This window comes from Streptomyces sp. SolWspMP-5a-2 (assembly GCF_900091845.1).
GTDB classification, from domain to species: domain Bacteria; phylum Actinomycetota; class Actinomycetes; order Streptomycetales; family Streptomycetaceae; genus Streptomyces; species Streptomyces doudnae.
Genome location: NZ_FMCI01000251.1, coordinates 1 through 57671, shown reverse-complemented (window position 1 = coordinate 57671; position 57671 = coordinate 1). Strand labels below are relative to the sequence as shown.

The window sequence follows — 57671 nt, the reverse complement described above, 5'->3', positions numbered from 1 at the left end:
TACGGGGCTGCCTCGGCCTGGATCGCGACGACCGACATGTGGTGGGCGACGACGTCGTGCAGCTCGCGGGCGATGGTGGTGCGCTCCTCCAGCAGGGTGCGCCGGGACCGCTCCTGCGCGGTCACCGTCTGCTGCGCGGTCACCTCCTGCTGCGCCTGCCTGCGGGTGTGCCGGACGGTGACGACGAGGAGGGCGAGCGCCGAGACGAACAGCAGCGGCGGGGTGTTGGAGCCGAAGCCGCGGGCGCCGCCGAGCGCGGTGCCGTAGGCCGCCGTCACCAGCCACATCCAGGCCGCGGTGCGGGGGCGGGTGCGCGCCGCGACGACCGTGAGGACGACGAGGTGGGCGAAGAAGTTGGCGGGCAGCCACGGCCAGTCGTACCACTCACCGGCCAGGACCGCGCAGACCGGGGTGGCCGCCATCGACAGCCAGAACGCGCCGACCGGCCGCACCAGGGTCAGCAGGATCGGTCCCGCCGCGAGCGCGCCCATGGCCAGCGAGTCGAGGCCGCCGGTGCCGGTCGTACCGGCGAGCAGCAGCGCGAAGAGGGCTGCGGCGACCACCACGGCGTGCGGCAGCCAGCCCGCCCGCTCGCGCAGTCCGCCGGGCAGGCGGCGCACCAGCGGGCCCTCGGTGCCCATCGGTGGCAGCGGACGGTAGGCGAAGGCCTCGTGGAACAGGTCCTGCCGCAGCCCGCGCAGGGCGTCTGCGGCGGCCCGGCCCTCCGGACTGCGCGGCTTGTAGTGCTGCGTCTGGCTCGTGTCGTTCACAGGAGAGACGGTAGGTGCGAACGGGTGACCCCGTCGTCACCAGTGAGGGGGGTCCCGGGAGGTCCGTCTCAGGTACTACGGAGGGGAGACGGGGCGGCGGCACGGGAGACTGGGGCGGCGGCACGGGAGACTGGGGCGGCGGCACGGGAGACTGGGGCGGCGGTGGGGGCGGCGCCCCGGCCGGGTGCGTCCGGCCGCAGCCCGGCCGGTCTGTCCGCGTGCCGGTCTGCCCCGGTGCCGGTCTGCCCGCGTGACCGTCTGCCCGTCTGCCCGCGTGGCCGCGTGGCCGTCTGCCCGCGTCTCCGCCGCATCCCCCCGGGGCCGTCCCTCGCGCCGGGCTCAGAAGGCGAGTTGGGCGATCTCCTCCGCGACCACCGCGCAGGCGTCCGCCGCCGGGTCGATCAGCGGGAAGTGGCCGACGTCCTCCAGCAGGGTCAGCCCCACCACCTCGCCCGCCTTCGCCGCCGCGTCCGCGTACGCCTCGGCGACCGGGTACGGGACGATGCCGTCCGCGCGGCCCTGCACCAGCGTCGTCGCGATCCCGGTCGGCAGCAGCAGCGCCGGGTCGGCGTACGGGCGGCGCTCCTCGAACACCGCCTCCCCGCCCAGGAGTTGACGGGCGGCCCCGGCGCAGACGGCGAGCTTCTCGGCCACCTCGAAGTCGGCGATCGGCGCCAGCGCGACCACGCCCCGCAGCGGCGGCGGACCCGCGGTGCGCCAGGGCGCGTCGGCGGGCAGCAGATGGCGGGCCGCCGCCCACAGCGCGAGATGGCCCCCGGCCGAGTGCCCGGTGAGCACCAGGCGCCGGGAGTCGGCCCGCGGCAGCGCCCCGCGCACCAGCGCGGGCAGCGCGTCCAGGGCCGCGGCGACGTCGTCGAAGGTCTCCGGCCAGCGCCCGGCGACGGTCACGCCGTCGGCGTCGTCCGCCCCGGGACCCGTCGCCCCGCACCGGTACTCGACGCTCGCCACCGCGAACCCCCGGCGGGCCAGGAAGGACGCGAACGGGGAGAGGTGACGGCGGTCGAAGCGGGTCCGCCAGGCGCCCCCGTGCAGGGCCACGACCAGCGGCGCGAGCACACCGGGACGGTCGTCGCCGTGCGGGGCGTAGAGGTCGATCACCTGGTCGGGGTGGTCGCCGTACGCGACGGTGACATCGGCGGCGACCGCGGGGTGCGACAGGGCCGACGCCTCCTCGGCGGCGGCGCGGGATGCGGCGGCGTCGTCCGGCATGCTCCAACCTCTCAGCGGCGATGGGGGCACCTCCCGGGCTTTCGCGCACGACGGGAGGTGTGGCGGACCAGGTGGGGAATCGGCCGTTGGCGGGGACCGTATCAGGCCCGTGCGGCGCCTCGACACGCGGAAGTGACGCACGGTGAGGGATAAACGGTTCTCTACCGGGCCCGGCTCCGTCAGTTCGGCGCCAAGAAGTGGTGAAAGCAGCGCAAAACCCTCACCGTTCACCCCCGCGGCAGCGGCCCGCACCCGGCCCGCCGCGTCCGCCGCCGGCCTCGCCGGGCCGCCCGCCCGGTGCGCCGTACGGCCCGGCCCGCGGCCCCAACTCCCGCCGCCCGCTAGGCCGTAGCCCCGCCCGCCACCTCGTCGAGCACCTCGCCCAGCACCCGCGCCGCCCGCTCCGCGTCCGCGAACCCCACGTACAACGGCGTGAAACCGAACCGGAGTACGTCGGGATGCCGGAAGTCACCGACCACGCCTCGTCCGATCAGGTGCTTCATCACGTCCCCGGCGTCCGGGCAGCGCAGCGCGACCTGGCTGCCGCGCTCCCCGTGCCGCCGCGGTGTCACGCACTCCGTGCGCCCCGGTCCCGCGTACGCCTCGACGCACTCCAGGAAGAAGTCCGTCAGCGCAAGGGACTTGGCGCGCACGGCGTCGATCCCGACGCCCTCCCAGACGTCGAGGGACGCTTCGAGGGCGAGCATCGACAGGATGTCCGGGGTGCCGACCCGGCCGCGCACCGCGCCCGGCGCCGCCTCGTACGCGGAGCGCATCCCGAACGGTTCGGCGTGCGAGTTCCAGCCGGGCAGCGGCGAGTCGAAACGGCCCTGGAGGTCCCGGCGCACGTACAGGTACGCGGGCGAACCCGGGCCGCCGTTCAGGTACTTGTAGGTGCAGCCGACCGCGAGGTCCACCCCGTGCGCGTCCAGTCCGACGGGCAGCGCGCCCGCGCTGTGGCACAGGTCCCAGACCACGACCGCGCCCGCCGCGTGCACCGCCGCGGTCAGCCCCGGCAGGTCGTGCAGGCGTCCGGTGCGGTAGTCGACGTGGTTGAGGAGCACGGCCGCCGTGCGGTCGCCGAGCGCACCGGGGACCCCGGCGGGCTCGACCGGCCGCAGCGCGCACCCGGTCATCCGGGCCGCCGACCCGGCGATGTACCCGTCGGTGGGGAAGGTGGTGGCGTCGACGACGATCTCGTCCCGGCCCTCGCCGCCGGTCTCCCGCGCCATCCGCACGGCCGCCACGAGTGCCTTGAAGACGTTGACACTTGTCGAGTCGCCGACGACGATCTGGCCCGCCGCCGCGCCGACCAGCGGGGCGATCCGGTCGCCGATCCGCTCGGGCGCGGTCCACCAGCCGCTCTCCTCCCAGGAGCGGATGCGCAGCCGGCCCCACTGGCGCCGGACCACGTCGTCGACCCGGTCCGGGACGGTGGCCGGCAGCGCGCCGAGCGAGTTGCCGTCGAGGTAGACGACGTCGTCGTCATCGAGGACGAACCGGGCGCGCAGCGCGGCGAGTTCGTCACCCGCGTCCAACTCCCGCGCGCGGGAGGCGAGTCGGTCGGGGACGGCGGCCTCAGACATGGGAGCGCGCCGTCCACAGCTCGGGGAACACGTTCTTCCCGGCCCGTTTCTCCAGCCAGGCCACCCCGGCGGAGCCGCCGGTGCCGGTCTTCGCGCCCATCGCCCGGCGGGTGGCGACCAGATGGTCGTTGCGCCAGCGCCACACCAGTTCCGCGACGTCCGTCAACGCCTCGCCGAGACGGGCGAGTTCGGCGTGCTCGTCGCCCGCGTAGACGGCCGTCCAGGCCGCCTCGACGGCCTCCGACGGCTCGTACCGCGTCGAGACGTCACGGCGCAGCACCGACTCGGGGATCGCGTGACCGCGGCGGGCCAGCAGCCGCACCACCTCGTCGTAGAGGCTGGGCTCCTGGAGCGCCTTCTCCAGCTCGGCGTGGACGCGCGGCGCGCCCCGGTGCGGGACGAGCATCGACGCGGACTTCTCGCCGAGCAGGAACTCCATCCGCCGGTACATCGCCGACTGGAAGCCGGACCCCTCGCCGAGGGCGGAGCGGTAGGAGTTGAACTGGGCCGGGGTGAGCTGGCCGAGCGGCCGCCAGGAGGCGTTCAGCGCGTCCAGCTCGCGCACCGAGCGCTTCAGGGCGTCGACCGCGACCGGCACCCGGTCCTCGCGCAGGGCGTGCGCGGCGGTCTCCCACTCGTGCGTGATCACCGTGAACCACAGCTCCATGACCTGGGTGGTGACCAGGAAGACCATCTCTCCGGGATCGTCGGAGAGGGTGTGCTGGAGGTGGGTGAGCACGTCCGCACGGACGTAGTCCTCGTACGGGGTGGTACCGGCGAAGTCGAGATGCGGGGCCGGGGGCTCCGCGGCGTCCCCGACGGAGCGAGCCTGGTGGGACATCGCTGTCTCCTGTTGTTGCTGAGGGTAGCGGTCCGCCCCTGCCGAGCCCGGCACGGGGGCCCCGGTCCCCACTCGCATCCTTCAATATCCCCCCGCTTCCGGCAAGGCCCGCCTGCCGCCAGACGGGCCGCACCGGAGCCCCCGCGGTACCCGGACCGCCCGGTCAGCCCAGGGTCTGGGCGGCGGCGGGCGAGGAGTCCTTCAGGAACTGCGCGCAGCGCTGGTACTCGTCCTGCTCGTCGATCGCCTGCGCGGCGCGGGCCAGCGCGTGCAGGGCGCGCAGGAAGCCGCGGTTCGGCTCGTGCTCCCAGGGCACCGGGCCGTGCCCCTTCCACCCGGCCCGGCGCAGCGCGTCGAGACCCCGGTGGTAGCCGGTGCGGGCGTAGGCGTACGACTCGACGACGCCGCCCCGCTCGAACGCCTCGTCGGCGAGACGGGCCCAGGCGAGCGAGGACTTCGGGTACTTCGCGGCGACGTCGGCGGGCGCCGTGCCCGCGGCCAGCAGCTCGCGGGGCTCCGGGTCGTCGGGCAGGTGGGTCGGGGGCGGCCCCCCGAGGAGGTTCTCGTGAATCGTCATGGACCAAGTCTGCCTCCTGGCCACCGCGTCCCGCGCCCCGCCTCGGCCCGCCCCGGTCCGGGCGGCGCTCCCCCGCCCCCTCACTCCCCGGACTCGATGCGGCCCGCCGCGCGCCGCCCTTCGAGCGGCGGCGCCGTCACCGAGCCGTGGGTCAGGCACTCCGGGTGCGCGCAGTCCGGGGCGAGGGTGCGCACCGTCGCGAAGGCCACCCCCGCGCCGACCACCAGCACCCCCGCGCACCACAGCATCGCCCGGTGGAAGGCGCTGTCGAAGGCGTCCGGCGTCCGGTACGCCTCCGGGCCCATCCCGGCGAGCAGCGGCAGCGCCGCCACCGCGATCAGACCGGCCGCACGGGCCGCCGCGTTGTTCACGCCGCTGGCCAGGCCCGCCCGCGCGGTGTCGACGGAGGCCAGCACCGTCGCCGTCAGCGGCGCGACCAGGGTGACCATGCCGCAGCCCAGCACCAGCAGCGCGGGCAGCACGTCGGCGGCGTAGGAGGCGCCGGGCCCGACCCGCAGCATCAGCAGCATCCCCGCCGCGCACAGCAGCGGGCCCACGGTGAGCGGGATGCGCGGCCCGATCCGCCCGGCCAGCGCGCCCGAGCGGGCGGAGAACAGCAGCATCAGCACCGTCGTGGGCAGCAGCGCCGTCCCGGCGGCGAGCGCGGACCAGCCGACGGCGACCTGGAGCTGGAGCGCGGCCAGGAAGAAGAACCCGCCGAAGGCCGCGTAGACACAGAGCGTGACCAGGTTGACGGCGGTGAACTGGCGCGAGGAGAAGATGTCCAGCGGCATCATCGGGTCGGCGCCGCGCCGCTCCACCCGCACGAAGGCGCACCCCGCCGCCACCCCGGCCGCGGCCGCCGTCAGGACCACGGCGAGGGAGCCCGCCCGGCCCTCGATCAGCGCGTAGGTGACCAGGGCGAGCGCGAGGGCGCCGAGGGCGGCGCCGGTGACGTCGAACCGGCCGTGCGCGCGGGCCCCGCCGGACGACTCGGGGACGTGGCGCAGCGCGATGGGCACGCACAGCAGCGCCAGCGGGACGTTCAGCAGGAAGACCCAGCGCCAGCCGGGGCCGTCCACCAGCCAGCCGCCGAGGAACGGCCCGACGGCCGCGCCCACCCCGCCGAACCCGGACCACAGGCCGACCGCCCTGGCCCGGTCGTCGGGGTGGAAGGAGGCCTGGATGAGGGCGAGGGAGCCGGGGGTCAGCAGGGCGCCGCCGATGCCCTGGAGGGCGCGGGAGGCGATCAGCACCCCCACGTTCGGGGCGACCCCGCAGAGCAGGGACGCGGACGCGAACCAGACGACGCCGACGACGAAGACCCGGCGGCGCCCGTAGCGGTCGCCGAGCGAGCCGCCGAGCAGGATCAGCCCGGCCAGCGTCAGCATGTAGGCGTTGACCGTCCACTGGAGCGCGGCCAGGCCCGCGTCCAGGTCACGGCCGATGCGGGGGAGGGCGACGTTGACGACGGTGGAGTCCAGCATGGCCATGCTGGAGCCGAGCACGGTGGTCAGGACGATCCACCTGCCCCGGGGCGAGGCGAGCCGGACATCGGGCATGCCCCAGATATACAGCGAGCCCGGCACCTGGGACAGGCGCCGGGCTCACCGCGGGCGGGTCACTTGATGCGCGTACCGGTGGAGCGCAGGTTCCCGCAGGCCTCGGTCACGCGCCGGGCCATGCCGGCCTCGGCCAGCTTGCCCCAGGTGCGCGGGTCGTAGGTCTTCTTGGAGCCGACCTCGCCGTCGACCTTCAGGACACCGTCGTAGTTGCGGAACATGTGGTCCGCGACCGGGCGGGTGAACGCGTACTGGGTGTCGGTGTCGAGGTTCATCTTCACGACGCCGTTCTCCAGCGCGGTGGCGATCTCCTCGGCGGTGGAGCCGGAGCCGCCGTGGAAGACGAAGTCGAACGGCGACGCCTTGCCGAACTTCGCGGCGACGCCGTCGCTCAGCTCCTTCAGCAGGTCGGGGCGGAGCACGACGTTGCCCGGCTTGTACACGCCGTGCACGTTGCCGAAGGAGGCGGCCAGCAGGTAGCGGCCCTTCTCGCCCAGGCCGAGCGCCTCGGCGGTGCGGATCGCGTCGTCGACGGTGGTGTACAGCGAGTCGTTGATCTCGTGCGAGACGCCGTCCTCCTCGCCGCCGGTCGGGGTGATCTCGACCTCAAGGATGATCTTGGCGGCGCGGGCGCGCTCCAGCAGCTCCTGGCCGATGGCGAGGTTGTCGGCGAGGGTCTCCGCCGAGCCGTCCCACATGTGCGACTGGAACAGCGGGTTGCCACCGGCCCTGACGCGCTCCTCGGAGACCGCGAGCAGCGGGCGCACGTACCCGTCGAGCTTGTCCTTGGGACAGTGGTCCGTGTGCAGCGCGACGGTGACCGGGTACTTCTCGGCGACGATGTGCGCGAACTCGGCGAGCGCGACGGCGCCGGTCACCATCTCCTTCTGGTACTGGCCGCCCAGGAACTCGGCGCCGCCGGTGGAGATCTGGATGATGCCGTCGCTCTCCGCCTCCGCGAAGCCGCGCAGCGCCGCGTGCAGGGTCTGCGTCGAGGTGACGTTGATGGCCGGGTAGGCGAACTTGCCTGCCTTCGCCCGGTCGAGCATCTCGTTGTAGACCTCGGGGGTTGCGATGGGCATCTGTCCGCTCCTTGTATGTGCGGGTGGGCGTTCTGTGTTGCTGCGTCCTGCGGCCCTGACCTAGACCTTGGGGCGACGACGTCGTCACCGGCGCCCCCATCTTTCCAGACCCGCCCCGCCGTCCGTCTCCCGCCGTCCGCACCGTGGGACGGCCGGCGCGGCGGCGGGGGGTCTCAGTCGAGGCCCAGGTCGTCCTTGGAGTAGGCGTACAGGTAGGGCACCGCGGCGCCCTCCCGGATCTTCTCCGCCGCGCCGGTCGCGCGGTCCACGATGGTGACGACGGCGACGACCTCGGCGCCCGCCTCGCGGACCGCCTCGACGGCGGCCAGCGGGGAACCGCCGGTGGTGGAGGTGTCCTCGACGACCAGCACCCGGCGGCCCGCGATGTCGGGGCCCTCGACCCGGCGCTGCATGCCGTGTGCCTTGGCCGCCTTGCGGACGACGAACGCGTCGACCCGGCGGCCCCGCGCGGCGGCGGCGTGCAGGATCGCGCCCGCGACCGGGTCGGCGCCCATGGTCAGGCCGCCGGCCGCGTCGAACTCCAGGTCGGCGACCAGGTCGAGCAGCACCTCGCCCACCAGCGGGGCGGCCTCGCCGTCCAGGGTGACGCGGCGCAGGTCGACGTAGTAGTCGGCCTCCAGGCCCGAGGAGAGGGTCACCTTGCCGTGGACCACGGCCTTGTCCTTGATCTGCTGAAGCAGCGCTGCGCGCACGTCACTCATGCGGCCAGCTTAGAGGCGGCGCCAGGTCCAGGTGGTGGCGGCTTCGAGGGGTTCGAGGAGGGTGACCTGCCGGGGCGCCGTGTTGAGGCCGTCGGGCGGTCCGGTCTGCGGCTCCACGCAGACGGCGGCCTCCTGCTCGTCGTAGACGACCACCCACTCCTCGCGGCTGGCCACCTTCAGCTCCAGGCTGCCCGGCCAGGTGAGGGTGACGTCGACCCCGCCGGGCATCCCGAAGCAGTCGTCCCAGGGACCCGGGCGCGGGGCGACGCGCTCGCCGGTCGGCAGGTGGTCGGCTCCGCGCTCCTCCTGCCAGGCGGGGGTGAAGTCCACCCGGACGTCCTCGCCGCCGAGGTTGCGGTGGAACCAGGGGTGCCAGCCGATCTGCGCCGGGAACGACGAGTCGAGGGTCTCCACCGCCATCGTCAGCGTGAGGGTGTCCGGGGTGAGCGCGATCTGCTGGGTGACGCGGCCGGACCAGGGCCACGGCTCGACCAGGTCGTAGGTGATGACCGCCTCGGTGTCGCCGACCCGCGCGGTGCTCCAGGCGCCGTCCCGCGCGGTGCCGTGGATGGCGTGCGGCGGTGAGTTGAGCGGCAGTTGCCGCACCGTCGCGCCGTCCCGGAACCGGCCGTCCCTGGTCCTGCCGCACCACGGCACCATCGGGAAGCAGCCGAACCGCTCCCCCTGCCGCAGCAACTCGGTGCCCCCGATGCGCAGTCCACCGATCCGCCCGCCGTTGCCCGGCTGGACGGTCACCTCCGCGTCGCCCGCGGTCAGCGTGATCTCGTCGTCGCTCACGGGACGACCCTACTGGGGTGCGCGGACGGCGGACGCGGTCAACGGCGTCTGCGCAGCGCGCGGGTGACGACGATCGCCGACGCCAGCGCGACGGCGGCGGCGGGCGCGGCCCAGCGCAGCGGTGAGCCGGGGGCGATGGTCTGCGGCGCGGGCACGGGCGCGTACCGGCCGCGCGGCGGCGCGTGGTCGACCTCCTCGGCACTGCGCCCGATCATCGTCCGCCGAGCGTGCGCGGCCTCGGCGGGAGGCTCCCCGGGAGCGATGGGCTCCACGGGCACGAGGGGCACGACGGCGTCGGGGGCGTCGGCGTCGGGGGTGGCGCCTTCGACGTCGGCGCCTTCGGGATCGGTGCGCTCGGGGTCGGCCCCTTCGAGGTCGGTGCCCTCGTGGTCGCCGGGGACGGGGGCGTCGCCGGGGGTGGCGGAAGTGGCGGAGGCGTCATGAGGGGCGTCGGGGGCGTCAGCGTCAGCGTCAGCGTCAGCGTCAGCGGAATCGTCCGCGCCGTCGGTGCCGTCCGCGCCCCCGGTGTCGGCGTCCGCGGCTTCGGCCTCGGGGGTGACGCCTTCGGTGTGGGCGTCGGCGGAGTCGTCCGCGCCCTCGGAGGCGCTCGCGGTGTCGGCGTCGTCCGCGCCCCCGGGGACGTCGGGTGCGCCCGCCCCACGCGGTGTCTCCTGCGGCGGGGTGCCCAGGTTCCGGGCGAAGCGGTCCAGCAGGCGGGTCGCCGCCGAGGCCACGGCGTCCGGCGGGAGTTCGGCCAGGCGGCCGTCCGCGGTGGCGGTGCCGGTGAAGGTGACCGCGGCGCCGCCCTCCGCGTCCTCGACCCGCACCGTCAGCGCCAGGCGCACGGTGCCGGAGCCGCGGGCCTCGGTGGCGTCGCCGGTCAGGACGTACGCGCCGTCGGCGCGGGCGCTGACCCGGACGGTGCCCCGGCAGGTGACGGAGTGGCCGCCGACGCGCACCTTCAGCCGACCGGAGCCGGGCTCCGCGCCCGCCTCCTGGTGGAGCCCGGGAACCGCGCGGGCCACCCGCGCGGGGTCGGCGAGCGCGTCCCGCAGCCGGGCGGCCAGAACCGGAACGAACACCTCATGCTCCATGTCGGGCGAGCCTACCCAGGACACCGGCTCCCGCACCTCCGTTGCCGGAAAGTGGCGGCCGGTTTCCACGGGGTCAGTCGGTGTAGCGGGGGTGCACCAGGGTGGACGGCGGCAGCCCCGGGACCCTGGTCCGCAGCGCCTCACCGGCGTCCGCCGCCAGGGCCGCCGGGGTGAGCGTGCGCGGGCGCGGCGCCCCGGGGGCGAGGCTCAGGCGCGGCGGCGCGGTGGCGGCGAGGACGAACCCCCCAGTCGCGGGCGGCGCGGGACGCCTCCGTCGTGCGGTCGGGGCCGCCCGCGAAGCCGGAGGCGCGGCCCGAGATCCGGTACGGGACGGTGTGCAGCCCGGCCGCGCGGAGCGTGGCGTCGACCGTCCAGAAGACGCGCGGCCTGCTGGCGAGCGGGCCCGCGTGCACCACGAGGCGCCCGCCGGGGGCCAGCGCGCGGCGGGCGAGGCCGTAGAACTCCTGGGAGTACAGCTTGGTGCTGGCGGTGATGCCGGGGTCGGGCAGATCGCAGACCACGACGTCGTACGAGGACGGCGGTGCCCCGCGCAGCCAGCCGAAGGCGTCCTCGGCGGTGACGTGGACGCGCGGGTCGGCGTAGGCGTGGCCGTTGAGCCGGGCGAGCCCGGGGTCGCTGCGGGCCAGCCGGAGCAGGCCCGCGTCCAGCTCGACGACGTCGACCCGGCGCACGCCCGGATGGCGCAGCACCTCGCGGACGGCGAGTCCGTCCCCGCCGCCGAGGACGAGCACGCGCGCGTGCGGGCCGTTCATCGCGGGGTGCACCAGCGCCTCGTGGTACGGCAGTTCGTCCCGGCCGCTGACCCGCAGGCGGCCGTCGAGGAAGAGGTCGAGGGGCCTGCCGCGGGTGCCCCCGGTGAGGATGATCTCCTGGACCCCGGTCTGCAGCGCGACCCGCACGTCCGTGCCGTAGACGGCGTGCCGGGCGGCCCGTTCGAAGTCGTCGACGAGGACGGCGGCGGAGGCGAGGACGCCGAGGACCAGGAGGTTGGCGACCAGCAGCAGCCAGCGGGCGCGGCGGCTGAGGTCGCGGCGGAAGAGGCCGAGGACGAGGGCGCCGCCGGCCACCGCGTTGACGGTGCCGGTGATGAGGGCGCCGGTGAGCTGGCCGAGGAGCGGCAGCAGCAAGAAGGGGAAGGCGAGACCGCCGACCAGGGCGCCCACGTAGTCGGCGGCGAAGAGGTCGGCGACGGCGCCGCCCGCGTCCTGGCGGCGGATGCGCTGGATCAGCTCCATCAGCAGCGGCACCTCGGCGCCGATGAGCAGGCCGATGGCGAGCGAGAAGGCGACCAGGAGCCAGCGCGACCCGCTCGCCCACAGGCCGCCCCAGCCGCCGGTCCAGGCGAAGACCGCGTAGAGGGCCATCGCGCTGCACCCGCCGACCAGGGCGAGCGCCGCCTCGATCGCGCCGAACCCGGCGGCGGCCCGCCAGCGCAGCCGTTTCGCGGCGAGGGAGCCGATGCCCATGGCGAAGACCATCACGGAGAGCACGACGCTGGCCTGGGTGACGGAGTCGCCGATGAGGTAGGAGGCGAGCGCGACCAGCTCCAGTTCGTAGACGAGCCCGCAGGCCGCGCAGACGAACACGCACGCCAGGACCAGGAACCGGCCCGTGCCCGGCCGCACCGGCAGCCGCGCCGGTCCGGGCCAGGGAGGCGGGGAGCCGGGCGGGGCCGGCGCGTGCGGATCGATCACGACTGCGACGTTACGTCACGTGAACGTCACGCTTCGTCACCCACACGTGTGGAAATGTCGGCCAGTCGGCGGCTGGACGTTTGATCTCCGCGGGACGGCCGGGGTCAGACGGCCGAGGGGCTGAGCGACTCCGCCGCCGGGACCCGGACGCCCACCCGGGTGCGGGTGGCGACGAGCTGTCCGTCCTGCGGATAGGCGTGCCAGGTCCGCCAGTGCACCTGGCCCTCGTGCCGCTGGGCCAGCAGGGCGGTGAAGGCGTGCGGACTGCCGGGGAAGACGCCCGCGAGTCCGTTCGGATGGTCGGAGACGAGGGCGAGCAGCTCCTGCGCGCGCCCCGCGAACGAGCCCGGGGACAGCACCTCGACGCGGGCCGCGAACTCGTACTCCCAGTCGCCGACGCGCTTGGCGACCCCCAGCGGCAACGGGGTGCTGCTGCCGGGGATGCACGCCACCGTCTCCGAACAACTTCCCTGCTCCTCCTCCAGGATGACTTGATGGGAGGCGCCGAGAAGTCGCAACTGGAGCTTGGCCCGGGACAGTTCGATGTCCAGCGTGGCGAGCGCGGGGAGCGGGTCGCCGCCCAGCGCCCAGGCGAGGTCGGCGGCACGTGTGTCGGTGTAGACGGTGTTCAGGGTCGTGAGCATGGGTGGGCTCCGCTAGCACGCAAAGAATGAGGGGGAGTGGATCCGGCGACACCAGGGTCGGCACCTGACGGTCCGGACGACTTCGGTCGGCCCGTCGTGGGGGAGTGCGCTGGACATCCGTTCCGGCCGCTTTGGTGGTTTAGAGGGAATCATGAACTGTGGCGTCGCCACAGTCTTTTTACCCAACTTCGTGGGGTTTCCATCCCTCAGAGGGCTCCACTGCTCAACTGTTCAACCAGGCGTGCGCCACCGGGTCGTGGCGCACGCCGGGGCGTACGGGCCAGCGGAGCGTGCTCAGTTGCCCCCGCCGCCGCAGCCGCCCCCGCCGCCGCAGGACGAACCGCCGCCGCACGAGGAGCCGCCCCCGCACGACGAGTGGCCGCCGCCACCGCAGGAGTGACCACCGGAGTGGTGGCCGCCGGAGTGGTGACCGCCGGACGACGAACCGCTGTCGCCCGCCCACCAACTGGCCCCGCCGCCGCCCCCGCTCGCGGCGCCCCCGCGCCGGTAGGAAGCGGCGCGTCCCTTGCCGCGCCGCCTGGACACCGCGGCCACCACGATGACCACCACTATCGCCGTGAAGATCAGAATGACACCCATGGCGCCACCCTCCTTCCGAGTCCCCCGAAGCAACCCCCCGTGGGCGCCTCGCTTCGTGCGTGCCCCGGGGATTCCCGGTCACTCCCCGGGCCAAAGCAGAGTTGAGGAACTCCAGAGCTTCGGCGCAGGATGACCGGTATGACCTCCAGCACCCGCCCCCTGCTCAACCGCCGCCTCGCCGAGTTCGGGACGACGATCTTCGCGGAGATGTCCGCGCTGGCCACCCGCACCGGCGCGATCAACCTCGGCCAGGGCTTCCCCGACACGGACGGCCCCGAGGAGATCCGGGAGGCCGCGGTGCGGGCGCTGCGCGACGGGCGCGGCAACCAGTACCCGCCGGGCCCCGGCGTCCCCGAGCTGCGCACCGCGATCGCCGCGCACCAGCAGCGCCGGTACGGCCTCGACCACGACCCCGACACCGGTGTCCTGGTCACCGCGGGCGCCACCGAGGCCATCGCGGCGACGCTGCTGGCGCTGGTGGAGCCGGGCGACGAGGTGATCGCCCTGGAGCCGTACTACGACTCCTACGCGGCCTGCGTCGCGATGGCGGGCGGCACCCGGGTGCCGGTCACCCTGCGCCCGCACGAGGGGGCGTTCCGGCTCGACCTGGACGAGCTGCGGGCCGCCGTCACCGACCGCACCCGGCTGCTGCTGATCAACACCCCGCACAACCCGACCGGCACGGTCCTCGGCCGCGCGGAGCTGACGGCGATCGCCGAACTGGCCGTCGAGCGGGACCTGCTGGTGGTGACGGACGAGGTGTACGAGCACCTGGTCTTCGACGACGCCGAGCACCTGCCGCTGGCGGGCTTCCCCGGGATGCGGGAGCGCACGGTGACGATCGGCTCGGCGGGCAAGACGTTCTCGTTCACCGGGTGGAAGGTGGGCTGGGTGACGGCCGCGCCCGCGCTGGTGTCCGCGGTGCGCTCCGCGAAGCAGTTCCTCACGTACGTGGCGTCCGGCCCCTTCCAGTACGCGGTCGCCGAGGCGCTCGCGCTGCCCGACAGCTTCTTCGCCGGCTTCCGCGCGGACATGCTCGCCAAGCGCGACCTGCTCGCGGCGGGGCTGGCGGACGCCGGGTTCGCGGTCTTCCGGCCGGCCGGGACCTACTTCGTCACCACCGACATCCGGCCGCTCGGCGAGAGCGACGGCTTCGCCTTCTGCCGGGCGCTCCCGGAGCGCGCGGGCGTGGTGGCCGTCCCCAACGCCGTCTTCTACGACCACCGGGAGGAGGGGGCGCCGTTCGTGCGGTTCGCCTTCTGCAAGCGGACGTCGGTGCTCCAGGAGGCGGTCGAGCGGCTGAAGGCGGTCCGCTGACCGGCGGCTGACCCGCCGCGGGCGGCCCGGCCGCCGTCGCTTCCGGGCGGGGCGACCGTCCGCGCGGTGTCCCCGGACGGGTCGAATCCGCCGTCCACGGGCGCGCAACGCTCGTATTCGCCCCCTTCGACCGGCAATGTGCCGGTGTGACCCACGCGAGCATCCTCCTCCCCCCGTCCCGCAGCCAGCGGCCGGGCGCCGCCGGGCGGGCGCGGCTGTCCGTCGCCGGTGACGCGGCGCGGGCGCTCGGCCTCTTCACCGTCGCCCGGCTGCTGGGCGTCCTCGTCCTGGCGGCCGCCGCCTGGGCGACCGACCAGCGCCCGCTCACGCTGCTCGGCCGGTCCTGGGACTCCCTGTGGTACCTGGGCATCGCCGCGCACGGGTACGGCGTCAGCGAGGTCTTCGGGCCCGACGTCGTCCACAGCGACCTGGCGTTCTTCCCGCTGTACCCGGCGCTGGTGCGGCTGGTGACGGAGGCGGGCCCGCTGAGCGGGGGCGCGGCGGGCCTGCTGGTGTCGTGGCTGGCCGCCTACCTCGCCGCGTGCGGCCTCTTCGCGCTGGGCGCGCGCCTCTACGGGCGGGCGGTGGCGACGGCGCTGGTGCTGCTGTGGGGGCTGCTGCCGCACTCGATCGTGCTCTCCATGGCGTACACCGAGCCGGTGCTCACCGCGTTCGCGGTCTGGTCGCTGTACGCCGTGCTGGCCGGGCGCTGGCTGTGGGCAGGGGCGCTGGCCGCGCTGGCGGGGCTCTCCCGGCCGAACGGGTTCGCGGTGGCGGCGGCGGTCCTCGCCGCGGCGGCGTGGGAGTGCTGGACGGTGCGGCGGGCGGGCGGGAAAGTTACCCACAGGCTGTGGACGGGCGCGGCGCTCGCGCCGGTCGGCTGGGCCGCGTACGTGCTCTGGGTGGGCCACAGGGAGGGCGATCTGCCGGGCGGCTACTTCGAGGTGCAGCGCCTGTGGGGCTCCCGCTTCGACCTGGGCCGCGGCTCGCTGCGCTTCGTCCGCCACCTGCTGCTCGGCGACGAACAGCTCGTCTTCCCGATGACGATGGTGATCGTGGCGGCGGCCCTGGTGCTGTTCGCGCTGCTCGTCGCCGACCGGGCCCCGCTGCCGCTGGTCGTCTACAGCGGGGTGCTGCTGCTGGTCGCGGTGGGCGGCTCGGGGTTCTTCGAGTGCAAGCCGCGGTTCCTGCTCCCGGCGTTCCCGCTGCTGCTGCCGCTGGCGCGGGCGCTGACCCGCACGGCGAGAGCCCGGCCCTGGCACGCCACCGTGGTGGTCTGCGCCCTGGCCGGGCTCTCGTTCTGCTACGGGGCCTACCTGGTGGTCGTCGCCCGCACACCCCTGTAGGGAGGGCTACGCCTCGTCGTCGCCGGGCGTCCCGTCGGCGTCGTTGACGTCGTCCTCCAGGCCGAGCTGCTCGACGAGCCACTTGTCGAACTCGATGGCGGCGCGCACCCAGCTGACCGTGGAGGACACGAAGTGCTCCAGGCTGACGCCGGTGCCGATGAGCATCTGCGCCTCACCGATCAGCCGGACGGTGCCGTCGTCGTGGGTGTGCGTGTAGAGCTTGGGCCACAGCGTGCGCCGGTTCCAGTCGTCGATCGACTCCAGGAGCGTGGGCTTCTCGTCGATCTGGTGGGGCCGGTCGTAGAACGTCCGCACCGAGAAGACCTGCTGGTCGCCCTCGCCGCGGAACATGAAGTACGTGCGGAACTGCTCCCACGGCGCCGCGAGGTCACCCTCGTCGTCGACGACGTACTTGAGCTCCATCTGGTCGAGGAGCTGCTTCACGAGGTCCTGATCCGGGACTACGGGGCCCGCCGGCCCTTGGGGCTGCGGCTCGGGCTGGCCCCCGAAATTCGGAATCGAGGACGGGTCGATGGTCACCGTGTTCTTCCCTTCATACGGATTCCGTCATCCTCCCCCATGCGGGGAGGGGCGTGGCAAGCCCCGCCGACCCTGTCAGCCGTGGGCAGACACGATCCGGGCGGCGGCTGGGCCGTACGGCCGCCCTCCCCCGCGTCCCGGGGTCCGGCGCGCGGCCGCCCACCGGTGCCGGGCCCCGGGCGGCCGTGCGCCCGAGTACCCGGTTCCGCACGGCCCCACGCGTCCTGGTGCCCCGACCGGAACTAGAGCGTCTTCCCGGTGGCGGGCCCCACCAGCAGGCCGTCACCGAACGTGTCCACCCGGACCGTGTCGCCGTCCTTGATCTCGCCGGAGAGGATCTCCTTGGCGAGCCGGTCGCCGATGGACGTCTGGACCAGGCGGCGCAGCGGCCGGGCGCCGTAGGCCGGGTCGTTGCCCTCCGACGCCAGCCAGGCGAGCGCCTCGTCGCTGATCTCCAGGGTCAGCCTGCGCTCGGCGAGCCGCGCGGCGAGCCGGTCGATCTGCAGGCGGGCGATCCGCGCCAGCTCGGCCTCCGACAGGGCGGAGAAGACGACCAGGTCGTCGAGCCGGTTGAGGAACTCGGGCTTGAAGGACGCCCGGACGACGTCCAGGACCCGCGCCTTCTTCTCGTCCGCGCCGGTCAGCGGGTCCACCAGGAACTGGCTGCCCAGGTTGGAGGTGAGGATCAGGATGGTGTTGCGGAAGTCGACCGTGCGGCCCTGACCGTCCGTCAGGCGGCCGTCGTCCAGCACCTGGAGCAGGATGTCGAAGACCTCCGGGTGCGCCTTCTCCACCTCGTCGAGGAGCACCACCGAGTAGGGGCGCCTGCGCACCGCCTCGGTGAGCTGGCCGCCCTCCTCGTAGCCGACGTACCCGGGCGGGGCGCCGACCAGCCGGGCCACGCTGTGCTTCTCCCCGTACTCGGACATGTCGATGCGGACCATGGCCCGCTCGTCGTCGAAGAGGAAGTCGGCGAGCGCCTTGGCGAGTTCGGTCTTGCCGACGCCGGTCGGGCCGAGGAAGAGGAACGACCCGGTGGGCCGGTCCGGGTCGGCGATCCCGGCCCGGGTGCGCCGCACCGCGTGGGCGACCGCCTGCACGGCCTCGTGCTGGCCGATCAGGCGGCGGCCCAGCTCCTCCTCCATGCGCAGCAGCTTCTGCGACTCGCCCTCCAGCAGGCGTCCGGCGGGGATGCCGGTCCAGGAGCCGACGACGTCCGCGATGTCGTCGGGGCCGACCTCCTCCTTGACCATGGTGTCCCTGGCGGCCTCCTCCTCGGCCGCGCTGGCGGCCTCCAGGTCCCGTTCCAGGGTGGGGATCTCGCCGTAGAGCAGCTTGGAGGCGGTGTCGAAGTCGCCGTCGCGCTGGGCCCGTTCGGCCTGGCCGCGCAGTTCGTCGAGCCGTTCCTTCAGCTCGCCGACCCGGTTGAGGGACTCCTTCTCCTTCTCCCAGCGCGCGGTCAGCCCGCGCAACTCCTCCTCGCGGTCGGCGAGATCGCGGCGCAGCCGCTCCAGGCGCTCGCGGGAGGCCGGGTCGGTCTCCTTGCCGATCGCCAGCTCCTCCATCTTCAACCGGTCGACGGAGCGCTGGAGTTCGTCGATCTCGACGGGCGAGGAGTCGATCTCCATGCGGAGCCGGGAGGCCGCCTCGTCGACCAGGTCGATGGCCTTGTCGGGCAGGAAGCGGGAGGTGATGTAGCGGTCCGAGAGGGTGGCCGCGGCGACCAGCGCGCTGTCCGCGATGACCACCTTGTGGTGGGCCTCGTAGCGGCCCTTGAGCCCGCGCAGGATCGCGATGGTGTCCTCGACGGTGGGCTCGGCGACCAGCACCTGCTGGAAGCGCCGCTCCAGGGCCGGGTCCTTCTCGATGCGCTCGCGGTACTCGTCCAGCGTGGTCGCGCCGACCATCCGCAGCTCACCGCGGGCCAGCATGGGCTTGAGCATGTTCCCGGCGTCCATCGCGGAGTCGCCGCCCGCGCCCGCGCCGACCACGGTGTGCAGTTCGTCGATGAAGGTGACGATCTGGCCGTCCGAGTCCTTGATCTCGGCCAGCACCGTCTTCAGCCGCTCCTCGAACTCGCCGCGGTACTTGGCGCCCGCGACCATCGCGCCGAGGTCGAGCGAGACGAGCCGCTTGTTCTTGAGGGACTCGGGCACGTCCCCCTTCACGATGCGCTGGGCGAGGCCCTCGACGACGGCGGTCTTGCCGACGCCGGGCTCGCCGATGAGCACCGGGTTGTTCTTGGTGCGGCGCGACAGCACCTGCACGACCCGGCGGATCTCCTGGTCGCGGCCGATGACCGGGTCGAGCCGGCCCTCGCGCGCCGCGGCCGTGAAGTCCGTGCCGAACTTCTCCAGGGCCTTGTACTGGCCCTCCGGATCGGGTGTGGTCACCCGGCGTCCTCCCCTCGCCTGCTGGAAGGCCTCCAGCAGCTTCTTCGCCCCGGCCCCCTGGCCGGAGAGTACGTCCCCGGCGGCGCCGCCCTTCGCCGCGGTGCCGATCAGCAGGTGCTCGGTGGAGAGGAACTCGTCGCCCAGCTCCCTGGCCCGCTCGGCGGCGTCGGCCAGGACGGCGAGCAGTTCGCGGTTGGGCTGCGGGGGCGCCACCGTGGAGCCGGTGACGCTGGGCAGCCCGGCGAGGATCTGCTCGGCACCGGCCCGCACGGCGGCCTGGTCGGCGTCGACGGCGGCCAGCAGGTCGGTGACGTTCTCGTTGTCCTGCCCCTGGAGCAGGGCCAGGAGCAGATGAGCGGGGGTGAGGTCGGGGTGACCCTCGGTCACGGCCCGGCTGCTCGCCGCGTTGATCGCGTCCCGGCTCCGGTTGGTCAGCTCCGCGTCCACGTTCGTTCTCTCCTCCTGCTGCCGCTCCTGCTGGTCCCTTGCTGACTCAGTCAGCGTACACAAAGTTGAGTCTATTCCGCTCAAGGCAGGGTCGGACCCCGTTCCGGTGATTTTCCGCGCCGTGCCCCGACCGGCGGGCCCCCGCGTCGGCTAGGTTCCGGCCATGGCGACCCCCGCGCAGCACCCCGGCGCTCCCGACCCCGCGTACCTCGACTTCTGGCGTGAACGGCATCTGTGCACGCTGACCACCCCGCGCCCGGACGGCAGCCCGCACGTGGTGCCGGTGGGGGTCACCTACGACCCGGAGGCGGGGCTCGCGCGGGTCATCGCCGGATCGGCGAGCCGGAAGGTGCGCAACATCCTGGCGGCCGGGCCCGGCGGCGCGCGGGTCGCGGTGTGCCAGGTCGACGGGCGGCGCTGGGCGACGCTGGAGGGGGTGGCCGAGGTGCGGACCGGGCCGGACGCGGTCGCGGAGGCGGAGCGCCGGTACACGGAGCGCTACCACCGGGTCCCGTCGCCGAACCCGGCCCGCGTGGTCATCGAGATCCGGCTGACGCGGATCATGGGCCACGGCTGATTGTTTTCAGCCACTCATGGGCGCGGGACGTCTCGGTCGGGACCGTGCGGAAGGGCCCAAAACTGCAGCGGCGTCACCGTGTTCAGGTCACGGTGACGCCGCTGCGGGGGGAAGCGCCTGAGCGATCTGTTACGACGGGGGAATCGCGTCAGGCACTGCGGGGGGTGGCTGAGATGGTTCGCGGGGTGGGGGCCTCCGGCTCCACCAGCCTGTGGTCTCGTTGATCAAGGTTCACAAAGATCATTCCGTACCGGATGGCACACCTCACCGGCTGCGGCGCCCCCCGAGGCCGCCGCAGACACCGGTACGCCCGTACGTCCTCATCCTCGTCACGCGTCACGACCACCGGCTCGCCGAACACCGTCACCATCAGCGAGTCACCCGGATGGGGGATCGCGGTGACCAGGTCGATGAAGTGCCAGCCGGAGCGGTAGGCCGTGGCCATCTCGCGACGGAAGGACCGGTCGTCGGGAGGCGTGGTCATGACTCGACGGCCCAGGTGCTGTCGTCCACGCTCCAGGTGCTGTCGTCCTGCGTCCGGTCGGACGCCGTCACCACCCAGGTGCTGTCGTCCTGGGGGCTGTCGGACGCCCGCACCACCCAGGTGCTGTCCCCGGGCACGGCGGCGGCCGACGCGAACCAGGTGCTGTCTCCCGGCACCGCCGCGGCCACGGTGGCGCGCCAGGTACTGTCCGCGCGGGTGTCGCTCTTCGTTCCCGCCAGGCCGGTCAGCGTGCCGAGGGCCACAGCCACGGAGAAGGCGGCGACAAGCGCCGAGCGAAGCATTCTCTTATGCATAGTCGGCTTCGTCCTCATTTGAAGGTCACCTCTCCCCCGTCGACTACGACGATGGCCCATTCCGGCACGTCATGGCCACACAATCGATGCATCATGTTCCTGCACGTTCAGGACCCTGGGGGGTGGAGATTTGGCCACAAGCGAGACTAAGCGGACACATCCTCATGCGCTGACCGCCATGTGTGACGAGGGCGCGCGTCTCTACGGCAACGCCCTCCGCACCGGGCGCATTGCCCGGGATGACGTGGAATCGGCGCCCTGCCTGATGGAGTTCGCGCTCCTGCACCCCGACCCTGACGACGACAAATGGCTCCGCCCGGTGCCGCCGTCGATCGCGCTGGCGCAACGCGTCAACCCGATCGAGCACGAGATCACGCAGCACCGCCGGCTGTCGATGGAGCTGGCCGAGGCTTTCGAGCCATTCATGGCACTGAGCGCCCAGGTCTCCTCCACCACCCACTCGATCACCGTCCTGGAGGGCATCGACCGGATCAACGCGGCGCTCGATCTGGCCACCGCCCAGTGCCAGTCCGAGATGCTCACCGTCCAGCCGAGCCGCCGTCGTCTCGAACACACGCTCGTACAGGGTCTGGAGCGGGACCGGCCGCTGATCGAACGCGGCTGCCGCATCCGCACCCTCTACCAGCACACCGCCCGGCACAGCCCGGAGACGCTCGCCTACGTCGCCCAGTTCGCCAGCGGCAAGGTCGAGTACCGCACCATCGACGAACTCGTCGGGCGGCTCATCATCTGCGACGAGACGGTCGCCTTCATCCCGATCAGCGACGACGGCCAGGTCGCCCTCGAACTGCGCCACCCCGGCCTGGTCCGCTACCTCGTCAAGTTCTTCGAGTTCATGTGGGACCGCGCCGTCCCGCTCAGCGCGGGCGCCCCCTACGAGACCGCCCCCGACGGCATCACCGAGATCCAGCACTCCATCGCCAAGCTCCTCATCGAGGGCCACGTCGACGAGGCCATCGCCCGGCGCCTCGGCATGAACGTGCGCACCTGCCGCGCCCACATCGCCAAGCTCGCCAGCGCCCTGGGCAGCGGCAGCCGCGCCCAGCTCGGCTACCTCATAGCCCAGTCGGGGATTCTGAGGCAGGAACCCTGACCCCGGGAGACGAAGTGAGACAGCCGTGACGCCACCGGCGCACCCGCACAGCACCGGCGAGCCGTGCGCGGCGGGCCTCGCCCTGTACGCCCGCGCCCTGCGGGAGGGCCGGGTCCCCGAACCCGAGGCCGCCCCGGTGCCGTGCGTGCTGCACACCGGGCTGCTCCGCCCCGACCTGGACGCCCCGCACTGGCTGCGCCCGGTGCCGCCCGCCCTGGCGCTGCCCAGGCTGCTGCGCACCGCCGCCGAGGACGTCGCCCGCAGACGCCGGGCCGAGACCCGGCTCGCGGAGGCGTTCGAGCCCCTCCTGGAGCTGGGCGCGGGCACCTCGGACGCGGCCGACGCCCCCGGCATCACCCTGCTCAGCGGAGCCGACCGGATCAACGACGCGATCGGGCACGCCGTCCTGCGCGCCGACGAGGAGGTCCTCACCGTCCAGCCGGGCGGCAAGCGGCCCGCGTCGATGCTGGCGCTCGTGCTGCCGAAGGAGCAGGAGCTGCTCGACCGGGGCGGCCGGATGCGGACGCTCTACCAGCACACCACCCGCCACGACCCGGCCGTCCTCGCCCACTACGAACTCCTGGAGGGGGACGTCGAGGTCCGCACCCTGGACGAGGTGCCCGACCGGCTCATCGTCGTCGACCGCACGGTCGCGTTCATCCCCGCCAACCCGGAGCGCACCCTCGCCCTCGAACTGCGCCACCGCCCGCTGGTCGACTACCTGACGACCACCTTCGAACGGCTCTGGCCGCTGGCCGTCCCGATGCACCCGCGGGCCGCCGCGCCGCCCGCCCGCGGCCCGGTGACGGCCCGGCAGCGGGCGATAGCGGTGCTGCTGGTGGAGGGCCACACCGACGCCGTCATCGCGGACCGGCTCGGGATGAACGTCAGGACCGCCCGGGTGCACATCGCCAAACTCGCGGCGACCCTGGGCAGCGAGAGCCGGGCCCAGCTCGGCTACCTCATCGGACGGTCGGGGATCCTTGATCAGGAAGACTGACCCGCTCCGCCGGGTCGCGCGGCCCCTCCAGGCCCACCTGGGCTATCCGGACGCCGAGTTGGGTGCGGCTGGCCGCGCCGAGGGTCTCCGAGAGCCGGGCGATGTGGGCCCGGCAGGTGCGCACGCTGATCCCCAGCCGCTCGGCGATCACCGCGTCCTGGTGGCCCTCGGCGAGCAGCGCGGCGATGGACTGCTCGCGGTGTGAGATGCCCTCGATGCCGGTGTCGGGCAGCGGCGCGGTCAGCGGGATCGCCAGCCGCCACAGCCGGTCGAAGGTGGTGGCGAGGTAGCCGACCAGGGCCGGGTGGCGCAGTTCGAGGGCGAGGGTGCGGTCGGCGTTGGCGGGGATGAACGCCACCGTGCGGTCGAACAGGATGAGCCGGTCGATGACCTCGTCGAGGCTCCTGGCCTCCACCGCGTCGCCCATCAGCTCCAGGTAGTTGAGCAGGCCGTGCCCGTGCCGGGCGACGTGCGTGTAGAGGTCCTTCATGCGCACGCCCCGGGCGCGCAGGGCCAGGGCCCGGTGCAGTCCCTCGGTCAGTTCGTGCTCGGGGCGGATGCCGCCCGGCTGCACGGTGAGCACCTCGCGGGTGCACGCCTCGGTCGCCTCGTCCATCGCGGCCTGGATGCGCGCGAGTCCGTCGAGGACGCGGATGGCGGCGCCCTCACCGGCCCCCGGGCGTTCGGTCGGGCCGAGCGCGGCGTACCACTCGAAGGCGGCGACCGCCGAGCCCACCCGGCGCTGGCTGGCGGAGACCTCGTCGTGCACCCCGCGCAGCAGCCGGGTCATGACCTCCTGCGGGGAGGTCGGCACCAGCCAGTCCATGTCGTCGGGATCGGGGTGCAGCAGCGCCAGTTCGAGCAGGCACGGCACCGGCTCGGCGTCGCGGCGCGGCAGCCTGCCCCGCCGTACGGCCCGGGAGTACACGCGGTCCCCGGCGTCGCAGAGCCGGTCGGCACCGTGCGGATGCTCCTCCGTCCCGTGCCCGGCCATCGCCCATTTCACCCCCGGTTCCCGCGTCTTCCGCAGCGCAACTATGCGCGGACACACCCGGCTCCGCAACACGGGTCGGGCCGGGTCGGGCAGCGCAATCCACTGGTGTGTACGGGTATGTACGGGCCTCCGTCGGCCGACTTGCAACAACCTGACGGGGGTGGCTGCCCGTTTCGGGGCGCGTCGGTCGATGCCGCGCGCCCCGGCGTGCGAGCGGGCGCGAACTACGGAGGAGGGCCGTCCGGTTGGCTGGATCCAGGCCCTCGGAACGGGACGTACCGCGCACGGCGGGCGCGCGCACGGTGGCGCGAACCCGGCTGCGGGGGCGGTCAGTTGAGGCCGATGGCGGCGCAGGACGCCTTGTACTTCCCGGCGCAGATGTCGGCGATCTTGTAGATGCCGTCCGAGACGACCGTCGACTTGATGTTCTTCTTCGTCAGCGCGGTCACGGTGACGAGCTGCGCCGGGATCTCCTTGGCGGTGGGGCTGTCGACCGTGTCCTGGGTGAGCGCGTCGAACTGGATGTCGTGGCCGCGGACCTTGGCGACGGCCATCTGCGCGGCGGCCTCGGCCTCCTGCGGGTACGACTTGTAGACGCTCATGTACTGCTCACCGGCGACGATCCGCTGCACCGCGGCCAGTTCGGCGTCCTGGCCGGTGATCGGCGGCAGGTCGGTCACCCCGGCGCTCTGGAGGGCCTTGAGGATGCCTCCGGCCATGCCGTCGTTGGCGGAGTAGACCCCGGCGATGTTGTCCTTGCCGAGGGCGCTGATCGCGGCCGTCATGTTGGCCTCGGCGTTCTCCGGCTTCCAGTCCTTGGTGTCGTAGGACCGGGCGATCGTCACCTTGCCGTTCAGCTCGGACATCGCGCCCGCCTTGAACTGCTTGGCGTTGGGGTCGGTCGGCGAGCCGTTCATCATGACGATCTTGGCGGAGGTGTCCGAGCCCTGGCCGAGCGCGTCCATCAGGGTGCGGCCCTGCACCTCGCCGACGAGTTCGTTGTCGAACGAGATGTACGCGTCGATGGGGCCCTCGGCGAGCCGGTCGTAGGCGATGACCGGGATGCCGGCCTCCTTGGCCTTGGTGACCTGGGCGGCGATGGCGTGCGAGTCCACGGCGTCCAGCAGGATGATGTCGACCTTGTCGTCGATCATCCGCTGCATCTGGGTCGCCTGCTTGTCGGCGTCCTGGTCGGCGTTGGCGTAGTCGACCTTGCCCCGGTCGTCGGTGAGGGAGGCCACCTTCTCCTTGATGATCGGGTAGTCGAAGTCCTCGTACCGGGTGTTGGCCTTCTCCGGCAGGAGCAGGCCGATGGTGACGTCGTCGCCCTTGGTCGGGCTCGCCGAGCTGCTGTCCCCCGAGACGTTCAGCGCTCCGCAGGCGGTCAGCGAGAAGGTCAGCGTGGACGCGGCCACGGCTATGGCGGTACGGCGCATGGGGGTGATCACTTCTGGTGCCTTCCGGACGCGGGCGCAGCTGTGCGGCCCAGATGACTGAAAAGCCAACGCGGATTCGCCCCCGGGCGTCAAGCGGAATCACTTAACGAGTGGGCAACGGCACGTTCCGTAGGGATGTGGAGCAGTCAAGTAACCATCTCCGCAGGGCCTTTACTGACTCTCCATACAACAGTGGGCCGCCGTTGCGGTGGTCGAGCGGAAGGCCGAAAGAAATCAGCCACACCCCGCCCGACCTCGACGTCCGCACCGCACCGGGCTCCCCGACGTCCGCACCGCACCGGGCTCCCCGGCGGCCGCGCGGGGTGTCCGGGCCGCGCGGCGGAACGGCGAAGGGCCCGGAGGTTCGGGTGAACCTCCGGGCCCTTCTCGCACATCGGGTCAGTCCGTGGACTGCTGGCGCTTGGGCCGCCACACCACCAGCGCGCTCGACTGGTGCACCTCCTGGTACGGGACCAGGTCCCGCCGGTAGGAGGCGTGCACCGCGGCCTCGCGCTGGCGCATGGTCGCCGCGGCGCCGTCCACCGCGGACTGGAGTTCGGCGACGCGCTGCTGAAGCGCGATCACCTGGTTCTCCAGTTCGATGATCCGCTTGATGCCGGCCAGGTTGACGCCCTCGTCCTGCGACAACTGCTGCACCTGGCGGAGCAGTTCGATGTCACGGGCCGAGTAGCGACGGCCCCGCCCGGGGGTGCGGTCGGGGGAGACCAGCCCCAGGCGGTCGTACTGGCGCAAGGTCTGCGGGTGCAGTCCGGAGAGCTGGGCCGCCACCGAGATGACGTAGACCGGGGTCTCCTCCGTCAGTTCATACGGATTGCGTCGACGGCCGTCCATCTCGATCAAGCTCCCTTCGCGGCCTGGAACAGATCAGCCCGCGGATCCTCGCCCGCGGTCGCCTCGCGATACGCCTCCAGCGCGTCACGAGCCTTCCCCGTCACGTCGGTCGGAACACTCACCTCGACGGTGACCAGCAGATCGCCCCGGGTGCCGTCCTTGCGGAAGGCGCCCTTCCCGCGGGCCCGCATGGTGCGGCCGTTGGGCGTGCCGGGCGGCAGCTTCAGGGTGACCGGCGGACCGCCCAGGGTGGGCACCCTGATCTCGCCGCCGAGCGCGGCCTCGGCGAACGTCACCGGGACCGTCACCGTCAGGTTGTCGTCCTTGCGGCCGAAGACCGGGTGCGCGCCGACGTGCACGGTGACGTACAGGTCGCCGCCCGGTCCGCCGCGCTCGCCCGGGGCGCCCTTGCCGCGCAGCCGGATGCGCTGCCCGTCCGACACCCCGGCGGGGATGCGGACCTGCATGGTGCGCGAGGACTTGGCCCGGCCGCTGCCGTGGCAGACGTCGCAGGGTTCCTCGGCGATCAGGCCGCGGCCCTTGCAGTCGGGGCACGGGTCGGTGAGCGAGAAGCCGCCGCCCGAACCGCGCGCCACCTGGCCGGTGCCGACGCAGGTCGGGCAGACCCGCGGGTTGCCGTTCTTGTCGCCGGTGCCCGAACACGCCTTGCAGGCGGCCTGGGAGGACATCCGCAGCGGGACCGTCGCGCCCTCGATCGCCTCGGTGAAGCTGAGGGTCACCTCGGACTCGATGTCCTGGCCGCGCCGCGGCTGGGTGCGCGGACCGCCGCCGCCACCCCGGTTGAACAGCCCTCCGAAGACGTCGCCGAGCCCGCCGCCGAAGCCGCCCGCCCCCGAACCCTGGCCGCCGCCCTGGGGTCCGCCTCCGAAGAGGTCGCCGAAGTCGAAGTTGTAGCTGCCGCCGTTGGCCCCGCCCGGCCCGGCGCGGTATCCGCCGTTGCCGAAGAGGGCGCGTGCCTCGTCGTACTCCTTGCGCTTCTTCGCGTCTCCGAGGACGTCGTTCGCCTCGGAGATCTCCTTGAAGCGCTCCTCGGCCCGTGCGTTTCCCTTGTTGGCGTCCGGGTGGAACTCGCGGGCGAGCTTCCGGTACGCCTTCTTGATCTCCGCCTCGGTGGCGTCCTTGGGGACGCCGAGGACCTTGTAGTAGTCCTTCTCGATGAAGTCCTTGGTGCTCATCCCCGACGTCCCTCCTTCCGCTCGGTGTCCGCGTCAGCCCTTCTCAGGGCTGTCGTCCTTGTCGTCGCCGGCCTCGGAGCCTTCCTCGGCCTTGGCGGGAGCCGCCCCCGGCTGGGGTTCGGCGACCGCCACCCGCGCGGGGCGGATGGTGCGCTCGCCGATGCGATACCCGGGCTGGAGGATCGCCACGCAGGTCGTCTCGGTCACGTCCGGCGCGTAGCTGTGCATCAGCGCCTCGTGGATCGTCGGGTCGAAGGGCTCGCCCTCCTTGCCGAACTGCTGGAGCCCGAGCTTGGCCGCGACGGTCTCCAGCGACTCCGCGACGGACTTGAAGCCGCCGAGCAGTTCGCCGTGCTCCCGGGCCCGGCCGATGTCGTCCAGGACGGGCAGCAGCTCGGTGAGGAGGTTCGCGACGGCGATCTCCTTCACTGTGACCCGGTCCCGCTCGACCCGGCGACGGTAGTTCTGGTACTCGGCCTGCAGCCGCTGGAGGTCCGCCGTGCGCTCACCGAGCGCCGTGCGCACCTGGTCGAGCTGGGCGGTCAGACCGGCCAGCTGTGCGTCGTTAGCGTCCCCGGCCGGGGCCGCCCCCTCCGCGGGGGCGGCCGCCGGCTCGGCGTCGTCGGAGGTGGCGCCGGAGGGGACGTCGGGCTTCTCCTCGAAGCCCGGGGTCTCCTCGGTCACGCGGCACCGTCCTTACGGGGACGCTCGTCGTCCACGATCTCCGCGTCGACGACGTCGTCGTCGGCCTTGGGCTGCTCGGCGCCGCCCTCGGCCCCGCCCGCCGCCTGCGCGGCCTGCGCGTCGGCGTACATGGCCTGGCCGAGCTTCTGCGAGACGGCCGCGACCTTCTCGGTGGCGGTGCGGATCTCGGCGGTGTCCTCGCCCTTGAGCGTCTCCTTCAGCTCGGCGATCGCGCCCTCGACCTCGGTCTTGATCTCGCCCGGGACCTTGTCCTCGTTGTCCTTGAGGAACTTCTCGGTCTGGTAGACGAGCTGCTCGCCCTGGTTGCGGGTCTCGGCGGCCTCGCGGCGGCGGTGGTCCTCCTCCGCGTACTGCTCGGCCTCCTGGCGCATCCGGTCGACCTCGTCCTTCGCCAGCGAGGAGCCGCCGGTGACGGTCATCTTCTGTTCCTTGCCCGTGCCCAGGTCCTTGGCGGTCACGTGCATGATGCCGTTGGCGTCGATGTCGAAGGACACCTCGATCTGCGGGACGCCGCGGGGCGCCGGGGGCAGACCGGTCAGCTCGAACATCCCGAGCTTCTTGTTGTAGGCCGCGATCTCGCGCTCGCCCTGGTAGACCTGGATCTGCACCGACGGCTGGTTGTCCTCGGCCGTCGTGAAGATCTCCGAACGCTTCGTCGGGATCGTCGTGTTGCGCTCGATCAGCTTGGTCATGATGCCGCCCTTGGTCTCGATGCCGAGGGACAGCGGGGTCACGTCGAGGAGCAGGACGTCCTTGACCTCACCCTTGAGGACACCGGCCTGGAGCGAGGCGCCGATGGCGACGACCTCGTCCGGGTTCACACCCTTGTTGGCCTCCTTGCCGCCGGTCAGCTCCTTGACGAGCTCGGCGACGGCGGGCATGCGGGTGGAGCCGCCGACGAGGACGACGTGGTCGATCTCGCTGAGCGAGATGCCGGCGTCCTTGATGACGTTGTGGAACGGCGTCTTGCAGCGCTCCAGGAGGTCCGCGGTCAGCTGCTGGAACTGGGCGCGGGTGAGCTTCTCGTCGAGGTGCAGGGGGCCCTCGGCGGAGGCGGTGATGTAGGGCAGGTTGATCGACGTCTCGGAGGACGAGGACAGCTCGATCTTCGCCTTCTCGGCGGCCTCGCGCAGGCGCTGGAGCGCCATCTTGTCCTTGCCGAGGTCCACGCCGTGGCCCGACTTGAACTGCTGCACCAGGTAGTCGACGACGCGCTGGTCCCAGTCGTCACCACCGAGGTGGTTGTCGCCGTTGGTGGCCTTCACCTCGACGACGCCGTCGCCGATCTCCAGGAGGGACACGTCGAAGGTGCCGCCACCGAGGTCGAAGACGAGGATGACCTGCTCGTCCTTGTCGAGGCCGTAGGCCAGCGCCGCGGCGGTCGGCTCGTTGACGATGCGCAGGACGTTCAGACCGGCGATCTCACCGGCCTCCTTGGTCGCCTGGCGCTCGGAGTCGTTGAAGTACGCCGGGACGGTGATGACCGCGTCGGCCACCTTCTCGCCCAGGTAGGCCTCCGCGTCGCGCTTGAGCTTCTGCAGGATGAAGGCGCTCATCTGCTGCGGGTTGAAGCTCTTGCCGTCCAGCTCGATCTTCCAGTCCGTGCCCATGTGGCGCTTCACGGAGCGGATGGTCCGGTCGACGTTGGTGACGGCCTGCCGCTTGGCGACCTCACCGACGAGGACCTCGCCGTTCTTGGCGAAGGCGACGACGGACGGCGTGGTCCTGGCGCCCTCTGCGTTGGTGATGACGGTGGGCTCGCCGCCTTCGAGAACGCTGACGACGGAGTTTGTCGTGCCCAGGTCGATGCCGACCGCACGTGCCATGGTGAATTCCTCCAGCTGACTTGAGTGGAACGGACTCAAGTGTGCACGACGGCGGCCATGCGGTCAACAGACCTGAGTCCACCCCGCTCAACTCTTATCCGTTCCTTACACGCAACTGGCCTCTGACCTGCGTCGACACCGAGCGTCGCGGCCCGTACACGGGGATGCGCAGCAGCGCGAAGACGACCACGCCGAGGGTGACGGCGCCCGCGACCGCCCAGAGTCCGCCGGACCCGGCGATCCACCCGAGGTGCGCGAGCACCCCGACGAGGACGCCCGCGAAGCCGCCGAGCCCGAGCAGCACGGTCACCCCCTGCGGGGTCAGCCCGAGCCGCCGCAGCCGGTGCGCGAGGTGGTCGGGGCCGCTGCGCAGCAGCGGGCGTCCCGCCAGCCGCCGGGAGAGCACCACGAGCAGGACGTCGGCGGTGGACAGGGCGGTGAGCGCGAAGAGCACGCCCGCGCTGCCCGCGATCCCCTGCCCGGCGCGGGCGTGCACGGCGGCGGCGGCCAGCACGAACCCGGCGAACAGCGAGCCGCTGGCGCCGAGCGCCGCCCGCGCGGGGTGCCAGTTGTGCATCAGGAACCCGGTCAGGGCGGCGGCCAGCACGCTCAGCAGCACCGCGAGCCCGTCCATCAGGTCGGCCGCCGCGCAGGCGCCGACGGCGAAGGCGGTCACCACCCCGGTGGTCCCGGCCAGCGCGTCGGCGTGGTCGAGGGCCTTGAAGGAGACGGCCACGAAGACGATCCAGCCGGTGGCGAGCAGCCCGCCCGCCAGGCCGGTCTCCCGGTACGGCACCACACAGGCCGCCGCCACCGCCGTCCCGCCGACCAGCAGCCGCGCCTTGATCCGGCGGACGTCGGCGACCAGGCCGAGCGCGGCGACGGCGGCGCCCGCCGCCAGCAGACGGCCGATCCCGGGCCCGAGGGGCGCGAGGCCCGTCCAGGCACCGGCGCCCGCCACCAGACAGCAGGCGAGCGCGACGGCGGGGCCGCCGGCCAGCGGCACCGGGCGCTGCCTGCGGCGGTCGAGCATGCCGAGGCGGCGGGCGGGCAGCCGGAGCAGGGCGGTGAGGACGGCGGCGAGGAACAGGGCGGCGGTGGCGGCGGCGATCCCGTAGAGCACGGAACTAAATTAGGCGTGAATGCCGCAATTCGGTACGAATAACACGTTCAGATCTTTTCGGATCTTAAGGCAACCCTCAGCGACCGAGATCACCCCGCGCCCCGCTACAGTGCGAAGCGGGGATGGGGGTAGTCTCGGACCGAACCCATAAGTTACCGCTTAGTAATGACGTTGAGAGACGTCACCGAACGACGGATCTCCCCTCGCAGGCCCGAGGAGCCCCCATGCAACTCGCCGCGATCATCGTGTCGCTGGTTCTGACCGTGGTCGGTGTCGCGCTCATCGCACGCGCGATCGGCCAGTTCGTCCGGTACTTCAAGCTCGGCCAGCCGCTGCCCGCGGGCAGCAGGACCGACAACCCCTACCAGCGCAGCGTGACCCTGGTGCGGGAGTTCCTCGGCCACACCCGGATGAACCGCTGGGGCATCGTCGGATTCGCCCACTGGTTCGTCGCGGTCGGCTTCCTCACGCTGCCGCCGACCCTCGCCCAGGCGTTCGGCCAGCTCTTCAAGGCCGACTGGGTGCTGCCGGTCATCGGCGACTTCCCGCCGTTCGAGATGTACACCGAGTTCATCGGCGTGATGACGGTCCTCGGCATCCTCGTGCTCATCACGATCCGGCTGCTGAGCCTGCCCTCGCGCCCCGGCCGCAAGTCCCGCTTCGCGGGCTCCAAGTCCGGCCAGGCGTACTTCGTCGAGTACGTCATCCTCACCATCGGCCTCGCCATCTACGTGCTGCGCGGCCTGGAGGGCGCGATCCACCACGTCGACGGCTACGAGGCGTCGTACTTCGCCTCGTACCCGCTGGTCCTCGCCTTCAAGGGACTGGGCACCGGCGCGCTCCAGAACCTGATCTACCTCACCGCGATGATCAAGATCGGCACGTCCTTCGTGTGGATGATCGTGGTGTCGCTGAACATCAACATGGGCGTCGCCTGGCACCGCTTCCTCGCCTTCCCGAACATCTGGTTCAAGCGGGACGCGGCGGGCGGCACGGCGCTGGGCGCGCTGCTGCCGATGACCTCCGGCGGGAAGCCGATCGACTTCACCGACCCGGGCGACGACGACGTCTTCGGCGTCTCCCAGGTCGAGCAGTTCTCCTGGAAGGGCCTGCTCGACTTCTCCACCTGCACCGAGTGCGGCCGCTGCCAGTCGCAGTGCCCGGCCTGGAACACCGGCAAGCCGCTCTCCCCGAAGCTCCTGATCATGTCGCTGCGCGACCACGCCCACGCCAAGGCGCCCTACCTGCTCGCGGGCGGCGGCAAGTCCATGGAGGGCGAGGAGAAGGCCACCGAGGAGCAGCTCGCGGACGTCCCCGCGGCGGCCCTCGCCGAGGCGGAGCGCCCGCTCATCGGCACCGCCGAGGAGAACGGCGTCATCGACCCGGACGTCCTGTGGTCCTGCACCACCTGCGGCGCCTGCGTCGAGCAGTGCCCGGTGGACATCGAGCACGTCGACCACATCGTCGACATGCGCCGCTACCAGGTCATGATCGAGTCCGCGTTCCCGTCCGAGGCGGGCACGATGCTCAAGAACCTGGAGAAGAAGGGCAACCCCTGGGGGCTCGCCAAGAAGCAGCGCCTGGAGTGGACCAAGGAGGTCGACTTCGAGATCCCGGTCGTGGGCCGCGACATCGAGGACCTCACCGACGTCGAGTACCTCTACTGGGTCGGCTGCGCGGGCGCCCTGGAGGACCGCGCGAAGAAGACCACCAAGGCCTTCGCCGAACTCCTGCACATCGCGGGCGTCAAGTTCGCGATCATGGGCGGCGACGAGAAGTGCACCGGCGACTCCGCCCGCCGCCTCGGCAACGAGCCCCTCTTCCAGGAGCTGGGCGCGGAGAACGTGGCCGCGCTCAACATGGCCTTCGGCGAGGAGACCGACGACGAGGGCACGGTGCTGCCGGAGTCGGCGAAACCGCGCTCCGCGAAGAAGATCGTCGCGACCTGCCCGCACTGCCTCAACACCCTCGGCAACGAGTACCCGCAGCTCGGCGGCGACTACGAGGTCGTCCACCACACCCAGCTCCTCCAGCACCTCGTCGACGAGGGCAAGCTGGTCCCGGTCACCCCGGTCGAGGGACTCATCACCTACCACGACCCCTGCTACCTGGGGCGGCACAACAAGATCTACACCCCGCCGCGCGAGATCATCGCGAGCGTCCCGGGTCTGCGCAACGAGGAGATGCACCGCCACAAGGAGCGCGGCTTCTGCTGCGGCGCGGGCGGCGCGCGGATGTGGATGGAGGAGCGGATCGGCAAGCGCATCAACAACGAGCGCGTCGACGAGGCCCTCTCCCTCGACCCGGACATCGTCTCCACCGCCTGCCCGTTCTGCCTCGTCATGCTGACCGACTCGGTCAACGGCAAGAAGAACGACGGCAAGGCCAAGGAGTCCGTCCAGGTCGTGGACGTCTCCCAGCTCCTCCTCGAGTCCGTGAAGACGCCCTCCGACACCCCGCCCCCGGCGGGCGAGTCCGCCCCCGAGGACGCGCCGGAGCCGGAACCGGCGAAGTAGCCCTCCGCGACATCCCGGGCACGTCCCGAGCACGTCCCGTGCCCCCGCCGGTCACCCCGGCGGGGGCACGGCCGTCTCCCGGCCGGGGCGGCTCAGCGCAGGGGCTCCCCGAGGCCGATGAGGTTGCCCTCGCTGTCGCGGAACCAGGCGCCCCGCTCACCGTGCGCGCCCTTGCTCGGGTAGTTGCCCTCGATCTCGGCGATGCCGTCCGCGGTGCGGATGGCGGGGGTCTCGACCTCCTCGAACTCCACCCCCCTGGACCGGAGTTCGCCGACCACCCGGTCGAGGTCCTCGACCTCCCAGGCCATCTGCGTGAAGGTGCCGGGGGAGGCGCCGGTCGAGGCGAAGACCACGAAGTCCGTCACCCCGCACCGGTACAGCAGCCCGCCGGGCCGCTCGTCGACCGGGTCGAGCCCCAGGACCTCGGCGTAGAAGCGCCGGGCCCGGTCGAGGTCCTGGGCGGGCAGCCGCGTCGTCACCCGTCCCCTTGCCAGAAGACTCACACCGTCCATGTCCATCCCTCCACTGTGCCCCGCCGCGCGAGGACCCGCAGACCAGCCCGCGCGCGTGCCGCCGCCCCCCGCCTCTTCCGGCACCCCCGCCCCTCCCCAACACCCCCTGCCCCAGGGCCTGTCGGGCCGCGGGCCAGTCCCCTGCGGGGTCGGGTGCCGCGCCCCCTAGGGGATGTCACAGCTCGGCAGCAAAGGCGGGCGCGGGAGGCCGGGTCCGGGGCGGGACGGAGCGGGACCAGGTACGTTCGACGGGTGGCTGGATTCAGGATGGGACGGGGCGAGCGGAACAACGGCACCCCGCAGACGCGACCGCACAACCCCGCGTACGGGCAGCAGGCACCGCAGGGACAGTCGTACGGCTATCCCCCGGCACCCCAGCCGTACCCGGGGCAGCAGCAGTACGGACACGGCGGCGGCTACGCCGGGCAGGGGGAGCCGGAGTACTTCGGCGACGGCGGCTACCCGCAGCAGGCGGGCCCCGACCCGTACGCCGCGAACAACCCGGGCCACACCCAGTCCTTCTCGGTGGACGAGGAGGGCTACCACCAGGGCGGCCCCGGCGGCTACCAGCAGGACTACACCCAGGGCGGGACCTACCAGGCGGGCGCCGCCGCCCCCGCGGGCCCCACCGGTCCGCGGCTGCGCTGGAAGGAACTGCTGCGCGGGATCGTCCTCTCCCCCGCGCCGACCTTCGTGCGCATGCGGGACTACACGATGTGGGGCCCGGCCCTGATCGTGACGTTCCTCTACGGCCTGCTCGCCGTCTTCGGCTTCGACGGCGCCCGCGCCGACGCCATCAACGCGACGCTCGCCAACGCGGTGCCGATCGTGCTGACGACGGCGGTGGCGATGGTGCTGTCGTTCTTCGTGCTCGGCGTGGTCACCCACACCCTCGCCCGCCAGCTCGGCGGCGACGGCGCGTGGCAGCCCACGGTCGGCCTCTCCATGCTGATCGCGTCCCTCACGGACGCGCCGCGCCTGGTCTTCGCCATGTTCTTCGGCGGCGACGCGACGTTCGTCCAGGCCCTCGGCTGGGCGACCTGGGTGGCGGCGGGGGCGCTGCTGACCATGATGGTCAACCGCTCCCACGACCTGCCCTGGCCGAAGGCGCTCGGCGCGTCGGCGATCCAGCTGATCGCACTGCTGTCGATCGTGAAGCTGGGGACGTTCTAGGGGTTCCTGGGGGGTGCGGGGGCGTCCTCCGGGACATCCGGGGGCGTCCTCCGGGGCGTGCGGGGGGGTCTCCGTGACGCGCGGGGACGTCCTCCGGGACTGTCCGGGGGCGTCTTCCGGGACATCCGGGGCGGGCGGGGCGAAACAGCCCGGTCCGGGCTCCGACCCCGGCTCCGACCCGGGCCCCGGCCGCTTCTTCGCCCCCGGTCCGCTCAGGCGTCGAGGACCTGGCCTCCCCGCCGCACGACGGGCGGCTGGACGGACCACGGGAAGTTGATCCAGTCCTCGGTGCGCTTCCAGACGTACTCGCACTTCACCAGCGAGTGGGACTTCTCGTAGATGACGGCGGAGCGGACCTCGGCGACGGCGTCGAGGCAGAAGTCGCGGACCAGCTTGAGGGTCTTGCCGGTGTCGGCGACGTCGTCGGTGATCAGGACCTTCTTGTCGGAGAAGTCGATCACGTTCGGCACGGGGGCGAGCATGACGGGCATCTCCAGCGTCGTCCCGACGCCCGTGTAGAACTCGACGTTCACGAGGTGGATGTTCTTGCAGTCGAGGGCGTAGGCCAGGCCGCCGGCGACGAAGACCCCGCCGCGGGCGATGCTCAGCACGACGTCGGGCTCGTAGCCGTCGTCGGCGATGACCTGCGCGAGGTCGCGCACGGCGTCCCCGAAGCGCTCGTAGGACAGATTCTCCCGAACAGGTGTCTCACTCACGGGCCTCAGAATACGCACGGTGCGCGGGAGACCCGCAGGCCCCACCCGCGCACCGGGCACACCGACGGTGACGACTACCCGTCCGTCCGCCGCCTGCGGCAGCTCACCTCTGCTGCCGCTCCAGACCGACCGGGACCGGAACCACGCTGCGCAGCCGAGCGCAGCGTGGGCAGCGGACGAGCCGCCCGGGACCGAGCCGCTCGGCCTGCTGAAGCGGGAACGAAGCGGTGTTGAAGACGTGCCCATCGGCACAGCGGACGACGGTGCGATCCATCAAGTCCAAGAGTCCCTTCCCCAAAGAGCCGCGTCGGGCTGCCGGTCACCCGACGGAAAATGCCACATTACGGGATCAAAGGAACGACTCTCCAGGCGGCACTCCGGCCACGCCCGGCCCCCTCTTCCCACCCTCACGCTACGCCTCAACTCCGGCCACCCGCACCAGGATCCACTCCGCGGAAACACCCCGGTCCCCGCCGCTTCAGCGCCGGGGACCGGGGATGGGGTAGAGTGACGACGCGTCCCGACACCACCAGGTGGGCGTCGCGCGCGGGTGTAGTTTAGTGGTAGAACATCAGCTTCCCAAGCTGAGAGTGCGAGTTCGATTCTCGTCACCCGCTCCAGAGAACCCCAGGTCAAACGGCCTGGGGTTTGTTTGTTGTCTAGTCCAATTCGGGAGCTTCGTACTCTGTGTGCCCCAACTCGGCGCTCCGGAGTCATCGCAGGGACCCCAGAAGGCTCGGTTGGCAACAGTGACCCCAGGGTGCCTCGAATGCGAGACGTGTTTTCGGTGATCCGGGAAAAGGCGGATGCGCTCCGCTGATCGGGCTCGGGCAGGTCGGGAGTCGGGTTGCGGCCTGCAACTTTGCCCGTTGTGTGGCCTCTGGGGTACGGAGACGCATGGGGCGCAAGAACGTTTCTGTCGCTATGCGCCGTCACACCTCCTTGGCCCGCTTCGCCTGAGCTGCTTCCTGCTGGCGAGCTCGCACCTCGGCGTCGATACCCTCCGCCGGCTTCCGCTGGTGCTTCGCCGTCGAGTGCTGGTAGATCAGCTGGGCGCGCTCCGAGGACTGGCCGACGCGGACCATGAGGTCTTCCAGTTTGGCGCCGGTGTCGGCGGCCAGGGTGTTGCCGGTTTGGCGGAGGTCGTAGAAGCGAAGGTTTTCCGGCATCCCGACCTTGGACCTGCCTTGCGCCACTTGCGGCCGAAGGTCGAGCGGCGGAGCAGGCCCTTCTTCATCTCCGGGGCGCGTATGCGCTGGTCGCCGAGCCGGTCCTGACGGGCCTCGCACGGCGCTCGCCCGGGCTGCAGACCAAGCGTCGCTGTGCGCACCACCTCCGGGAGGCCATACCGGAACACGCCGAGCGCATCCTCGACGACACACGCAGCCCGGCACACGCACTGACCTGGCGCGTCCGCCGACTCGTCGAGCGCCACGCGCCCGGTCCACGAGCCGAAGCAGCCAAGGCGCGGACCGGCACGCAACGCCCCGCTCTTCCCACCCCTCCCGTCCCGCCTTCGCCGCAGCCGACACGGCGGCGCTGATCAAGCGGGAGCGGACAGCTTCGGAGCGAGCAGATCCAGCGCCTCCTCCCAGCGGAAGCGGTCCGCCCCGCCCCCGGCCTTCGGCCGGTGCGGCTCGTACGAACCGATCAGCACGCCCATCTCACGCAGTCCGTCCAGGCTGCGGCCGTACGCGGGGTGGGCGGCCTGAGCCGAGTTCACGTACGGCAGGACGGCTGCGGGGATACCCATGCCGTACGCCTCGCAGAGAATGCCCAGGGCCAGGGTGTCGGAGATGCCGTTGGCCCATTTGTTGATCGTGTTGAAGGTCGCCGGCGCGACGGCGATGGCGTCCGCCAGCGGGAGGGGGCGGGCCTCGCCGGGTGTGCGCCAGGCCGAGCGGATCGGGTAGCCGGTCTGGGCCTTGATCGCCTCGGCGTCGAGGAGGCCGAGTCCCTGAGGTGTGGCGACGACGCCGACGTCCCAGTGCCGGTCCTGAGCTGCGGTGATCAGTTTGCCGACGTCTCCGGCGATGCCGCACGCGCAGACGACGACGTACAGGAAGGGCTTCTTCTCCGGGGCGTTTGGGTCACTCACGCGGGGACTCCCAGTCGGCGGCTGAAGTGATGCAGTTCGGGAAGAGTACGGCGGTGGTCGCGGGCTGCCATGTCCGCGACGAGGTCGCGGACGGCGGGTCGGCGTACGTCCTGAGCCGCGCAGGTCTCGGCGATGCGCAGGGCCTGGTAGCCGTCGGCGAGGCGGCTCTGTTGGCTGTAGGCGCGGGCGGTCTCCACCCACAGGGCGGCTCGGCGTTCGGGGACAGGGATGTGCCGGCGCATGAGGGGGCGGGCTGCCTGGAGCGCAAGGCCGGAATCGCCGAAGGCCGAGCGATGAGGCCTACGTTGATGGCCGCTCCGGGTCTGAGGATGCACTGACACAACTCCGTTCTGCCATGCGACAAGACCTCGGCGCTGACCGGTTGTCGAGACGGCCTGCTCCATCACCCCACCCGCCTGGGTGAGTTACAACCTTCTCTGCTGGTGCAAGCTGCGAGAGCGAGTTCGATTCTCGTCACCCGCTCCAGAGAACCCCAGGTCAAACGGCCTGGGGTTTGTTGTTGTGCGGGATCCCGTCGGGGGAGGGAGGAGGCCGGGGAGCTGTCGCGCCCGGCCCCCGTCACCCCCTCGGCAGCACCCCCAGCAGCGTCGCCGTCAGAGACAGGTTCAGGGCGTCCTTCAGGTTCAGGTGGAGGCGGGCCAGGTCGGGGGTGGCGCGGTAGGCCGCCTGGAGGCTGGGGGCGGGGTGCTGTACGCCGACAGGGCTCCCGCCAGGACCATCGTCTGGAGGCTGAACCGCGTCGCGTCCTCGCCCAGTTCGGGGAGGTACGTCCCGACCAGCGTGGTCATGGTGGCCAGGCGTTCCAGGGACGCGCGCTTGTAGCGGGACACCACCTCGACCGAGACGTTCCGCTCCAGGACGCTGCCCTGCGCGCCGAAGAGGTCGCACAGCACCGCGCGGTCGGAGAGCGAGCCGCTGAGGATCCCGGCCACCGCCGTCGCGCGGTCGGCCATGGGCAGGTCCGCGTCGACACCGTCGGCCAGTTCGCGGGCCAGGTCGGTCAGCCACTCCCGCAGGAAGCGGTCGAGCAGTTCCAGGAGCACCGCCTCGCGGGACTCGAAGTAGCGCAACACGTTCGGCTTCGCGAGCCCCACCCGGCGGCTCAGCTCGTTCAGGGTGACCTCGGCCACGGGCATCTCGTCGAGCATCGTCGACGCCATGTCGAGGATCGCCCGCCGGCGGATCTCCCGCTGCTCCTCGGTCCGCGCCCGCTGGAAAGTCACGCTCGCCACCCTAACTTAGGTACCAGCGGTACGTTGACAACGTACCGCGAGTACTTTAATGTCCCGGTTAGAAGATACCTCCGGTACTTAATTCGAGGGAGGCGCTCGACATGGGCGTGCAGTGGACGAACGACAACATTCCGGACCAGCGCGGGCGGGTGGCCGTGGTGACCGGGGCCAACACCGGACTGGGCTACGAGACCGCGCGGGCGCTCGCCGGACGCGGCGCTTCCGTGGTGCTCGCCGTGCGCGACGCCGACAAGGGACGGCGGGCCGCGGCCCGCATCGGGGGCGACGTGAGCGTCCAGGAGCTGGACCTCACCTCGCTCGACTCCGTCAGGACCGCCGCGGCCGCGCTGCGCTCCCGGCTCGGCAGGATCGACCTGCTGATCAACAACGCCGGGGTCATGTACACCCCGAAGCAGACCACCCGGGACGGCTTCGAGCTGCAGTTCGGCACCAACCACCTCGGCCACTTCGCCCTCACCGGGCTGCTCCTCGACCTGATGCTGCCGGTGCCCGGCTCGCGCGTGGTGACGGTCAGCAGCACCGGCCACCGCATCCGCGCCGCGATCCACTTCGACGACCTCCAGTGGGAGCGCTCGTACGGACGGGTCGCCGCCTACGGCCAGTCCAAGCTGGCCAACCTGATGTTCACGTACGAGTTGCAGCGCCGTCTCGCCGCGCACGGCACCACCGCCGCACTGGCCGCGCACCCCGGCATGTCCAGCACCGAACTCGCCCGCAACACCCCCGCGGCCCTGCGGTACCCGCTCACCCTGCTCACGCCGCTGATCACCCAGCCCCCGGCGATGGGCGCGCTGCCGACCCTGCGCGCCGCCACCGACCCCGCCGCGCTCGGCGGCCAGTACTACGGCCCCGGCGGACGCAACGAGATCAAGGGCCACCCCCGGCCGGTCGTCTCCAGCCCCGAGTCGTACGACGCGAGCGTCCAGCGGCGGCTGTGGGCCGTCTCCGAGGACCTCACCGGGGTGACGTTCCCCGTCGTGCCGTCCGCGTCGTCCGCCGCGTCCGTTCTCCCCGTCTGAACCGCCGCCGGGAGGCAACAGACTTGCCCGCGCGCGGAGTTCGCCAACCTCCGGCGGCAGGCGTCCTGTTGTGGCCGACGCGGCCGGGTCCGGCGGCGGCTCCGTCTCCGGGACGGCAGGCCCTAGTCTGAAGCCCGTGAGGCAGGCAGGCGTTGGGAAGGGTGGCCGGCGATGACGCCCCTGAGCACCGGGGACCCGGAGTCCATAGGCGGGTACGCCCTCCTCGGACGCCTCGGGTCGGGCGGCATGGGCGTCGTCTACCTGGGGGTCTCCGCCTCGGGACGGCAGGTCGCGGTCAAGGTCGTGCACGCCCCGTACGCGCAGGAGGACGAGTTCAGGACCCGCTTCCGGCAGGAGATCGCGGCGGCGCGCCGGGTGAGCGGCGCCTTCACCGCGCCGGTCCTGGACGCCGACGCGGACGCCGAACGGCCCTGGATGGCGACGCTCTACGTGCCGGGGCGCAGTCTCGCCGACGTCGTCGAGCAGGAAGGCCCGCTGAGCCAGCGGGAGTTGCGCGCGCTGGGGCTCGGCCTCTCCGAGGCGCTGCGCGACATCCACCGGGTGGGCCTGGTGCACCGGGACCTCAAACCGGGCAACGTGCTGATGACCGAGGACGGGCCGCGCGTCATCGACTTCGGCATCTCCCGCGCCGCCGACGGCCAGCGCCTCACCACCACCGGGCGGATGATCGGCACCCCGCCGTTCATGTCCCCCGAGCAACTGGCCTCGCCCCGCGACGTCACCCCCGCCTCGGACGTGTTCTCGCTGGGCTCGCTGCTGGTCTTCGCCGCCGTCGGCAGCGGCCCCTTCGACGCCGAGAGCCCCTACATCACCGGCTACCAGGTGGTGTTCGGCGTCCCGGACCTCGGCGGGGTGCCCGACGCGCTCCTCGCCGTCGTCGCGCGGTGTCTGGAGAAGGAGCCGGACGCGCGGCCCGAACCGGCCGAGGTGCACCGCCTGTTCCAGGAACTGCCGGAGTCCGACGCCGTCGGGTCGCCCGCGGCCAGGTCCCCGCGCGTCCCCGGCGCCCGCGGCGCGACCACCGCCTCCGCCGGCGCCCCGGGCGGCGACGCCACCGGCACCGGCACCGGCACCAGCTCCGCCGACACCACCGGCACGGGCACCGGGCGCGGCGGCGGACGGCGGGGGCACCGGCTGCTGCTCGGCGGCCTCGCCGCGCTGCTCGCCGTCACCGGTCTGGGGGCCGGGGCCGTCCTCCTCGTCTCCGGCGCGGACGCCGCCGACCCGCCCGGCGCCGCCGCCTCCGCATCCGCATCCGCATCCGCATCCGGCGAGCGGACCGCGTCGCTGCCCGCCGGGTGGCGGCCGTGGCAGACCCGGCTGCGCCACGACCACGAGGGCGTGCCGCTCGACTACGACGAGGCCGGATGCCTCGCCCAGGGGACCGCCCTGTTCTGCGGCGGCACCGGCTTCACGGTCGCCCGGGTCGACGCGGCCTCCGGACGCGTAGCGTGGCGGGCGGGCACCCGTCCGCAGGGCGCCCGTCCGATCGGCGCGCGCGACGGCGTCGTCTACGTCTACGAGGACCCCGACGACGCGAGCAGACGCGTCGTCGCCCTGGACGCCGGGACCGGGAAGCGGCGGTGGCAGCGCGACATCGACAAGTCCGCGAGCGCCGTCCTGCACGACGGGGGGCTGCTGACCGTCTCCCCGCGCGACGGGTCGTTCGTGGACTACGGGCCCTCCGGCCGGGAGCTGTGGCGGGCGCCCGCGCTGACCGGCGCGTTCTGCGAACCGACGGTGCTGGGAGGCGCCGCGTACGCCCTCTGCGCGACGGGCGACGAGCCCGACCGGGTGCCGGTGCAGCTGACGCGGATCGCGCGCGACCGCTCGACCCCGGTCGCCACCCTGCCCGAGAAGTCGCTGGCGCTCGGCGCGGTCGACGGGCGGCCCCTCTTCCTCGCCCCGCAGACCGCCGAGGACGTCTACCAGGAGGGGTACGAGCGGCCGTACGACGCGCTGCTCCGGGTGGACCCGGAGTCCGGCCGGGTCGAGCGGGTGCCGCTGGCGTACCCGCTGACCGGCACGGCCACGCTGGTCGGCGACGTCGTCTTCCTGGTGCGCTCCGACGGGACGGTCACCGCCGTCTCCGCGGACAGCGGCCGTCAGCTCTGGCAGAAGGTGACCGACGTCGAGAGTCTCTCCGCGCCCGTGGTGTCGGCGGCGTACCGGCGCGTCTACTTCGCCAACCGCTTCGGCCGCCTGCTCGCCCTCGACCTGCGCACCGGTGCGGAGGTCTGGCGCACCTCCGCCCTCGACAGCCCCGGCGACAAGGCGCAGAGCTACCCGCCGCACGTGCTGCTCGTGCGGGACGCCGTCGTGGCGACGGCGGGCGACACGGCCTTCTCGCAGAGCCCGGATGGACCCTGACACGGCCTTCTCGCAGAGCCCGGACGGACCCTGACACGGCCTTCTCGCAGAGCCCGGACGGACCCGGCTGACGGGGTGGGGGCACGGGTGACGGGGCGAGGGTGCGGGCGCTGACCGGAGCGGGGTCGGTGCGGGGTATCCGCAGCCGTCGGGGGCGTCCGCCCGTACAGTGAGGGCAGCCCGTCCTCGCTCCGAGGCCGGGTGGTGTGCCGGGAAGCCTGGTCGGCGACGTGTCCGTCGTGCCCGGAAGGCTTCCCGTGGATTCAGCGGTATCGGTGTCCGACGCCCCCTCGGCGTTCGCCGCACCCGCGACGCCCGTGCCACCCGCTGCGCCCGTGCCACCCGCTGCGCCGGTGCCGGACGCTACGCCGGTGCCGGGCGCGACGCCCCCGGCGCGCATGACCTGCGTGGCCTCTGTGGGCCGCGTGACCTGCGTGGGCTGCGTGGCCCCTGTCGCGGCCGTGGCAGCGGCGGCCGTCGGGCGTCGCCCCTTCCCCCGTGTTCCCTCGTGTTCCCCCGCGCTCCCCGCGCGCCCTGGGGCCCCGGGGGCCCGGTACCCCCCGGTGCCCGCCCCGCCTCCCCGCCCATCCCCTCCCCCGGTCCGTCCGTGGCCGGTCGCCGAGACGAGAGAGTTCGCCGATGCCGCCCCAGAACGGTTCTCCCCCGCAGGGTTCCCCGCTGTCGCCCGAGGCCGCCGTGCAGGAGGTCCTCGTCCGCTTCGACAGCTACGCGCGCGTCCGCGGGGCCCGCGACAGCCTCCTCTCCGCGTCCAGGACCGGACCGGGTGAGGAGGAGCGGTCCTTCGAGGATCTGCGGCGCGCGGTCACCCGGCTCCGCGAAGTCCTCGGGTAGGGGAGCCCGCCGCGGCACCGTCCCGCGTGCCGTTGTCCGCGAACTCCCGCCAGTTTGTCCGTGATCGGTAACGGAGGCAGCCGGGACGCGGTCCCCGTCGTCCTGTCAGGTGGCCGCACGGAGACCGGCGGCGGCGGACAACGGCGGGGAAGCGGGGCGGAGATGGCACGGCACGGCAGCGGACGTGGCTGGTACGGAAAGATCGTCGGGGCGGCGGTCGGGGTGACCCTGCTCGCCACCGGCGCCTCCCTGTGGACGGCGCAGGCCGACGCCGTGCACAGCGCGCCGCGCGCGGACGCGTCGGCCGCCCCCGCCGTCAAGCCGGTCGCGGAGACCATCGTGCACGCCTCCGACCAGGGCGCGCGGGGGGTCAACATCACCGTCGACGACGGCCCCGACCCGCGCTGGACCCCCCAAGTGCTGGATCTGCTGCGGGAGTTCGGCGTCAAGGCCACGTTCTGCATGACGGGCACGCAGGCGCGGACCTACCCGGACCTGGTCAAGAAGGTCGTCGCGGCCGGGCACCGGCTGTGCGACCACTCGGTGTCGCACGACACCGCGATGGACAAGAAGTCCGAGGCGTACCAGTCGCGGGAGATCCTGGACGCCGAGCGCATGATCACCGAGGCGTCCGGCGGTGTCCGGCCGATGTACTACCGGGCGCCCGGCGGCGCGTTCACCCCCTACAGCCGCAAGCTGGCCGCCTCGCACGGGATGCGCCCGCTGGGCTGGAACGTGGACACCAAGGACTTCGAGCGGCCGGGCACGGACGCGATCGTCGCCACCGTCGAGCGGGAGCTGTCCAACGGGCCGACGCTGCTCTTCCACGACGCGGGCGGCGACCGCTCCGAGACCGTCGAGGCGCTCCGCCGGCTCCTGCCGTGGCTGAAGGACCAGGGGTACGCGTTCGGGTTCCCGGTGCGCTGAGGGCGGGGCCCCGGGCCGCCGCGTCACCGCGGAACGGCGGACCCCGGCGGAACAGGGCGCCCTTCGGCTGCCACGACCACCGGCCCGGGAGCGCGTGCCGCTGTGCCTCACTCCTCGTCGAAGGCCGCGAGCAGGCGCTCGTACGCGGGCTTCGGCCGCAGGTCCACGTCCCACGGCAGGGAATCGGCCGGGCGCGGGGGATAGACCCGCGTGTCGGCGGTGGAGCCGTACCGGTCGGTGAATCCCCAGGTGGAGAACGAGGTGCAGGTCGGTTCCTCCAGGCAGACCCGCAGTTTGCCCGCCATCTCGTCGGCCTGGGTCCGCCGCCCGTGCTCCTCGTCCTCGCCGATGGGGACGTCCATCTCCGACACGCGTGAGCCGACCCCCAGCTCCGCCAGATCCCGCACATGGCCGCGGAAGGTCTCCGGGTCGACGCGGTCGCCGGGCGCGTACTCGTGGTTCTGGAAGCCCACGCCGTCGATCGGCACGCCGCGCTCCCTGAGCCGCGCGACCAGGTCGTAGAGGGCGTCCCACCGCTCGCCCTCCTCCTCGACCCCGTACTCGTTGAGGTACAGCCGTGCCGTCGGGTCGGCCCGGTGGGCGGCCCTGAACGCCTCGTCGATGTACTGCTCGCCCATGGCCCCGAACCACGGGCTCTGCTCGGAGCGCAGGCCGCGGTCCCCGTCGGTGTAGCTCTCCTCGTCGTCGGACATGGGCTCGTTGACCACGTCCCACTCCGCGACCTGTCCCCTGAAGTGCCCGGCGACCGCGGCGATGTGCCGGAGCATGGTCCGGCGCACCTCCCCGGGGTCGTCGTCCTCGCGCATCCAGGCGGGCAGCGCCTCGTGCCAGACGAGGGTGTGCGCGTGCACCTTCATGCCGTTCGCGCGGGCGAAGCGCACCAGCAGGTCGGCGTCGCGGAAGTCGTAGACGCCCCGGCGCGGGTGCAGGAACTGCGGCTTGAACGCGTTCTCCGGGGTGAGCATGGAGAACTGGCTGCCCGCGAGCGCCCGGTAGCGCGCGTCGGTGAGCAGCGGGTTCTCCGCGAGGGCGGTGCCGATGTCGAACGGACGCCCCACGTCCGCGGCCCGCGCGCGCAGCGAGTCGCCTGACCGCTTCTGGCGCAGCCGCGGTGCCTCGACGACGCGGAGCGGGTCACCGCTCTCGGCCCGTGCGCGCAGCCGCGTCAGCCGCCATCCCTCGCGGCGCGCGTCCTCAGCCGCGTCCGCCTCCAGGCCGAACCAGACGGTGCCCTCGGCGAACACCCCCGGGTCCGGCACGGTTCCCAGCCGCCGCCCGTCGGCCTGGACGCGGAACGTGTCGCCGATGCTCGACACGGCGAGGGTGACCGTCCCGGCGCAGTCGCAGTCGAAGACCCTGGTGGTGGACGGGTCATCGCTCCCGCCGTCCCATGTCTGGGCCTTGACGCGTCCGTCGGCGGTCACGCCGACGCGCAGCGAGGGCCGCTCCTGCCGCCACTCGTCGTAGACGACCGGCACCTGTCCGTACAGCCGCAGCCAGGAGCCGCCGCCGTCGCCCACGCCGGACATGCGCGCGGTGACGGTGAAGTCGCCGCCGGACTCGAGGTGCGGACCGGCCAGGTTCAGCGGGGGGTTGGGCCGGCCGCCGGAGGCGTCCTGCTCCACGATGCGCCGGTCCGTCGCGCCGACCCGCAGGACGCCGTCGCGCGCGGTGGTGCCCGGCATGTGGGTCCAGTCGTGGTCGCGCAGCAGGTCCTCGTCGTCCGCGCGGCCCGCGGCTCCGCCCTGGCCCGTGCACCCGGCGGCCACCGCCATGACGAACACCACGGCGGTCAGTCGCCGCCACGTCCTTCCGGCACAGCCCACGGTCTCCCCCGCTCTCCTGTCCGGGACGGGGTCAACGTCCCGGCGCCGGGCCACAGTTCATCACGCGGGGGCGGGCGCCGCCGACGGAGGGGGAGGCCGGTCACGCCTGCTGGGGGGCGCGCTTCAGCCGCAGGGCCGAGCCGAGGAAGAAGACGCCGCCCAGGAAGGCGTAGCCCGCGAGGTTGCTCAGCGAGGCGTTCCCGGAGCCCGCCTGGACGACGAACGACGTGCCCGCGAACGTCGAGATGGCGCCGCTCGCGATCATCGGCCACTGGCCGCCGAGCCGGCGCCGGGCGGCGCCCACCAGGAGCTGCACCGCGCCCGCCGTGACCGCCCACAGGCCCCACACCCGCAGCACGGCCGGGATGCCGGAGGTGACGGCGAAGGCGAGGCCGACGGCCGTCGCCGCGCTGAGCACGACGTTCGCGTACAGGCCGACGGCCGCGCCGCGCCCCTCCCGCGCGCCGCGCAGATCCACGAGCGCGGCGCCCAGGTCGAACAGCGGGTAGAGCACGAGCAGCGTCATGTTGAGCGGGTTCAGCGCGGAGGCGGTGGCGAAGAGCAGGGCGGCCCAGACGGCGGCGAACCCGAAGCGGATCAGGTAGAGCCTGCGCAGTCCCGCGGAGGCGGCGGGCAGGGGGGCGGCTGCGGTGTGCGCGTCGTGCGCGGTGCGGAGGGCGGTCACGGTGGGTGCCTTTCGTGGGGGCGGGGTACGCCGGAACGAGTGAGGGAGAACGTTCGGTCTTGTGCTTACTCAAGGGCACGGGCGCCGCCCTGTCAAGACCGAACGTTCTCCCTCATGGGTCGGGTACCCTGGGCGCCATGAGCCGGAGCACAGAGAGCGGCAGCACCTCCGAAGCGCGGACGCGGCTGCTGGACACAGCGACCGCGATCTTCTACACGCAGGGGATCCACTCGGTCGGCATCGACCGCATCACCTCGGAGGCGCGGGTCACCCGGGCCACGCTGTACCGGCACTTCTCCGGCAAGGAAGACCTGATCGTCGCCTACCTCGACCGGGCCGACCGGGCGATCAGGGGGCAGGTCGACGCCCTCGCGCGGGCGGCCGGGCGGTCGGCCGAGGACCGGGTCAGGGACGTCGCGCGGTCCGTCGTCGACGGCATCCGCTCCCCCGGGTTCCGCGGCTGCGCGTTCCTGAACGCGGCGGCCGAGTACCCCGACCCCGGCCACCCGGTGCACCGCGCGGTGCTCGCGCACCGGCAGTGGTTCCTGGAGACCGTCACCGACCTGCTCGCGCAGACCGGCACGGAGCACGCGGACGCCGCGGGACGCCGGTTCGTCATGCTCAGGGACGGCGCGATGGCCTCGGGCTGCCTCTTCGACCCCGAGCTGGTCGCCGGGACCTTCCTGGACGCCGTCGAGGACGTGCTGCGGGCACGGGACACCCGCCCGCCCCTTGCCGGATAACTTAGGTAAGGCTTACCGTACTCATTCGCACCACCCCAGGGTCCGACCGTCCCCAGGTCCGCCCGCGGCGAGCGCTTCACTGTCGCAGCCTGGCCGTCCGCTGCTGGTACTCGCTCACAGGACGGGCACGTGACGCACTCCACCTCCGGTCTCCACGACCCCTCCCTCGACCACAGCGCCTGCGGCGTCGGGTTCATCACCCGGCTGGACGGCGTGCCCGGCCACGACGTCATCCGCCGGGGCGACGAGGCGCTCCGGGCCATCCCGCACCGGGGCGGCGCCTCGGCCGAGGGGGTCGGGGACGGCGCCGGGGTGAGCGTCGACCTCTCCGTGGAGTTCTTCGGCGCCCTCGTCGGCGAGGAACTGCGCGCCGGGCACTTCGGGGTCGCCAACTGCTTCGTGCCGGACGCCGTCCGGGGCCGGGAGCCGGTCGGGCGGTGCCTGGCCGACGAGGGCTTCGAGGTGCTGCTCGTGCGGGACGTCCCGGTCGACCACTCGGTCGCGCCGCCCGCCGCCGAGCAGTACCAACTGCCGCTCGTGCAGTGGGTGTTCCGGGCACCGGAGACGTGGACGCGGGCGGACGTGGACGTTGCCGCGCACCGCGCGCTGCTCGCCGTCGAGGCCGTCGCCTACGCCGACGAGTCCTGCTCGGGGCTGTACCCGCTCTCGCTCAGCGCCCGCACCCAGGTGCTCAAGGGGCGGCTCAACTCCGGTGAGGTCATCGGGTACTTCCGCGACCTGCTCGACCCCCGGCACTCGGTGCGCTCGCTCTACTTCCACACCCGGTTCTCCACCAACACCGAACCGCACCCCACCATGGCCCAGCCGTTCCGGCTGATGGCGCACAACGGGGAGCTGAACACCGACCGCAAGAACCGGCTGAGCGACGAGGCCCTCGCGCGGGCCCGCACCCGCAGCATCGTGCGGCCGCCGGGGCAGTCCGACTCCAGCCGCCTCGACCAGACCCTGCAGAGCCGGGTCTTCGACGACGGCCTCGACCTCGTCGAGTCGGTCGTGTCGCTGATGCCGCCCGCCTGGGAGAACGACCGCACGCTGCCCGCCGCCGTCCGGGACATGCTGGAGTACTTCTCCCTCTACGAGGAGAAGAACGACGGTCCGGCCGCCGTCATCTTCAGCGACGGGGACGTCATCGGCGCCCGCCTCGACCGGCTCGGGCTGCGCCCGCTGCGCACCGTCGAGACGTCCGAGTACCTGATGGTCGCCTCCGAGGCCGGGCAGGTCGCCTTCCCCGACGAGGACGTCGTGCGCCGGGGCCGGATCGAGGCGGGCGGGATGCTCGTCGTCGACCACCGCACCGGCCGCACGCTGCGCACCCGCGAGGTGCTCGACGCCCTCGCCGCGCGCCGCCCCTACAGCGAACTGCTCGACGCGGCCCGCGTCCGCCTCGACGACCTGCCCGCCCCCGACTACTACCGGGGCACCACCACCCTCGGCTACGACGGCGACCTCACCCTCGCGGGCCGGTACGTGGCCTACTCGCTGAACCAGGAGAGCTTCCGGTTCATGCTCGACCCGATGCTCGCCACCGGCTCCGAGCGGATCTCCGCGATGGGCTACGGCAACGCCATCAACGCGCTCAGCGACACCGAGGGCGGCATGGCGAAGTACTTCTCGCAGCGGTTCGCGCAGGTCACCAACCCGCCCCTGGACAGCATCCGGGAGGCCGACGGCATGAGCATGCGGGTGGCGCTCGGCCCCCGGCCCGACGGCACCGGCACCACCGACGGCCGCCAGCTCGTCGTCTCCTCGCCGGTTCTCGGGCACCTCGACATGGTGCGGCTGCGCGACCAGCGGATCGTGCCGCTGGAACGGTTCGCCATGCTCTACTCGCCGGTGACCGGCGACGAGCGCGGCAACGCCGACTCGCTGCGGGACGCGCTGGAGCGGCTCTGCGACGACGTCGAGCGGTTCGCCGCCGGGGGAGGCGGCATCGCCGTCCTCACCGACCGGGCCATCTCCGCCGCCCGCGCGCCGCTGCCCGTCGTCCTCGCCGTCGCCTCGGTCGACCAGCGGCTGATCGAGACCGGGCTCAGGCCGCGCGTCTCGCTCGTCGCCGAGAGCGGCCAGCTCCTGTCCTCGCACCACGTGGCGACCGCGCTCGGCTTCGGCGCCTCCGCCGTCTACAGCCTCAGCGCCCGGCTGCGCGCCGAGGAGAAGTACCCGAGCGCGCCCGCCCCCGCGGGCGAGATCACCGCGACCGACCGGGCGCTCGCGAAGTTCCGCAGGGCCGCCGAGAAGTCCCTCGCCAAGACCATGGGGCGGGTCGGCCTGTGCACCGCCGAGAGCTACATCGGCGGCGCGTTCTTCGAACCGAACTACCTCGACACCCGCGACGACGTCTTCGCGCGGGCCTTCCCGCACATGGACGCCCCGGTCGGCGGGGTCGGCTTCGCCCGCATCGCGCAGGCCGCCACCGACTGGCACGAGCGGGCCCGCGCGGTGACGGACGAGACGCAGATCCCGCTGCTCGGGCTGTTCAAGGAGCGCTCCGACGGCGCCGGGCACTCCTTCGGCGTCACGGCCGTGCGCGGCTTCGGCGGCATGACCGAGGAGCGGCCGCGGTTCGGACGGCCCGACGACCCGGAGGCCCTGCGGCTGCTCACCCTCGGCCAGCTCGACGACGCGTTCGGCATCACCGACGCCGCGTACCGGGAGACCGGGTACGACGCGCTCGACGACGCCGAGATCGACGCGTTCCGCATCACCCCCGGGTATCTGGACTTCCTGCGCACCACCCACGAGGAACGCGCCCGCCGCCCGTCCGCGCTGCGGGACGTCCTCGCGCTGCCCGCCGACGTCACGGGGCTGCGCGAACCGCGCGAGTTCGCCCGCGAACTGGGCCGCTTCTCGACCGACGGCAACGCGAGCATCATGGTGCGCGGCGTCTCCGTGACCCCGGCCGGGGACGGGGACCCCTCCGGCGCCCGCCGCACCGTCCGGTTGCGGCTCGGGGCGGGCGAGGGGGACGGGGCCGGGCGGCACGCGGCGCTGGCCGAGGGGCTCTCGCTCGCGTACCCCGGGCAGGTGGAGCACCGGGACGCGGGCGACGACGGCGTCGTCGTCACCGCCGTCGCGGACGCGGCGCGGCTGCTCGCGCTGCTCGGCCGGGCGCCCGCCGCCGTACCGCCGGCCGAGGTGCAGCCCGCGCACGAGATCACCCGCGCCCTCGCCTCCGGCGCGATGAGCCACGGCGCGCTGGTGGCGACCGCGCACGAGGCCGTCGCGCACGGCACGAACATGGTCGGCGGGATGTCGAACAGCGGCGAGGGCGGCGAGCACCACTCCCGGTACGGCACCCTCCGCGGCTCCCGGATCAAGCAGTTCGCGTCCGGCCGGTTCGGCATCTGGGCCGGGTACCTCGCCGATCCGATGCTCCAGGAGCTGGAGATCAAGATCGGGCAGGGCGCGAAGCCGGGCGAGGGCGGCCAGTTGCCCGCGCCGAAGGTCACCGTCGACATCGCGGCGGCCCGCGGCGGCACCCCCGGCATCGAGCTGATCTCGCCGCCCCCGCACCACGACACGTACTCGATCGAGGACCTCGCGCAGCTCATCCACGACTGCAAGGCCGCCCGGGTGCGGGTGATCGTGAAGCTGGTCTCCTCGGAGGGCATCGGCACCATCGCGGTCGGTGTCGCCAAGGCGGGCGCCGACGTGATCAACGTGGCCGGGAACACCGGCGGGACCGGCGCCGCGGCCGTCACCAGCCTGAAGTACGCGGGGCGTTCGGCGGAGATCGGCGTCGCCGAGGTGCACCAGGCGCTGGTCGCCAACGGGCTCAGGCAGAAGGTCACGCTGCGCTGCTCCGGCGCGCACCAGACCGGCGGCGACGTCGTCACGTCGGCGCTGCTGGGCGGCGACAGCTTCGAGTTCGGCACCACCGCGCTGATGATGCTCGGCTGCGTGATGGCGAAGAACTGCAACGTGAAGTGCCCGGCCGGGCTCACCACCAACTCCGAGGCGTTCGAGGGCGATCCGCGGGCGCTGGCGCAGTACCTGCTGAACATCGCGCACGACGTCCGGCACATCCTGGCCCGGCTCGGCCTCAGATCGCTGCGGGAGGCGCGCGGGCGCACCGACCTGCTCCAGCTCCTCGACCACCCGGCGAGCGTCGGACGCCTCGACGTCCGCGCGCTGCTGGCCCGGGTGCCGGAGCGCACCGTCCGCGAACCGCGGTACCTGGAGGCCGACTTCACCACCGACGACGCCCTCCTCGACCGGGTCCGCGCCGCGCTCGTCGACAGGCGGGAGGCCGCGCTGCTCGTCGAGGGCGTCCCGCTGCGCAACAGCGACAAGTCGGTGGGCGGACAGCTCTCGGTGGACGTCGAACGGCTCCTCAACCACGGCGGCGACGACCTGTCAGGGCTGCCCGCCGTCACCGTCGACGACCGGGGCCGCAGGCGGCTCGTCGACGACGCCGTCCGGGTCCGCACCACCGGGTCGGCGGGCCAGTCCTACGGCGTGTTCTGCAACGACGGCATCACCCTCGAACACACAGGCACCGCCAACGACGGCGTCGGCAAGAGCCAGAGCGGCGGCCGGATCGTCGTCCGCGCGCCCGGCGGCGGCTCCGCCGAGCGCGGCGGGAACGTCCTGGTCGGGAACTTCGCGCTGTTCGGCGCGACCGGCGGCCGCACGTTCGTGCAGGGCGAGGCGGGCGACCGGTTCGCGGTGCGCAACTCCGGTGCCACCGCCGTCGTCGAGGGCCTCGGCGACTTCGGCTGCGAGTACATGACCGGCGGTGCCGTGCTCAACCTCGGCGGCTTCGGCAAGGGCCTCGGCAACGGCATGAGCGGCGGCTTCCTCTACCAGTACGACCCCACGGGGGAGGTCCGCGACCGGGTCAGCGCCGACTCGCTGCTGGTCTTCCCGGTGACCGACACCGCCCACGGCGCCTTCCACGAGGAGGCCGTCCGGCTGCTGCTGACCTGGCACGCGCAGGCCACCGGATCGCCGCTGGCCCGGCGCCTGCTCGCGGACTGGGCGGCCGAACGGCGGCACGTGTACTGCGGGATGCCCCGCGCGCTGCTGCTCTACCAGGACTCCACGGAGATCCTCGCGGCGGCGACCCGCGGTGAACTCCTCGACGAACTCGCCACGTCCATCGCGACGGAGAAGCTGCGCGCGTTCAAGGTCGACTACCGCGACCGCCGCACCGTGCTCGGCGGCCGGGCCCCGGCCCTCGGCGACCGGGGCGACGACGACATGTTCTCGCTGCTGTCCTCGTACACGGTGCTCGGCGCCGCCCAGGACCTGGCGCTCGAACGGGTGCCGGGCGCGACCGGTCCCGACGACCCGAGGGTCGCCGCGGCGGTCCGCAACCTCGTGCTCACCGAGGACTTCTTCGTCAAGCAGCGCGTCGTGCGGTACCTGCGCGGCACCCTGGAGCGGTTCGACGACGGGGAGTTGGCCACCCTCGTCGCGATCAAGCGCCTCGACGACTACAAGCAGGCGCTGAGCCGCCGCAACAACCTCAGCGTGGACGCGCCCGGCACCTACGGCTGGATCATCCACCAGAACACGAAGAACGCAGGCCGCGTGCGCGCCGCCCGGTTCGACGAGCTGCTCGCCACCGCGGCGCTCGCCGACATCGCCGGACGCCGCGCCCCGCAGGCCCCGACGGACGCGGTGACGACATGACGCTCCTGCCCCCGACCGGCTCCCTGATCCCGGCCGACGCGCCGTTCTCCGCCGAACAGGAGGCGTGGCTCGCCGGGTTCATGGCGGGCATCGCGGCGGCCGGACGCCGGGACGCGGACGGTTCCGGCGCGCACGGTTCCGGCGCGGACGGTCCGGGCGCGCCCGCCGCGACGATCGACGTCCTCTACGGCAGCCAGACCGGCAACGCCGAGTTCCTCGCGGGCGAGGTCGCCGCCGGGGCGCGGGCGCGCGGGCTCGGCGGGCGCGTCGCCGCGCTGGACACCGTCACCCCGGAGCGGCTCGCCGCCATGTCCCATGTGCTGGTCATCGTCTCGACCTACGGCGAGGGCGAACTCCCGGACAACGCGGGCCTGTTCTGGGAGGCGCTGCGGGCCGCGCCGGCGCCGCGCCTGGACGGCGTGCGGTTCGCGGTGCTCGGCCTCGGCGACCGCGGCTACGACGACTTCTGCCAGGCCGCGAAGCTCCTCGACACCCGCCTGGAGCAGCTCGGCGCGGAGCGTGTCCGCCAACGGGCCGACTGCGACGTCGACTTCGAGGAACCCGCGGCGCTCTGGACGGCCGAGGTGCTCGACCGGCTGGCCGCCGAGACCGGCGCGGAGCAGGCCCGGGACACCGGCGTCCCGGCGCCCGGGGCCGGTTCCGGGGCGGGTTCCGGGGCGGGTTCCGGGGCCGGGCAGGCGGCGGCGTCCGGGACGGGGACGTCCGGGCAGGCGGCGGCGCCGGGCCGCTCCCGCTGGAACCGGCGCAACCCCTACCGCTCCCGGCTCCTGGTGAACCGGCTGCTGTCGGCGCCGGGGAGCGCGAAGGAGATCAGGCACTACGAGTTCGACCTCGGCGACAGCGGCATCGCGTACACGGCGGGCGACGCGCTGGCCGTCTCCCCGGTGAACGGGGACGGGCTGGTCGGCGCGCTGCTCGGACAGCTCGGCGCGCGCGGCGACGAGGAGACCGCGGACGGGCCGCTCGCCGAGGTGCTGCGCACCGGGCGGGAGATCCGCACGCCGTCGAAGGAGCTGATCGCCGACCTGGTGGAGCGGGCACCGGCGAGCGGTCTCGCGGCGGTCGTCGGCCGCGGCGACCGCTCCGACCTCGACGCCTGGCTCACCGGCCGGGACGTCGTCGACCTGCTGCGGGACGCCGGACGGGCCGCGCCGGACGCCGGGGAGCTGCTGCCGCTGCTGCGGCCGCTCCAGGCCCGGCAGTACTCGATCTCGTCGAGCCCGCTCGCGCACCCGGGCCGGGTCCACCTCACCGTGGCGTCGGTCCGCTACGAGGGCGTGGACCGGCGCCGCCACGAGGGCGTCGCGTCGACGTACCTCGCGGACCGGGCGGGCGGGGACGCGGTCGTCGGCGTCCACCTCCAGCCGAACGCGTCCTTCGGCGTCCCGGCGGACGACGACGCCCCGATCGTCATGATCGGCCCCGGCACCGGGGTCGCGCCGTTCCGCGGCTTCCTGCACGAGCGGGCCGCGCGCGGCGCCACCGGCCGCAACTGGCTGTTCTTCGGCGACCGGCACCGCGCCACCGACTTCGTCTACGAGGACGAGCTGACCGCGCTGCGCGAGCGGGGCGTGCTGACCGAACTGGACCTGGCGTTCTCCCGGGACCAGGCCGCGAAGGTCTATGTGCAGTCCCGGATGCGGGAGCGGGCGCGGGAGCTGTACGCGTGGCTCCAGGACGGGGCGTACGTGTACGTCTGCGGGGACGCCTCCCGGATGGCGCGGGACGTCGAGGCGGCGCTGCTCGACGTCGTCGCGGGGCAGCGCGGCCGGGGGGCCGACGACGCCGCCGAGTACCTCGCCGGGCTGCGGCGGGCGAAGCGCTACGTACGGGACGTGTACTGAGGATGACGAACCAGGAAGCAGCGTCCGGAGCGGGCGGCGGGCACGGCGGTGGCTGCGCGTTCGAGGGGTGCTGCGGCAGGCGCCGCGGCAGCGTGCGGCTGATCGACGCGCGGATGCCCGAACTGGCCCGCTGCCTCACCCTCTTCCAGCACGTCCAGGCCGTCACCGGCGGGCCGGCCGCCCGCATCGACCAGGCCGGCAGCTACGCCGTGCCGACCGTGCGCGGCGAGGCGTTCGCGCTCACCCCGGGCGCCATCACCCTGCGGCTCGACGGCGTCGCGTCCGCCGCCGTCGCGCGGGACGAGGAGACCGGCTCGGTCGCCGTGCGCCTCTTCGACGCCGACGGCGCGACCGCGCACCAGGGGCGGCTGCTGTCCGAGGGCGACCGGCTGCTGTCCGGCCTCGCCGGGACCGTCGCACCGGGCGCGCTCCGGGACGAACCCGGCCCCGCGCCCGGGGTGCCCGGGTGGGAGGACGGCGACCAGCTCGCGCAGCTCGACGCGATCCTCGCGGACGGCGGGGCGGCCCGGCGCGCGGCCATCCACCGGTACCGGGGCGAACACCGGCCGATCGGCGCCGAGTTGGTGCCCGCGGTGCTCGACCACGTCTGCTCGGTCGGGCTGCCGGTCGGGGTGGCGGTGTTCGCCCCGGCCGCCGTTCAGGTCTGCGGCGGCCGGGTGCACGTCACCGAACGGACCGTCGGCGGGCGGGTGTTCGCCGCGGTCGCGGACAGCTCGGTGGAGATCGACCTGACCCGCGTCCGTGGCTGCCACCTGGTCCGCTCGGCGGCGGCGCACGGCCCGACCTCGGCGATCGAGCTGGACGACGAGGACGGGCGGTGCGTGGCGGTGCTCACGCAGTTCGGCATCGTCGAGGAGCGGGTGCACACCGCGTGGGAGCACCTCGCGGCGTCGCTGCCCGACGCGTGAGCGGGGCGGGCGTCACCACTGGACGGCGTCGTCCATGTCCTGCTGCCAGTAGGTGACCTTCAGGGACTCGTCGACGTACACGCCCTTGGCGGGCAGCGCGGGGTGGGCGCCCTTGCCGACGCTGCCCGCCAGCTCGGCGCCGAAGAAAGCGACGTCGAGGGAGTGCGAGGTGTAGCCGTGCCCGCCGCTGCCGTCGGCGGCCGACAGGAGCACCGAGGCGTAGCCGGACTGGCCCGGCTCCAGGGTGACGACCGCCTGCGGCCGCGACTCCTCGACGACCGGCGGCACGGCCTGCTCCTGCCCGAACCGGACGGCCGGGTAGTGGTAGAGGTAGCAGCGCTTGCCGCCGGTGTTGGTGACCTTGAGCAGCAGGTGGTTCAGCGGGCGGGTCAGCGGGGTGGCGACCGTCTTGGTGGTGGAACCCTCGCAGGTGACCTTGGCGGGGGCCTCGGCGACGGGCCGCTCGGTGAGGGACGCGGACTCCGCGCCCGAGGAACCGGAGCCCGAACCCGCCGACCCGCCCCGCTTCCCGTCCGTCTGTCCGTCCGTCTTCCCGTCCGGCGCCCGGTCCTGTCCGGCCGTCGCGTCCGGGCCGCCGCTCGCGTCGGCGGAGGGCCGCGGGGAGGTCCCGGCCGGGCCGCCGGAGACCTTAGAGGCGCCTTCGTCGTGCACACCCGTCCCGTCGCTGCACGCGGTCAGCGAGAGCCCCGCGAGGACGACGGTCGCGGCGGCGGCGAGGAGACGGGTGCGGGAGGTGCGGATGCTGGACATGTGGCAGTGCCCCTTCGGCGTCGGGTGGGGGTGGTGATTGGATGAAAGAAGCGTGCGGGGTGATCCGTCCCCGAGGCCACGGTCAGCGCCCGATCAGGGACGCCGGAACGCCGGGACGGGGTCTGACCAGGCAGAACACACTGTCCCTGGGACGCGGGACGGGACGCGGGGGAGAGTGGAACGGGTGTCGGGAGCGACGGAGGGCGACGAGGCCGAGGCGTTCGCGCGGCTGCTGCGGGGGCTGAAGGAGCGCTCGGGGCTCAGCTACGGCACGCTCGCCGGGCGGCTCCACCTGAGCACCTCGACGCTGCACCGCTACTGCACGGGCGCGGCCGTACCGGCCGACTACGCGCCGGTGGAACGGCTGGCCAGGATCTGCCGGGCGACCTCGGAGGAGCTGGTGGAACTGCACCGCCACTGGGTCCTCGCGGACGCGGCACGGGTCCGCAGGACGGAGCGGACGGACAGGAGCGCCCCGCGGCCGCCCGACCCCGGGGAGACGGGTGCCGTCGGAAGCGGGGCCCGCGCCCGGCCGGGGGACGGGACCGGTGGCGGGGACGGGGACGGGGAGCACCCCGGGGACAGGGGTGCCGGCGAGGGTGCCGACGGGGATGACGACGACTGTCCGGTCGTCGTCCACGGGTCGTCCGGGGACGGGACGTCGAGAAGGGCGGCCGGGGCGGCCGAAGCGACCGGAGCGACCGGGGTTTCCGTTCCGCGGGCGCGTCGGCGGACCGCGCTGATCGCCGCGGCGTCCGTCGCCGCGGTCGCGGTGCTGGGCGCGGCGGCGCTCGCGCTCGCCGGCCCGGA

General features: G+C 73.2%; 46 protein-coding genes, 1 tRNA gene and 4 pseudogenes (1 of these 51 running past the window's edge). 17 read left to right on the top strand and 34 right to left on the bottom strand.

What is annotated here, in order from left to right; all coding sequences use genetic code 11:
- From GA0115242_RS25590 to GA0115242_RS25525, 13 genes and pseudogenes are all read right to left on the bottom strand, one after another.
- A protein-coding gene (locus tag GA0115242_RS25590) for a sensor histidine kinase (RefSeq protein ID WP_093832384.1) crosses the window boundary here: on the bottom strand, nt 1–770 show its 5' portion. Its footprint begins 547 nt before the window's first position; only the first 770 of its 1317 coding nucleotides appear in the window; the start codon lies at nt 768–770; the stop codon falls past the left edge of the window.
- A gap of 339 nt (nt 771–1109) precedes the next feature.
- On the bottom strand, nt 1110–2000 hold the full coding sequence (locus GA0115242_RS25580) for an alpha/beta hydrolase (RefSeq protein WP_093832380.1): 891 nt from the start codon (nt 1998–2000) through the stop codon (nt 1110–1112).
- 341 nt (nt 2001–2341) lie between these two features.
- On the bottom strand, nt 2342–3586 hold the full coding sequence (kynU, locus tag GA0115242_RS25575; protein ID WP_093832378.1) for a kynureninase: 1245 nt from the start codon (nt 3584–3586) through the stop codon (nt 2342–2344).
- Nucleotides 3579–4427: a tryptophan 2,3-dioxygenase family protein gene (locus GA0115242_RS25570; RefSeq protein ID WP_093832376.1), complete on the bottom strand. Its 849-nt coding sequence runs from the start codon at nt 4425–4427 to the stop codon at nt 3579–3581. Before GA0115242_RS25570 ends, kynU begins: the two co-directional genes overlap by 8 nt.
- Before the next feature lie 163 nt (nt 4428–4590).
- Nucleotides 4591–5004, bottom strand: coding sequence for a DUF3151 domain-containing protein (locus tag GA0115242_RS25565; RefSeq protein WP_093832374.1), 414 nt, complete (start codon nt 5002–5004; stop codon nt 4591–4593).
- A gap of 80 nt (nt 5005–5084) precedes the next feature.
- Nucleotides 5085–6566 (bottom strand): MFS transporter, encoded by a 1482-nt coding sequence (locus GA0115242_RS25560; protein WP_093832372.1) that lies wholly within the window; start codon nt 6564–6566, stop codon nt 5085–5087.
- Between the two features lie 59 nt (nt 6567–6625).
- Entirely contained in the window at nt 6626–7648 is a 1023-nt protein-coding gene (gene fbaA, locus GA0115242_RS25555) for a class II fructose-bisphosphate aldolase (RefSeq protein WP_093832370.1), read from the bottom strand.
- Between the two features lie 173 nt (nt 7649–7821).
- Nucleotides 7822–8370, bottom strand: coding sequence for an orotate phosphoribosyltransferase (gene pyrE, locus GA0115242_RS25550; RefSeq protein ID WP_093832368.1), 549 nt, complete (start codon nt 8368–8370; stop codon nt 7822–7824).
- A 9-nt stretch (nt 8371–8379) separates the two neighbouring features.
- Complete coding sequence (locus tag GA0115242_RS25545) at nt 8380–9168, bottom strand: aldose epimerase family protein (RefSeq protein ID WP_093832365.1); 789 nt, start codon at nt 9166–9168, stop codon at nt 8380–8382.
- Between the two features lie 38 nt (nt 9169–9206).
- On the bottom strand, nt 9207–10262 hold the full coding sequence (locus tag GA0115242_RS25540) for an SRPBCC family protein (protein WP_093832363.1): 1056 nt from the start codon (nt 10260–10262) through the stop codon (nt 9207–9209).
- A gap of 73 nt (nt 10263–10335) precedes the next feature.
- A pseudogene (locus GA0115242_RS25535) lies at nt 10336–11977 on the bottom strand (polyamine aminopropyltransferase).
- Nucleotides 11978–12081: 104 nt separating this feature from the next.
- Entirely contained in the window at nt 12082–12621 is a 540-nt protein-coding gene (locus tag GA0115242_RS25530) for a DUF2617 family protein (protein ID WP_093832361.1), read from the bottom strand.
- A 294-nt stretch (nt 12622–12915) separates the two neighbouring features.
- Nucleotides 12916–13221, bottom strand: coding sequence for a hypothetical protein (locus tag GA0115242_RS25525; RefSeq protein ID WP_093832359.1), 306 nt, complete (start codon nt 13219–13221; stop codon nt 12916–12918).
- 129 nt (nt 13222–13350) lie between these two features.
- Between GA0115242_RS25525 and GA0115242_RS25520 the strand changes: the two genes are divergently transcribed.
- Both GA0115242_RS25520 and GA0115242_RS25515 read left to right on the top strand, forming a co-directional pair.
- Nucleotides 13351–14538, top strand: a complete 1188-nt coding sequence (locus GA0115242_RS25520; protein ID WP_093832357.1) for a pyridoxal phosphate-dependent aminotransferase — start codon at nt 13351–13353, stop codon at nt 14536–14538.
- A 146-nt stretch (nt 14539–14684) separates the two neighbouring features.
- Nucleotides 14685–15884, top strand: coding sequence for a mannosyltransferase family protein (locus GA0115242_RS25515; RefSeq protein ID WP_107461477.1), 1200 nt, complete (start codon nt 14685–14687; stop codon nt 15882–15884).
- 6 nt (nt 15885–15890) lie between these two features.
- Here the strand turns inward: GA0115242_RS25515 and GA0115242_RS25510 are convergent, their stop codons facing one another.
- Nucleotides 15891–16424: a YbjN domain-containing protein gene (locus GA0115242_RS25510; RefSeq protein ID WP_093832355.1), complete on the bottom strand. Its 534-nt coding sequence runs from the start codon at nt 16422–16424 to the stop codon at nt 15891–15893.
- A 242-nt stretch (nt 16425–16666) separates the two neighbouring features.
- Nucleotides 16667–19264: an ATP-dependent chaperone ClpB gene (gene clpB / locus GA0115242_RS25505; protein WP_093832353.1), complete on the bottom strand. Its 2598-nt coding sequence runs from the start codon at nt 19262–19264 to the stop codon at nt 16667–16669.
- Between the two features lie 163 nt (nt 19265–19427).
- Here clpB and GA0115242_RS25500 point away from each other — a divergent pair, with 163 nt between their 5' ends.
- Complete coding sequence (locus GA0115242_RS25500; RefSeq protein WP_093832351.1) at nt 19428–19841, top strand: pyridoxamine 5'-phosphate oxidase family protein; 414 nt, start codon at nt 19428–19430, stop codon at nt 19839–19841.
- A gap of 148 nt (nt 19842–19989) precedes the next feature.
- Here GA0115242_RS25500 and GA0115242_RS25495 read toward each other — a convergent pair whose 3' ends face one another.
- Nucleotides 19990–20325 (bottom strand): hypothetical protein, encoded by a 336-nt coding sequence (locus GA0115242_RS25495; protein ID WP_093832349.1) that lies wholly within the window; start codon nt 20323–20325, stop codon nt 19990–19992.
- The gene (locus GA0115242_RS41880; RefSeq protein ID WP_237549303.1) at nt 20322–20627 is read right to left on the bottom strand and encodes a hypothetical protein; all 306 of its coding nucleotides are present in this window, start codon (nt 20625–20627) and stop codon (nt 20322–20324) included. The genes GA0115242_RS25495 and GA0115242_RS41880 overlap by 4 nt, the downstream gene beginning before the upstream one ends.
- A 190-nt stretch (nt 20628–20817) precedes the next feature.
- Between GA0115242_RS41880 and GA0115242_RS25485 the strand changes: the two genes are divergently transcribed.
- Nucleotides 20818–21753 carry a helix-turn-helix transcriptional regulator gene (locus GA0115242_RS25485; protein WP_237549302.1) on the top strand — a complete coding sequence of 312 codons (936 nt, stop codon included), beginning with the start codon at nt 20818–20820 and terminating at the stop codon, nt 21751–21753.
- A gap of 25 nt (nt 21754–21778) precedes the next feature.
- Entirely contained in the window at nt 21779–22753 is a 975-nt protein-coding gene (locus tag GA0115242_RS25480) for a helix-turn-helix domain-containing protein (protein ID WP_093832345.1), read from the top strand.
- On the opposite strand, the gene GA0115242_RS25475 is transcribed toward GA0115242_RS25480, so the two are convergent.
- The 7 genes from GA0115242_RS25475 to GA0115242_RS25445 all read right to left on the bottom strand — a co-directional run bounded on the left by GA0115242_RS25475 (nt 22716) and on the right by GA0115242_RS25445 (nt 30885).
- The gene (locus tag GA0115242_RS25475) at nt 22716–23747 is read right to left on the bottom strand and encodes a helix-turn-helix transcriptional regulator (protein ID WP_093832343.1); all 1032 of its coding nucleotides are present in this window, start codon (nt 23745–23747) and stop codon (nt 22716–22718) included. The genes GA0115242_RS25480 and GA0115242_RS25475 overlap by 38 nt on opposite strands.
- 329 nt (nt 23748–24076) lie before the next feature.
- Nucleotides 24077–25183, bottom strand: coding sequence for a sugar ABC transporter substrate-binding protein (locus tag GA0115242_RS25470; RefSeq protein WP_093832403.1), 1107 nt, complete (start codon nt 25181–25183; stop codon nt 24077–24079).
- Between the two features lie 399 nt (nt 25184–25582).
- Complete coding sequence (locus tag GA0115242_RS25465) at nt 25583–26035, bottom strand: heat shock protein transcriptional repressor HspR (RefSeq protein WP_093832341.1); 453 nt, start codon at nt 26033–26035, stop codon at nt 25583–25585.
- Between the two features lie 5 nt (nt 26036–26040).
- Nucleotides 26041–27231, bottom strand: a complete 1191-nt coding sequence (gene dnaJ, locus GA0115242_RS25460; protein WP_093832339.1) for a molecular chaperone DnaJ — start codon at nt 27229–27231, stop codon at nt 26041–26043.
- A 33-nt stretch (nt 27232–27264) separates the two neighbouring features.
- Entirely contained in the window at nt 27265–27915 is a 651-nt protein-coding gene (gene grpE / locus GA0115242_RS25455) for a nucleotide exchange factor GrpE (protein ID WP_093832337.1), read from the bottom strand.
- Complete coding sequence (gene dnaK, locus GA0115242_RS25450; protein WP_093832335.1) at nt 27912–29762, bottom strand: molecular chaperone DnaK; 1851 nt, start codon at nt 29760–29762, stop codon at nt 27912–27914. The genes grpE and dnaK overlap by 4 nt, the downstream gene beginning before the upstream one ends.
- Before the next feature lie 94 nt (nt 29763–29856).
- On the bottom strand, nt 29857–30885 hold the full coding sequence (locus tag GA0115242_RS25445; RefSeq protein WP_093832333.1) for an MraY family glycosyltransferase: 1029 nt from the start codon (nt 30883–30885) through the stop codon (nt 29857–29859).
- Nucleotides 30886–31109: 224 nt separating this feature from the next.
- Here GA0115242_RS25445 and GA0115242_RS25440 point away from each other — a divergent pair, with 224 nt between their 5' ends.
- On the top strand, nt 31110–33401 hold the full coding sequence (locus GA0115242_RS25440; RefSeq protein ID WP_093832331.1) for a (Fe-S)-binding protein: 2292 nt from the start codon (nt 31110–31112) through the stop codon (nt 33399–33401).
- A gap of 92 nt (nt 33402–33493) precedes the next feature.
- Here the strand turns inward: GA0115242_RS25440 and GA0115242_RS25435 are convergent, their stop codons facing one another.
- A complete protein-coding gene (locus GA0115242_RS25435) occupies nt 33494–33919 on the bottom strand; it encodes a VOC family protein (RefSeq protein WP_093832329.1) in 426 nt (141 codons plus the stop codon).
- A 246-nt stretch (nt 33920–34165) separates the two neighbouring features.
- On the opposite strand from GA0115242_RS25435, the gene GA0115242_RS25430 reads away from it, so the two are divergent.
- A complete protein-coding gene (locus GA0115242_RS25430; protein ID WP_093832327.1) occupies nt 34166–35086 on the top strand; it encodes a Yip1 family protein in 921 nt (306 codons plus the stop codon).
- A 212-nt stretch (nt 35087–35298) separates the two neighbouring features.
- On the opposite strand, the gene GA0115242_RS25425 is transcribed toward GA0115242_RS25430, so the two are convergent.
- Nucleotides 35299–35802, bottom strand: a complete 504-nt coding sequence (locus tag GA0115242_RS25425) for a phosphoribosyltransferase (RefSeq protein ID WP_093832325.1) — start codon at nt 35800–35802, stop codon at nt 35299–35301.
- A gap of 103 nt (nt 35803–35905) precedes the next feature.
- Nucleotides 35906–36085, bottom strand: coding sequence for a hypothetical protein (locus GA0115242_RS41875; RefSeq protein ID WP_093832323.1), 180 nt, complete (start codon nt 36083–36085; stop codon nt 35906–35908).
- 263 nt (nt 36086–36348) lie between these two features.
- On the opposite strand from GA0115242_RS41875, the gene GA0115242_RS25415 reads away from it, so the two are divergent.
- Nucleotides 36349–36422 (top strand) — tRNA-Gly (locus tag GA0115242_RS25415).
- Between the two features lie 312 nt (nt 36423–36734).
- On the opposite strand, the pseudogene GA0115242_RS25410 reads toward GA0115242_RS25415, so the two are convergent.
- The 4 genes and pseudogenes from GA0115242_RS25410 to GA0115242_RS25390 form a co-directional block, all read right to left on the bottom strand.
- Nucleotides 36735–37021: pseudogene (locus GA0115242_RS25410) on the bottom strand (site-specific integrase); the annotation flags it as partial.
- A 324-nt stretch (nt 37022–37345) separates the two neighbouring features.
- A complete protein-coding gene (locus tag GA0115242_RS25400) occupies nt 37346–37900 on the bottom strand; it encodes a flavoprotein (RefSeq protein ID WP_093832319.1) in 555 nt (184 codons plus the stop codon).
- A pseudogene (locus GA0115242_RS25395) lies at nt 37897–38187 on the bottom strand (heavy metal transporter CzcB); the annotation flags it as partial. The gene GA0115242_RS25400 and the pseudogene GA0115242_RS25395, both read right to left, overlap by 4 nt.
- Nucleotides 38188–38479: 292 nt before the next feature.
- A pseudogene (locus tag GA0115242_RS25390) lies at nt 38480–39144 on the bottom strand (TetR/AcrR family transcriptional regulator).
- A gap of 110 nt (nt 39145–39254) precedes the next feature.
- On the opposite strand from GA0115242_RS25390, the gene GA0115242_RS25385 reads away from it, so the two are divergent.
- The 4 genes from GA0115242_RS25385 to GA0115242_RS25370 all read left to right on the top strand — a co-directional run bounded on the left by GA0115242_RS25385 (nt 39255) and on the right by GA0115242_RS25370 (nt 44363).
- A complete protein-coding gene (locus tag GA0115242_RS25385) occupies nt 39255–40193 on the top strand; it encodes an SDR family NAD(P)-dependent oxidoreductase (RefSeq protein ID WP_093832317.1) in 939 nt (312 codons plus the stop codon).
- A 171-nt stretch (nt 40194–40364) separates the two neighbouring features.
- Complete coding sequence (locus tag GA0115242_RS25380; RefSeq protein WP_093832315.1) at nt 40365–42584, top strand: serine/threonine-protein kinase; 2220 nt, start codon at nt 40365–40367, stop codon at nt 42582–42584.
- 639 nt (nt 42585–43223) lie between these two features.
- Nucleotides 43224–43436 carry a hypothetical protein gene (locus GA0115242_RS25375; RefSeq protein WP_093832313.1) on the top strand — a complete coding sequence of 71 codons (213 nt, stop codon included), beginning with the start codon at nt 43224–43226 and terminating at the stop codon, nt 43434–43436.
- 162 nt (nt 43437–43598) lie between these two features.
- A complete protein-coding gene (locus GA0115242_RS25370; protein ID WP_093832311.1) occupies nt 43599–44363 on the top strand; it encodes a polysaccharide deacetylase family protein in 765 nt (254 codons plus the stop codon).
- Between the two features lie 107 nt (nt 44364–44470).
- Here GA0115242_RS25370 and GA0115242_RS25365 read toward each other — a convergent pair whose 3' ends face one another.
- Together GA0115242_RS25365 and GA0115242_RS25360 are read right to left on the bottom strand one after the other, a co-directional pair.
- Complete coding sequence (locus GA0115242_RS25365; protein ID WP_202555754.1) at nt 44471–46159, bottom strand: endo-1,4-beta-xylanase; 1689 nt, start codon at nt 46157–46159, stop codon at nt 44471–44473.
- A 151-nt stretch (nt 46160–46310) separates the two neighbouring features.
- On the bottom strand, nt 46311–46895 hold the full coding sequence (locus GA0115242_RS25360) for a hypothetical protein (RefSeq protein WP_370672318.1): 585 nt from the start codon (nt 46893–46895) through the stop codon (nt 46311–46313).
- 137 nt (nt 46896–47032) lie between these two features.
- Here GA0115242_RS25360 and GA0115242_RS25355 point away from each other — a divergent pair, with 137 nt between their 5' ends.
- The 4 genes from GA0115242_RS25355 to GA0115242_RS25340 all read left to right on the top strand — a co-directional run bounded on the left by GA0115242_RS25355 (nt 47033) and on the right by GA0115242_RS25340 (nt 56090).
- Nucleotides 47033–47638, top strand: a complete 606-nt coding sequence (locus tag GA0115242_RS25355; RefSeq protein WP_093832307.1) for a TetR/AcrR family transcriptional regulator — start codon at nt 47033–47035, stop codon at nt 47636–47638.
- Between the two features lie 129 nt (nt 47639–47767).
- Entirely contained in the window at nt 47768–53296 is a 5529-nt protein-coding gene (locus GA0115242_RS25350) for a glutamate synthase-related protein (protein WP_093832305.1), read from the top strand.
- Entirely contained in the window at nt 53293–55161 is a 1869-nt protein-coding gene (locus tag GA0115242_RS25345; protein ID WP_093832303.1) for a diflavin oxidoreductase, read from the top strand. The genes GA0115242_RS25350 and GA0115242_RS25345 overlap by 4 nt, the downstream gene beginning before the upstream one ends.
- A gap of 2 nt (nt 55162–55163) precedes the next feature.
- Nucleotides 55164–56090 (top strand): hypothetical protein, encoded by a 927-nt coding sequence (locus GA0115242_RS25340; protein ID WP_093832301.1) that lies wholly within the window; start codon nt 55164–55166, stop codon nt 56088–56090.
- Between the two features lie 12 nt (nt 56091–56102).
- Here the strand turns inward: GA0115242_RS25340 and GA0115242_RS25335 are convergent, their stop codons facing one another.
- The gene (locus GA0115242_RS25335) at nt 56103–56861 is read right to left on the bottom strand and encodes a DUF4232 domain-containing protein (RefSeq protein WP_093832299.1); all 759 of its coding nucleotides are present in this window, start codon (nt 56859–56861) and stop codon (nt 56103–56105) included.
- Between the two features lie 184 nt (nt 56862–57045).
- Here GA0115242_RS25335 and GA0115242_RS25330 point away from each other — a divergent pair.
- Nucleotides 57046–57671, top strand: a 626-nt coding sequence (locus GA0115242_RS25330; RefSeq protein ID WP_141721746.1) for a helix-turn-helix domain-containing protein, incomplete at its 3' end; no start/stop codon positions are given.

Bases quoted from the DNA above. Each gene is read 5' to 3' on its own strand.
- GA0115242_RS25580 (WP_093832380.1), bottom strand. From the start codon at position 2,000: ATGCCGGACGACGCCGCCGCATCCCGCGCCGCCGCCGAGGAGGCGTCG.
- kynU (WP_093832378.1), bottom strand. From the start codon at position 3,586: ATGTCTGAGGCCGCCGTCCCCGACCGACTCGCCTCCCGCGCGCGGGAG.
- GA0115242_RS25570 (WP_093832376.1), bottom strand. From the start codon at position 4,427: ATGTCCCACCAGGCTCGCTCCGTCGGGGACGCCGCGGAGCCCCCGGCC.
- GA0115242_RS25565 (WP_093832374.1), bottom strand. From the start codon at position 5,004: ATGACGATTCACGAGAACCTCCTCGGGGGGCCGCCCCCGACCCACCTG.
- GA0115242_RS25560 (WP_093832372.1), bottom strand. From the start codon at position 6,566: ATGCCCGATGTCCGGCTCGCCTCGCCCCGGGGCAGGTGGATCGTCCTG.
- fbaA (WP_093832370.1), bottom strand. From the start codon at position 7,648: ATGCCCATCGCAACCCCCGAGGTCTACAACGAGATGCTCGACCGGGCG.
- pyrE (WP_093832368.1), bottom strand. From the start codon at position 8,370: ATGAGTGACGTGCGCGCAGCGCTGCTTCAGCAGATCAAGGACAAGGCC.
- GA0115242_RS25540 (WP_093832363.1), bottom strand. From the start codon at position 10,262: ATGGAGCATGAGGTGTTCGTTCCGGTTCTGGCCGCCCGGCTGCGGGAC.
- GA0115242_RS25530 (WP_093832361.1), bottom strand. From the start codon at position 12,621: ATGCTCACGACCCTGAACACCGTCTACACCGACACACGTGCCGCCGAC.
- GA0115242_RS25525 (WP_093832359.1), bottom strand. From the start codon at position 13,221: ATGGGTGTCATTCTGATCTTCACGGCGATAGTGGTGGTCATCGTGGTG.
- GA0115242_RS25520 (WP_093832357.1), top strand. From the start codon at position 13,351: ATGACCGGTATGACCTCCAGCACCCGCCCCCTGCTCAACCGCCGCCTC.
- GA0115242_RS25500 (WP_093832351.1), top strand. From the start codon at position 19,428: ATGGCGACCCCCGCGCAGCACCCCGGCGCTCCCGACCCCGCGTACCTC.
- GA0115242_RS25495 (WP_093832349.1), bottom strand. From the start codon at position 20,325: ATGACCACGCCTCCCGACGACCGGTCCTTCCGTCGCGAGATGGCCACG.
- GA0115242_RS41880 (WP_237549303.1), bottom strand. From the start codon at position 20,627: ATGCTTCGCTCGGCGCTTGTCGCCGCCTTCTCCGTGGCTGTGGCCCTC.
- GA0115242_RS25485 (WP_237549302.1), top strand. From the start codon at position 20,818: ATGTGTGACGAGGGCGCGCGTCTCTACGGCAACGCCCTCCGCACCGGG.
- GA0115242_RS25475 (WP_093832343.1), bottom strand. From the start codon at position 23,747: ATGGCCGGGCACGGGACGGAGGAGCATCCGCACGGTGCCGACCGGCTC.
- GA0115242_RS25470 (WP_093832403.1), bottom strand. From the start codon at position 25,183: ATGCGCCGTACCGCCATAGCCGTGGCCGCGTCCACGCTGACCTTCTCG.
- GA0115242_RS25465 (WP_093832341.1), bottom strand. From the start codon at position 26,035: ATGGACGGCCGTCGACGCAATCCGTATGAACTGACGGAGGAGACCCCG.
- dnaJ (WP_093832339.1), bottom strand. From the start codon at position 27,231: ATGAGCACCAAGGACTTCATCGAGAAGGACTACTACAAGGTCCTCGGC.
- dnaK (WP_093832335.1), bottom strand. From the start codon at position 29,762: ATGGCACGTGCGGTCGGCATCGACCTGGGCACGACAAACTCCGTCGTC.
- GA0115242_RS25440 (WP_093832331.1), top strand. From the start codon at position 31,110: ATGCAACTCGCCGCGATCATCGTGTCGCTGGTTCTGACCGTGGTCGGT.
- GA0115242_RS25435 (WP_093832329.1), bottom strand. From the start codon at position 33,919: ATGGACATGGACGGTGTGAGTCTTCTGGCAAGGGGACGGGTGACGACG.
- GA0115242_RS25385 (WP_093832317.1), top strand. From the start codon at position 39,255: ATGGGCGTGCAGTGGACGAACGACAACATTCCGGACCAGCGCGGGCGG.
- GA0115242_RS25380 (WP_093832315.1), top strand. From the start codon at position 40,365: ATGACGCCCCTGAGCACCGGGGACCCGGAGTCCATAGGCGGGTACGCC.
- GA0115242_RS25375 (WP_093832313.1), top strand. From the start codon at position 43,224: ATGCCGCCCCAGAACGGTTCTCCCCCGCAGGGTTCCCCGCTGTCGCCC.
- GA0115242_RS25370 (WP_093832311.1), top strand. From the start codon at position 43,599: ATGGCACGGCACGGCAGCGGACGTGGCTGGTACGGAAAGATCGTCGGG.
- GA0115242_RS25365 (WP_202555754.1), bottom strand. From the start codon at position 46,159: ATGGCGGTGGCCGCCGGGTGCACGGGCCAGGGCGGAGCCGCGGGCCGC.
- GA0115242_RS25355 (WP_093832307.1), top strand. From the start codon at position 47,033: ATGAGCCGGAGCACAGAGAGCGGCAGCACCTCCGAAGCGCGGACGCGG.
- GA0115242_RS25345 (WP_093832303.1), top strand. From the start codon at position 53,293: ATGACGCTCCTGCCCCCGACCGGCTCCCTGATCCCGGCCGACGCGCCG.
- GA0115242_RS25340 (WP_093832301.1), top strand. From the start codon at position 55,164: ATGACGAACCAGGAAGCAGCGTCCGGAGCGGGCGGCGGGCACGGCGGT.
- GA0115242_RS25335 (WP_093832299.1), bottom strand. From the start codon at position 56,861: ATGTCCAGCATCCGCACCTCCCGCACCCGTCTCCTCGCCGCCGCCGCG.